Origin of the sequence: Alkalibacterium putridalgicola, from assembly GCF_900109825.1 — a bacterium.
In the GTDB taxonomy this organism is placed as follows: Bacteria; Bacillota; Bacilli; order Lactobacillales; family Carnobacteriaceae_A; genus Alkalibacterium; species Alkalibacterium putridalgicola.
The window spans coordinates 173,015-218,821 of sequence record NZ_FOBL01000001.1 but is presented as its reverse complement, the minus strand read 5'-3'; the positions used below and the strand labels follow the sequence as shown (position 1 = coordinate 218,821).

Sequence of the window (45,807 nt, the reverse complement as noted above, 5' to 3'; positions counted from 1 at the left end):
ATCTTAATAAACAATAAGATTGCTCCGCAATCTAAACCAGGACAGAAAAATCTTTTTATTTTATAATGGTCTCAGGAAACACCAATCCGACTTCTTAATGGGTTTTGCCGAACCTGTTTAATAAACTGGATGACCGTCTTATCTTTTGCAATAAGCCGAATACATCATTGAATGTGGAAATAAAATTACAACATTTTATAAGACGGTTTGTTTCCTAATTTATAGATGGAGGTTATGGTCATGGAAGTGATGATTGAAACATGTTGTGGTATCGATGTGCATCAGAAATCCATCGTTTGCTGTATTCTTGACGGACCTTTAGATACAAACCGACCTAAAAAAATCCAGAAAACTTTTGGCACTAGAACGGATGAACTTCGAGAGGCCCTTCAGTGGCTGGAAGACCATCACGTCACAGATATATTCATGGAAAGTACGGGACAGTACTGGGTGCCCGTGTTTAATATTTTTTCCGAAGGAACAGGGCAGTTGATTTTGGCTAATCCTCAACACATTAAAAATGTGCCCGGGCGTAAGACAGATATGAAAGATGCCGAATGGATTGCGCAACTCGGCCGTTGCGGCTTGATTCAATCGTCTTACATTCCTGCACCTGTAGTTATGGAACTACGTCTGATGACACGCCGTCGGCTGTCTTATACTCAAAAACGAACACAAGCCAAGAATGAATTGCATAATATCCTTCAACGTTCCAATATCAAACTGACGGGTTACTTGTCTGACATTTTTTCCAAAACAGGACAAGCCTTGCTTCAACTATTTATCAACGGTGAAGTGTTAAGTTTGGCGTCTGTCAGTGCCTGTATGCACGGGAAAGTCAAAGCCTCTCCCGAAGATATCCTCCGCGCGATGGACGGAAAACTATCAGTCACTGATCGACAATTACTCGAGGATTCGCTAGATGAATACCGATTTTACAGTGAAAAGATCCAACAGATCGAAGGCCACATCCGTAAGTATATTCTGCTTCATTTTCCGGAGGAATACGACTTGCTGCTAACGATCCCTGGGATAAAAGAACAGGGTGCCGCTGTTATCTTAGCTGAAATTGGTCCAAATACAGAGGGCTTTAAAACAGTGGGTCACCTCGCTTCATGGGCAGGACTATCCCCTGGATCAAATGAAAGCGCGGGAAAAAAGAAATCGTCGCGAATAACCCCAGGAAATAAGTATTTAAAGACCACACTCATTTCCAGCGGGGGCATCGCCGGTCGATCGAAAGATTTTGCTTTTCGATCAGTGTATTACCGCATTTCCAGTAGAGGATCTAAAATGAAGGCTGTGGTAGCCTGTGGTCATAAGTTACTTCGAATCATTTATAAAATTTTAACGGATAAAGTTCCATATAACGAAAAAAGAGCACTAGGTCTGCGGCAACAGCACCTAGCACTCAACTAAAAAAATAAAAATTTACTTGTATTTATTATAGCATGGGGTGTGTTTTTTGCGCTTTTTTGCATTATTATTTTTCAAATAAAAGAAGAAGTCTTGTTTAGCAGGTTGGATTAGTGACTTGAATTTTTTTATGGAAGAATCAAGTTCAGCACATGATAAACGTCCTGAACTTAACTATTTTCTGAAAAAGTGGAGTACAGCACTTTTTGAACGGTCTGAACTCAACGATTCAGTGAAAAAGTGAAGTACAGCAATTTACGGACGTCCTGAACTCGACTATTCACTGAAAAAATGGAGGCAGAACCGATAATGGATATAAAAAGACCAAAAGAAATCTCTCTTTTACAGAAGATTCTTTCGGTCTTTTTATATTTTCATTTTTTCTATTCAGATTACACGTAATAGTAAGAAACGACAGGTCATTTAGATATGCAGGTGCTGCAATAATACACTGACAAATTCTTCCAACATTAAACGGTCCTCTTCTGTGAAGCGGTTTTTAACCGGTGCATCCATATCCAAGACACCAATTTTCTTTCCGTCTTTTATCATAGGCACAACGATTTCAGACTGACTTGCGGCGTCACAGGCGATATGACCAGGGAAAAGGTGAACATCGTCGACGATAAGTGAACGCTGTTCTTTCAAAGCTGTTCCACAGACGCCGTCGCCTTCTTTGATCCTGATACAGGCTACTTTTCCCTGGAAGGGGCCAAGAATCAGTTCATTATCATTTTCATCCCACAGGTAAAAACCTGCCCAGTTGATATTTGAAAACTGTTCTGAGAGGAGTGCAGAGGCGTTACTCAGATTTGCGATCATATTTGTTTCGTCTGCTATAATGGCCGCCAGTTGTTTATTCAGCATGTATTTGATTTCGTTCGACATAAGTTAATCCTTTCTCTATTAAATTTATTTAATTTGCTTGCTAGTATAACATAATTCACTTAAGTTTGATATACTAGACAAAAGAGTGAGAATGCCATAAAAGGCAAAGATGTGTTGGAGGCGAAAGAATGACAGTTGAATTAATCATTACATTAAGTATTGTTATACTTGCTATATTGATCTATACCGTTACATATTTTATCAGAAAGAAACATTACGAGAGAATCGATGAGCTGGATCGCATAAAAAAAGAGTTGTATTCTAAAATGCCTTCGGACAAGATCCGGACTTTAGACAAAATGATGATTACAGGCCAGTCAAAAGAAGTCGCTGACAGTGTCATAGCTGACGTCAATATTATTGAGGGCAAGAATCTCCCGGCTGTCGAATCGCACTTGTTTGATGCTGAACAGGCAACGGACCGGTACCGTTTCAACCAGTCCACCAAAAGCGAACAGAAGGCTGAGGAATTACTGAAAGAGACTGAGGAAAATATCCTGCTCACCTCTGAAAAAATGGATGAACTTTTACAGAGAGAACAGGCAAATCTGCGAAAAATTGATTCGATCAAAAAACGTTATCATAAAGTAAGGAAAGAATTATTGGCGAAGAGCTTTACATTTGGTGAATCGATCAACAGCCTGGAAGATAGGTTGGGTGTAATGGAAAATCTCTTCACTTCGTTTTCTGATTTAACTGCTTCCGGTGACCATGAAGAAGCTAAAAAAGTGGTCAATCAGCTGGAATCCCGGTTGACAGAAATGGAAGCTATGATAGTTTCCATCCCAGAACTCAACAGTAAGATCGAGAATGATTATGAGAAACAGCTTGAGGAAATTAAAGAAGGATACGAAAAGCTGATCGAACAGGATTATATTTTCCCAGAATCTTTTGATATTGAAGAACATATCAGTCAACTGTCAACTAAAATCGTCCAGTTGAAAGGTCTGCTTGCTCAACTTGAATTAGAAGAAATAGAATCTGAACAAGCCAATGTAGAACAGATTATTGATGAGCTGTATGATGCTATGGAAAAAGAAATCAATGCCAAGTACTCACTTGAAAAACTTTTGAGAAAATTACCAAAGATCATTTATTACGTTACAAATCAAAGCAAGGAATTAAGTCTTGAGATCGATCGTATCGGACAGAGCTACCAGCTTTATCAGGGAGAACAGGAAACTTATGGTGAAATGAACAATGCGATGCAGGAACAGAAAAACGTAGTAGCAAGCCTGACCGAACAAATCGAAAAAAATAGTATCGCTTATTCAGATGCTGAAGAACTGCTGCTCCAAGCCTTTAGTCAACTGGAAAACCTCTCACATTCTTACGATACATTGTCAGAGAGTTTGTATGCTTACCGTGATAAAGAAAAAGAAATCAAAAAAGATTTGGAAGAGATGGAGCATGCGCTGAGAGAGATGAAGAGATATATTCAGGGAAAACACCTTCCTGGGCTGCCGGATGATTATCTTGACCTATTCTTTTACACAACGGATCATCTTGAACAGTTGTCAGTGGAATTAGCCAGACCAAGATTGGATCTAGAAGAAGTGACTCGTCTTCATGCCCTTAGTGATGAAGATATCGAGCATCTGGCAGATAAAACAGAAGAGACAGTAGACAATGCGTTACTTACTGAATTGACAAGCCAGCGTCTCTATCGATACAAAGAAGACTATCCTGGAGTCATGGAAACGATCAAGTACAGTGAAGCCTTGTTCCTGGATGAATATAACTATGAAACCTCACTTAAAATGGTGAGAGAGAAACTTGAATCGATAGAACCGGGGGCTTTTGAAGAAGTGAAGTCTCTTTATAAGAAAGAAATGTCAAACGCTCAATAATGACATACACAGACTCTTGGACCGTAGGATGTTTTACGGCTGAGAGTTTTTTTTTAGGTGTGTTTCGATAAGTGACGAATATAGCTTGAAGCTTGTAAGGATTTTGTTATAATATATAGAGTTTGATGATAACGAGAATCAAGAAGAGGTGCAAGATGATTTATTTTGATAATTCTGCAACGACAAAAATCGATCCATCCGTGTTAGCGACGTATCGATCTGTCAGTGAGCAGTACTACGGCAATCCGTCAAGCCTGCATCAGTTGGGAGAGCAGTCGAGGCAGTTATTAACTCAGTCGAGAAAACAGATAGCGGAGTTATTAGATGTCAGCAAAGAAGAGATTTATTTCACCAGCGGCGGAACCGAAGGGGATAATCTGGCTATAAAAGGCACTGCTATAGAAAAGATGGACTACGGACGCCATATCATCACTTCGTCCACTGAACATCCGGCCGTTATCCAAAGCATGGAGCAGCTGGAAGCACTGGGGTGGGATGTTACTTATCTATCAGTTGATGAAAAAGGGCAAATAAGCCTTGAGGAACTCGAGCAGTCACTGAGAAAAGATACGGTTTTAGTATCGTTGATGGCAGTCAACAACGAAACAGGTAGTCTTCAGCCACTTAAAGAAGTAGGAGAACTGCTGGAACTTTATCCGTCTGTGCACTTTCATGTGGATGCTGTTCAGGCTATCGGAAAAATAGATCTGGATTTAAATGAATCAAGAATCGATATAGCTGTCTTTTCCGGTCATAAATTTCATGCACCCAAAGGAACTGGATTTATATATGTGAAGAGTGGAAGAAAACTAGCGCCCCTGTTAAGTGGCGGCGGACAGGAAACAGGTCTTCGAAATGGAACCGAGAATGTTCCTGGCAATGTAGCGCTGGCAAAATCACTGAGATTGCTGATGGAGAATAAAGAGGAGACCGCACAAAAATTATTAGATATGAGGAAATCGCTGTTGGCGTATTTTGCCGACCTTGACAGAGTGACTGTTTTTTCACCAGAAGAAAGTGCTCCCCATATTGTCTGTTTTGGAATAAAAAATATCAAGGGAGAAGTCGTGGTTCATGCCCTTGAAAAACACGGCATTTATATTTCAACAACAAGTGCCTGCTCGAGCAGAAAAAAAGATAATATCCATTCGATCAGAGAAATGGGTTATTCATTAAAAGAAGCGGAGTCTGCCGTACGAATAAGCTGGAGTCAAATAAACACGCTGCAGGAAGTCGATGCATTCAAGAGCGCAGTCGATACCGTTTATTCACAGTTGAAATCAATTGAGTAGAGGAGAACAAATTTGGAAATCACAGAATTAATGATAAGATACGGTGAATTATCCACCAAAGGAAAAAACAAAAAGATATTTATTAAGAAATTAAATAAAAACGTTACAAAAAAACTGAAAAAATATGACCAGGTAAAGGTGAGTTACAATCGCGACCGCATGCATGTCAAACTTCATGGTGAAAATGCTGAACCGATTATTTCAGAATTGAATGACATATTTGGTATACAATCATTTTCGCCTATAGTCAGGGTCGAAAAGTCAGTCGAAGAAGCTGAAAAAGCCGTCATCGAACTGATCAGGAAAAACTATACTCCGGGCATGTCATTCAAGATCAACACCCGACGCTCAGACCATTCATTTGAATACGATACTAACGACATCAATCGCATGCTGGGCACAGCAGTGGAAGATGCTATGGCAGATATCCATGTACAAATGAAAAACCCGACAGTGACCGTTAGGGTCGAAGTTAGAAATAGGGGGATCTTTATATCGGTAGATACCATTCAGGGACAGGGGGGGCTGCCAGTCGGTTCTTCCGGCAAAGGGATGCTTATGCTTTCTGGAGGTATTGATTCACCTGTAGCCGGTTATCTTTCAATGAAAAGGGGCATGGAAATAGAAGCAGTCCATTTTCATAGCCCTCCATACACGAGCCCGCAGGCTTTAAAGAAAGCCAAAGATCTGACGGCCAAGCTGTCTCGTTTTGCTGGAGAAATTATATTTATAGAAGTTCCTTTCACTGAGATCCAGGAACAGATCAAGAAAGAAGTTCCAGATGAGTATTCCATGACGATCACAAGAAGAATGATGATGCGACTGACGGATGAGATCCGTAGAAAACGTAATGGCTTAGCTATCGTTAATGGAGAGTCTCTGGGACAGGTCGCATCCCAGACACTTGAAAGTATGCTGGCGATAAATGCTGTGACCAGCACGCCTGTCCTGCGTCCGCTTATTTCCACAGACAAGAATGATATCATAGATATCGCGAAACAAATCGATACGTATGAACTGGCCGTACAGCCTTTCGAAGACTGCTGTACGATTTTTGCACCAACCAGACCGAAAACGAAACCGAAATTACAGAAAGTGGAAGACTTTGAGAAAGCGATCGACGTTAATGGGTTGATGGACCGCGCATTAGAAGGTATGAAAATCGAAAAGATCGGCATAGAAACGGACGAGAACAAAGAACGCGAAAAAAACTTTGCTGACTTGTTATGATGTTTTAGTTGCAAAACCTCTTCCGAAACAGTTAAACTAAGGGTATACTATAGGAAAGAAGGGGAAACAATGGACGTAATGATGAAAGGTGAAAAATTTCAGACAAACGGACCCGTTCCAGAAGTAGGAGATAACGCTCCTTCCTTTAATCTTAAAAACCTGAACAATGAAGACGTTAAACTTTCCGATTATGAAGGAGAAGTCGTTATTTTAAGTACTTTCCCGGATATAACGACGAGTACGTGTTCAAGACAGACGGATACCTTTAATACAGAAGGTAAAGAGCTGAAAAATACTACAGTCCTCTCGATCTCTGCCAATACTGTTGAAGAGCAGGAAAAGTGGGGGCAGGCAAAAGATGTGGACACTGTTTTACTGCATGACAGCGAACGTACCTTTGCCAAGGAATATGGTCTATATATTGAAGATATGGACAAAATCGCACGTGCCGTATTTGTATTAAATAGACACGGCCAGATCGTTTATAGAGAAATCGTGAAAGAAATGTCCGGTGACCCAAATTACGAAGATGCTTTATCAGCTGCGCGTCACGAAGAAGCTGAACTGAGTTAATATAAATGAATAAATCAAGGCAATGATCATGAGTAGTATCAATAAAGAGGATCTTAGAGAATGGGTGTCTGGTGGAAATCCCTGATCGATCATATTGAGAAGTAGCATGTGAGCTATACAGTGAACAAAGAAGTAGCTGTAACTGGACTGACAGACCATTAAAACTGTTGTTAAGAGATCACTGTTTTTTAAATACAGTGATAATTTAGGTGGTACCGCGAAGCATTCGTCCTATATCCATAGGATGAATGCTTTTTTTATGAGAAAAAAGGAGTGATCATTTTGGAAAAATCGTTAGACATGTCAAAGAAGTATGAGCCGTCAAAAGTAGAAGAAGGGCGTTATGAAAAATGGCTGAAGGAAGATTTGTTCAGACCGGATGGTAAAGGGACAGAACCTTATTCCGTCGTTATTCCTCCACCCAACGTGACCGGAAAGCTGCACTTAGGTCACGCATGGGATACAACACTTCAGGACATCATTATCCGTCAGAAGAGAATGCAGGGATATGATGCATTGTGGCTGCCGGGGATGGATCACGCTGGAATCGCGACGCAGGCAAAAGTAGAAGAAAAACTAGCTCAGGATTCCATTTCAAGATATGACCTGGGTAGAGAGAAATTTCTCGAAAAAGTTTGGGAATGGAAAGAAGAATATGCTGGAAATATCCGCAGACAGTGGTCGAAAGTAGGTATTTCCGTCGATTATTCAAGAGAACGTTTCACTTTAGACGAAGGTCTGAATGATGCTGTAAACAGAGTATTTGTCGACTTATATAATAAAGGACTTATTTATCGCGGCGAATACATTATCAACTGGGATCCCAAGGCACAGACTGCCTTGTCAGACATCGAAGTGGACCATAAAGATGTCAATGGTGCATTCTACCACATCACGTATCCTATCGTGGATGGTGAAGGCGAAGTGGAGATCGCAACGACACGGCCGGAAACCATGCTTGGTGATACAGCCGTAGCTGTTCATCCTGAAGATGAAAGATATCAGCACCTCATAGGTAAAAAAGTGCTGCTCCCAGTGGTCGAAAGAGAACTGACTGTCGTAGCAGACGATTATGTGGACCGGGAGTTCGGGACAGGTGTGGTCAAAATCACTCCAGCACACGACCCGAATGACTTTGAAATAGGTAAACGACATAACCTGGAACAAGTGAATGTCATGAATGATGACGGCTCAATGAATGAACTAGCTGGAAAGTATGAAGGCATGGACCGCTTCGAAGCACGAAAAGCTCTTGTCAAAGATTTGAAGGAAGCCGGCAACCTCATCAAGGTTGAAGAAATGACACATAGCGTCGGTCATTCCGAACGTACAGGTGTGATCGTTGAACCTAGACTATCCACACAATGGTTTGTTAAAATGCAGCCGCTGGCAGAACAGGCGCTGAGAAATCAGCAGACTGAAGACAAGGTCAACTTTGTCCCTGAACGGTTCGAAAAAACATTCAACAACTGGATGGAAAGCGTTCATGACTGGGTCATTTCAAGACAGTTATGGTGGGGGCACCGCATCCCAGCCTGGTATCATAAAGAAACCGGTGAACTGTATGTGGGAGAAACAGCTCCAGAAGACAGCGAAAACTGGGAGCAGGACAATGATGTTCTGGATACATGGTTCAGTTCAGCTTTGTGGCCGTTTTCTACCATGGGATGGCCGGATACAGATTCAGAAGACTTCAAAAAATATTTTCCGACTAGTACGCTGGTTACGGGCTATGATATCATCTTTTTCTGGGTCAGCCGCATGATTTTCCAGAGTCTGGAATTTACCGGCAAGGCGCCGTTCAAGAATGTACTGATCCATGGATTGATTCGAGATGAACAGGGCAGAAAAATGAGCAAGTCGTTAGGCAACGGTATCGATCCGATGGAAGTCATCGATCAGTACGGCGCTGATGCCTTGAGATGGTTCTTATCCAATGGTTCAGCACCTGGGCAAGATGTGCGCTTCAGTTATGAAAAAATGGATGCTTCTTGGAACTTCATCAACAAGATCTGGAATGCCAGCCGCTATGTTATCATGAATCTCGAAGATTTCTCATTTGAGGATATCGATCTTTCGGGAGAAAAATCTATAGCAGACAAATGGATACTCGCTCGCTTGAATCAGACGATCAGACAGGTGACTGAGCTGTTTGAAAAATTTGAATTTGGTGAAGCCGGCAGAAGACTGTATACCTTTATCTGGGATGATTATTGTGACTGGTATATTGAAATGAGTAAAGAACTGCTTATTCAGGGTACAGATGAACAGAAAGTGACGACCCAATCTGTCCTGGTCCATGTACTGGATCAGACACTGCGTCTCCTGCATCCTATCATGCCGTTTGTGACAGAAGAGATATGGGAACATATCCCGCATGAAGGTCAGTCTCTTGTCGTTGCAGAATATCCTGAAACGGTAAGTGAGTTTGACGATCAGGAAGCGATAACCAACATGGAGATGCTTATTGAACTGATCCGTTCTGTTCGTTCCATTCGTCTGGATGCCAATCGTCCGCTATCTAAAAAGATCGATATCCTGATAAAAACTAAAGGTGAAAAAGAGAAAGCCTTCTTAGTCGAGAACCGTTCCTTTATCGAACGTTTCTGTAATCCCAATGAACTGGTGATCGATACGGAAGTGGAAATACCTGGAGAAGTGAAGTCCGCAGTCATTTCTGGAGCGGAAGTATATCTTCCACTAGCGGGTCTAGTCGATATTCAGGAAGAAATCCAGCGTCTGGAACAGGAAAAAGCCAAATGGCAGCAGGAAATGGATAGAGTAGAGAAGAAACTGGCGAATGAAAAATTCGTGCAGAATGCACCCGAAAAAATCGTGAATGCTGAAAAAGAAAAAGGACAAGATTACAAAGAGAAGTACGAGGCGGTAACGAACCAGATCAAAAAATTAAAGCAAGTCAAAGAAGGGTAAACATGAATAAAGTAGTCGTATTTGACATGGATGGTTTGATGTTTGATACAGAACCACTATACTATAAAGCGAATCAGAAAACGGCTGATGCCTTAAGCATTCCGTTTGACTATTCCTTTTATGAGAAGTATATCGGAGCAAGTGAAACTGATTTTTTCCAGGCCATGTTTGATCAGTTTCCTAAAAATAATGTCCAGCAGTTCATTATTGACAGCAAAAAAGATGTTGAGGACCTTCTGTCATCTGAACCGCCTGCGATAAAAAAAGGCCTAGTCGAACTGCTCGCTCATTTAAAAGAGCAGGGGTATAAGACGGTCGTGGCTTCCAGTTCAGAACGGAAGTTAGTGGAAAAACTTTTAGAGCTGACCGATCTCAAAGGCTACTTCGATGCGTATATTGGAGGAGACGAAGTCCCGAAATCCAAGCCTCATCCTGAAATATTCCAGAAAGCAGTCCAGCTTGTCGGGGATGTACAGTCTGATGTGCTGGTTCTTGAAGATTCGCTCAATGGTGTTCGGGCAGCATATGAAGCCGGTCATAAAGTAGTCATGGTCCCCGATCTTTTAAAACCGTCGGAAGAAGCTAAAGCTAAAGCATTAGAAATCTGTGAGGATTTGGAGAAAATTCTTATCAAAATAAAAAGTGAGAATTTTTTTTAAATGACAGTATATATTGAAGAGAAGATAAAATCTTCTCTTCTTTTTTATTGGAGGGAATTCTATGCTTAATCAGAAATTTGTTGATGTTCCACAAGAGTCAAGACCTAGAGAAAGGATGGCCGAATATGGTCCTGAAGCACTCGCTAACCATGAACTGCTGGCAATACTGCTTCGAACGGGAACAAGAGATCAGAATGTCCTGCAGCTTAGCATGCAGGTTTTTTCAAACTTTGATGATTTGTACATGTTCAAAAATGCTACTCTGGAAGAACTTTTAGCCATACCGGGAATAGGGAAAGCAAAAGCCTTCGAACTGTTGGCAACGATCGAATTGGGTAAGCGTCTGGCTAAAACAACAGTTCTAAAAGAAGGAGCAGTCACGTCTAGCCAGTATGTAGGAAAGCTGTTACTGGAAGAACTGAAAGGCTTGCAGCAGGAACTGGTGGTGGGGTTATTTTTAAATACAAAGAACGAAATAATAAAAAAAGAAACGATTTTTAAAGGTGGGTTGAATTCTAGTGTTGCTCATCCAAGAGAGATATTCAAAGCGGCTATAAAATATTCCTCCGCACGTATAATCATAGCCCATAATCATCCTTCCGGGAATCCTGAACCTTCAGACGCTGACCTGCGATTTACAGAGAGGATGTGTGAAGTGGGAAAAATCGTCGGTATAGAACTTCTTGATCATTTCATTATTGGGGAGGACCAGTACATCAGTCTGAAAGAATATGGAGCTTTGTGAATTCCGATGCTTTTGACAGAGTGGTCATAAGATATTTCCCATAAAAAAGTGCTAAATACTTGCACAAAATAATATGGCGTGGTACTATGAATTTAGCATTTTGTTAGGGAAAGAAAAAAGTAATGTGTAATAACATTCCGATTCGTACCTATAGCAATAATGTGAAATAAATTGTGCTTTAAGGCACGAGGAGGAACAGTAAACATGGAAAACGGTACAGTAAAATGGTTTAACGCAGAAAAAGGATTTGGATTTATCGAGCGCGAAGGTGCAGACGATGTATTCGTACACTTCTCAGCTATCAACGAAGAAGGATTCAAATCATTAGAAGAAGGTCAAGCAGTTACTTTCGATATCGAAGAAGGCGCACGCGGACCTCAAGCAGCTAACGTAGAAAAAGCTTAATACTAAACTATTATAATTTTTTTAACCGAGTAGGGTATCTATCCTGCTCGGTTTTTTAGTGCACAGAAATAATTAATGTGACGTTTCAAATATTAAATTTAAAATAAAGTGTAAGTTAGCTAGTGCATATTGATTAATAAAAAGGTACAATTGTATAATGTAAGTTTAGGATTTATTATGCTAGTATGTGAAAGTGTTGAAAGGAGATTTTTTAGTGTTCTGGTTCAGAAAAAAAGGGGTCGGTATTGATTTAGGTACCGCTAATACAAATGTTTATATAGAAGGAAAAGGTATCGTCCTTGGCGAACCTTCAGTTGTAGCTAAAGATAAAACAAATGATGAAGTCGTATCTGTTGGTATAGATGCTCAAAAAATGATAGGTCGTACACCTGGTAGTATCGTTGCCTTGCGTCCGATGAAAGATGGCGTAATCGCAGATTTCGATACAACAGCAGCCATGCTTGAATACTTCATAACGAAAGCCGTAGGAAAACGTGGTTCTAAACCTGAAGTCGTTGTCTGTGTTCCCGGTGGTGGAACAGAAGTTGAAAAGAGAGCCATCATCGATGCGGCAAAAATGGCTGGAGCGAGAGATGCCTACTTGATAGAAGAACCGTTTGCTGCTGCAATAGGAGCAGGGTTACCTGTCAATGAACCTACAGGCAGCATGGTCGTGGATATCGGAGGCGGGACCACTGACGTTGCTACGATATCATTAGGCGGGATCGTCAGTAGCCGTACGATCAAAATGGCGGGTGATCAAATGGATCAGTCCATCATTCAATACATCAGAAACAAATATAATCTGCTCATAGGAGAACGAACGGCTGAAGCTGTGAAAATGGAATTGGGCAGTGCCTCTATTGAAGCTGCTAAAGACATGGGCTCTATGGATATTCGCGGGAGGGACTTATTGACCGGTTTACCTAAGACGATATCGATTCCGGCTATCGATGTGGCAGAAGCCATCAAAGAAGTGATCGAAAGTATTCTTGTCGCTGTGAAGGGGACCCTTGAAGATACATCGCCTGAAATCTCAGCGGATGTTATCGACCGTGGTATCGTCTTGACAGGGGGCGGCGCTTTGTTGAAGCATCTAAGCGATGTTATTGCAGAAGAAACAGATGTTCCTGTATTTGTTGCAAGCAATCCTTTAGATTGTGTAGCGATAGGGACCGGTGAAGCATTGAACCACATGAATATATATAGAAAGCAATCGAGATAAATATGTAAACTAGCGGGAAGATATTCTTCCCGCTAGTTTAATGATGCCGTGTATGCGTGTTCTAAAATTAGACACATATACCAGCTCTTCATTTCAAACTGCCTCTACGAACTGACTATAATCTATGGTAAAATAAGCGAAGTTAAATTATAAGAGGTGTCACAATTGAACCAGTTTTTTACAAATAAAAAATTAATCGTCTTGCTTATCAGTGTGATCATGTTTGTTTCGCTGATTTCGTTATCCATGCGAAACACAGGGAACATCCCTTTTTTTCAACAGGCGACCAACGACATTACTGCGGTTCTGGGAAGGATCTATTCCAAACCTGCCAATGCTATAATCGGCGTGTTTGATTCGATAGATGATCTACAGGATACGTACACTGAAAATCAGAGATTAAAAATAGAAATCGATCAGATATATGAACGTCAAGCAGAATTGAATACACTAAAAGATGAGAACGCTCGCTTGGAAGAAGAACTGGATCTGAAACAGTCTTTAACCGATTACCGGACCATCTCAGGGACCGTAATCTCTCGAAATCCGGATAACTGGGTCGACCAGTTAGTTGTTGATCGCGGAAGTCAGGATGGAGTGGAAGTTGGGATGCCTGTCATGTCCGGAAATGGTCTGATCGGTCGTATCGCTGAAACAAGTCCGACCAGTTCAAAAGTCGTTCTACTGACAAACATCGAGCAGACAGCTAATCAGGTTTCTTCAGAAATCGTCATGGAAGATGAGACAGTATACGGAATAATCAGCGACTATGATGCGGATGCGAATCAGCTTCTGATGTCTCAGATTACATCAACGGTAGAAATCAGCGAAGGGGAACTTGTGACCACTTCCGGTTTGGGTGGAACTATCCCACGAGGTCTGGTTATCGGTGAAGTGGAAGAGGTCTCAATGGATTCACATGGCCTTGCTCAACAGGTATATGTAAAACCTTCAGCTGATTTTAACGCTATCCGTTTTGTAACCATTATCCATCGTATGGCCGAGAGCGGTGAAGAGTGATGACTAACTGGAAAAAAATAACGATTCCCGTTTTTCTACTGTTTTTCACTTTGCTCATAGACGGAGGGTTGTCGTATTTATTTCGTGAACAGTTAAGTACGTCTTTCGGTGTAATGATCCCCAGACTGGTCATTATTACACTTATCATGCTTTCTTTCTATCTGGAACCAAAGCAGTTGTTCATCCTTGCTTTTGTTTTCGGTTTTATTTATGACAGTTACTACAGTGGGATTTTAGGCATATATATTGCAGCATTTGTGTTGATTCCATATCTGGTCATTCAAATCCGCCAGATAATCAATCCTTACTTCTCTGCTATATTGCTGATTAATATTGTTGTACTGACTTTAATGGAATTATTTGTTTTTAGTGTGTACAGAGTCATCGGACTGTCCGATATGACGCTGCAACTCTTCCTGGTCAGTCGCTTGAATGGCACATTGATATTCAATACACTTGCTTTTATAGTCATTGGGTATCCGCTCAAGGAATGGATCAAAGTGTTAGTCAGCTTAGAAGAAAACAAGGCTGGATCGAGTAGAAAAAACAATGTATCAATAAGATAAAACTAGAGGTGGAACAGAATGAAGAGTGCGGTATCACTAAAAGGGACCCAAGAAGGTTATCAGCTTATTATTCAGTCTTCAGCTTCCCTGCAGGATGTGTATGAAGAACTGGAAACATTAACATTACAGATGAAAAAAGATTCTCATACTGGGAGAAAAATCAATTTTCATGTCAAAACGGGTCAGAGAGAATTAACAGATGCAGAAAAAGAAAAGGTATCAGCAATCGTTGAAGATGAGTATTTTAAAGTCTCATCATTTGAATCAGAAGTTTTGTCGCTGGAAAAGTGTCTGCAGTGGCATAAAGAAGCGAGTCCCACGCTGGAAGTTAGGACAGTTCGAAGTGGACAGATCGTCGAGGCTGAAGGAGACATGCTGCTCATTGGTGTTGTTCACCCTGGAGGCATGGTTCGTGCCACGGGAAGTATTTATATTATAGGAGAACTGAAAGGCATTGCACATGCAGGGGTCTATGGGAAAGAAAGTGCTGTTGTCGTTGCTAATTTCCGGTATAATGCACAAGTACGGATAGGAGACAATGTTCATGTCATAGAAAAAAAAGATCAGCTAACGGATGAAGATTCTGACACAACAGAATTTGTATATGTTAATGACTTACATATCATTGAAGTTTCCAGCTTGGAAAACTTAAAAACTATTCGACCAGAAATAGGTAAACATGCAGGAGGTATTTATAATGGGTAAAGCCATAGTTATAACATCAGGTAAAGGTGGAGTAGGCAAGACGACTTCAACCGCAAATATTGGAACAGCACTGGCGCTTCAAGGGAAAAAAGTATGTCTCGTTGATATGGATATAGGGTTGAGAAACCTTGATGTTATTTTGGGTTTGGAAAACAGAATAATATATGACATCATCGATGTGGTAGAAGGAAGAGCAAAGCTTCATCAGGCACTTATAAAAGATAAACGTTTCAACGATCAGCTTTTCCTTCTTCCGGCAGCTCAACATGCAGATAAAAATGCAATAAATGAGATCCAGATGGTGGATATGGTCGAAGAACTGAAAAAAGACTTTGAGTATATTTTAATCGATTGTCCGGCAGGCATTGAACAAGGGTTTAAAAATTCCATTGCTGCTGCTGATGATGCTATTTTAGTCACGACGCCAGAAATTTCTGCTATCAGAGATGCGGACAGGATCATCGGACTGATAGAACAAACGGCTATAGAAGCACCTCAGCTTGTAATCAATCGTATCCGTAAAGGAATGATGGAAGCAGGAGATGTTATGGACGTAGAAGAAATCACCCGTCATCTGTCTATTAAACTGTTGGGGATCATCTTTGAAGATGATGAAGTTGTTCGGGCATCCAATAAAGGGAACCCTGTTGTGTTAGACCCCAACCACCCGTCATCGCAAGGCTATCGTAATATTGCAAGAAGAATACTTGGCGATACGGTACCTCTCATGACGATGAAAGAAGAAAAAGTAAGTATTTGGAAAAAAATATTTGGCTTTGGAAAATAAATATGCTATGATATAAAAAATAATAAATAGCTATGATGAGAAAAAGTAAAAGTCACTCCTTTTCAGAGAGGTTACGGTCGGTGAGAGTAACTATAGGCGTACTTTGAAAACACATCTCTAAGCTAAAAGCTGAACTCGAGTAGGCTTATCGGATGCACCCGTTATCGTGCCAGCGTTTAGTCGTTTTGAACGTGTTGAGGTGACGATTTTTTATATTGTCACGAATAAAGGTGGGACCACGATATGTAATCGTCCTTTAATTCTCTTATATAAGAGGATTAAAGGGCGTTTTTTTTGTTTGTACAGGAACTGCAGTCTTGTATGAACACTTGCTGTAGAACTAAAAAAGTATAAATAACTCTAGGAGGAACACGAATGAAAAATTCAAAAATGCTATTAATGGGATTGATTGTTTCTGGAATCGTCTTAACAGGATGTCAGACTAATGAGACAGAAAGCAGTACAGATGAAAAGGCTTATGTGGTTGGTTTGGATGATACCTTTGCTCCAATGGGATTCAGAGATGATGAGGGCGATCTGGTTGGCTTCGATATCGACCTGGCAGAGGCCGTAGCTGATGACTTGGGGTATTCCATCAGCTTTCAGCCTATCGATTGGGCTATGAAAGAGACCGAACTAAACACGGGTAATATCGATATGATATGGAATGGTTATACGATTACTGATGAACGTGCTGAAAAAGTAGACTTTGGCACACCATATCTGGAGAATAGTCAACTGATCGTTACCTTAGAGGAAAACGGGATCGATTCTAAATCTGATTTGGCTGGCAAAAAAGTTGCTGCCCAGCAGTCATCGAGTGCCATAAGTGCAATTGAGAGCGATCCATCTGATATCATGAGTGAATTTGATAATAGCGAAGTCATACAGTTCCCATCAAATAATGATGTGTTCAATGACCTGATATCCGGTCGAAGTGAAGCCATTGTGGTGGATGAAACGCTGGGAAGATTCTATATGTCACAGAATCCGTCACCGGATTACAAAGTGCTGGAAGAGGATTTTGGCAAAGAAGAATATGCAGTAGGCTTCAGGCAGGATGATGATGCATTGAGAGAAGAATTTAATGCATCTTTAGAAAGACTCATGGAAGATGGAACGTACGATGATATTTATCAGGAATGGTTCAGTGAACAGGAATAATTTATAGGAGTGAAAGTTATGTTATGGTCAGCCTTGCCTTCGATCATTGGAGGCTTAGAGTTAACGTTGAAGTTGTTCGGGTTAGTACTGGTGCTTTCACTGCCGATTGGGTTGGCAGTGGCAGTTATAAAAGTGTATGGACCTAAATTTTTACAGGGTATCATTACGCTCTATATATATGTAATGCGGGGAACACCGTTGCTGCTTCAGTTAATGTTTGTATTCTTCGGCTTACCTTACATCGGCTTGACACTTGACCGGTTCCCAGCCGCTGTTTTTGCTTTCGTCCTGAATTATGCTGCTTATTTCGCAGAGATATTCAGAGGTGGCATGGTAGGTGTACCGACTGGTCAGTTTGAAGCACTGAAAGTGCTTGGTATCAGCCACTTTAAAGGGTACCGGAAAGTCATCTTTCCACAGGTTTTGAAAACCACATTGCCCAGCATAGGAAATGAGGTACTGGCATTGGTGAAAGATACCTCTCTTGTTTATATTTTAGGATTAGGAGAAGTATTGAGAGCTGGCCAGATAGCAGCTAATCGCTATGCATCGCTGATTCCGTTTATATTCGTAGGTATTCTTTACCTTATTGTCACCGGCATTATTTCATATCTGTTGAATAAAATCGAGAAACAGTACCAAATATAAAAAGGGGGGAACGAGATGCTTGTCATAGAAAACCTGGGTAAAAAAATGAATGGTATCGATTTGATCAAAGATTTCTCATTAACAGTCAGGAAGAGAGAGATCGTATCCATAGTAGGGGAATCGGGATCAGGCAAGACGACTTTTATCCGATTGCTGAACCAGCTGGATATGCCAGATGAAGGACAAATCAAACTTGACGATGATGTTTTATTTACTAGCCAGGAAAGCGATAAAAAAGTAAACAAAAAAATTGGACTGGTTTTTCAGGATTTTCAGCTATTTCCTAATCTGACAGTTAAAGAAAACTGCACACTCAGTCCGGTCCTCAATAAGGATCTCAGTAAAAAAGAAGCGGAAATAAAAGCTGAAGAATTACTGAAAAAATTAGCTATCTTTGACAAACAGGAAGCATACCCTAAAGAGTTGTCAGGGGGACAGAAGCAGCGTGTAGCTATAGCACGGGCGCTTATGCTGGAACCGCAGATTTTATGTCTGGATGAACCTACTTCTGCACTGGATCAGGAGACTGCCAACCGGTTCGGTGAGCTGCTCATGTCCATCATCAAGAATGATGTCGGAGTCATTATGATCACCCATGATATAAATTTTGCTGAAAAGTTCAGTGATCGAATCGTTTCTTCCCGAAATTTTTTAAAATGAACGTGTACTCAATTGAAACTGGGTATCAGCTGTCATGGATATTAATTTAATGATTGACTATGGCAGTGTGATTTGGTATGCTAGTAATGTTGTAAATGTGTAGCACCACAACTACAACCGCTCGTATATAAGTCTGAAAAGTAGGAGACTGCTACTTATAACGGCGAGTCTAAGTGCTTAAGAATAAAACTGAACGTTTTATTCATTAATTAAAGGAGGTGCAGCAAACATGTACGCAATTATCAAAACAGGTGGAAAACAGTTTAAAGTTGAAGAAGGCCAAGATATCTTCGTAGAAAAATTAGACGGAGAAGCTGGTGATTCAGTTACTTTTGACGAAGTTTTGTTTGTTGGAGGAGATAATACTGTAGTAGGTAATCCCTTCATCGAAGGCGCGTCTGTAGAAGGTAAGATCGAGAAACAAGGTCGTGCTAAAAAAGTAACGACTTACAAATACCGTCGCAGAAAAGATTCCCATAATAAAAAGGGACATCGTCAGCCTTATACAAAAGTTTCTATCACATCAATCAAATCAAACTAATCATTGAGAAAGTGAGACTGAAATGATAGATATTCAATTTCGCCGTAAAGGTTCAAATTTTATGTCAGTCGAAATGTCTGGACATGCTGAAGCTGGCCCGTACGGTTATGATGTTGTCTGTGCTGCCGTTTCAGCCTTAAGTATCGGAACAGTCAATAGTCTGTCAGAGATAGCTGAAATACCCGTAGAGGTCGTTTCTGCTGAAGATTCTGGCGGCTATCTGGAATTTACTATTCCTGCTGGTATTTCTCAAAAACAAATGGAAACAGGCCAGATACTCATGAAAAGCCTTCATCTGTCTTTAAAAAGTATAGAAGAAGAATACAGTGAGTATGTGAAAATTAATTCCCTAAAAGGGAAATAATGGAGGTGCATTGAATATGTTGAAAATGAATCTACAATTTTTCGCTCATAAAAAAGGTGGCGGTTCAACAACCAACGGCCGTGATTCACAATCAAAACGTTTAGGAGCTAAACGTGGAGATGGACAAGTTGTCTCTGGAGGATCTATTTTATTCCGCCAACGTGGAACTAAGATCTACCCAGGTGAAAACGTGGGTCGAGGTGGAGACGACACTTTATTCGCTAAAATTGATGGTGTTGTTCGCTTTGAACGTAAAGGAAAAAACAAAAAGCAAGTTTCTGTTTATCCTGTAGCAAACTAATTATCATATAAATTGGAATCATAAATCTAATCGATTTTGGTTCCTTTTTTTCTATCATAAAAACTGACACCCTGTCATAATGTGATTCAGAGCTTACATATGTTTAGCTTAAATCTTGTACATGACAAACGAATAAGTTAAAATAAAAGTAGAGTACTATGGGATTTTTATTCACTATCTTAATTTAAGGGTAAGGAATGAACATGAAAGGATCGTTGCAGTGGATACATCCAAAGTAGAGAAGTTTTATACTGTATTACTAGAATCGACACGTCTTCTCAAAGAAGATCTGGATTCGACGTTTATGGAAGCCTTTATTGAATCCGGTGAAAATATCCTGGATAAAGGAAAGGTGCATGTTGAAGATGGTCTTCCACACGCAGAAACAAGAGATAAGTTAAGAGAGTTGTATGATTCTATATCGATCGAAGGGTTATCACTGGAGGAAAAGAAAAAAGCTATCCAGATGATGCTGATCAGTATAGTGAAAGAGGATCAGCTGCAAGTGAATCATCAGCCGACCCCGGATGGCATCGGAGTCATCATATCCTATTTCATAGATCTTTTCTTTGAAACAGATGAACCCCTCCATCTTGCAGATTTGTCTGTTGGAAGTGGCAACTTGATCTATACACTGTTTACAACACTCTTTTCACAAAATGAACAGATGAAATTAACAGGTGTAGACAATGATGAACTCCTTATATCGCTGGCGTCAACGATTTCAGCATTACTTGCTATACCTGTTCAATTAATGCATCAGGATGCACTGCAGCCGTTGTTACTGGATCCTGTAGACATCATGGTCTCTGACCTGCCTGTGGGATATTATCCGAAAGATATTAAAAATGGGGAATTCCAGACACGTTTTGAAGAGGGTTATTCCTACAGTCACTACTTACTCATAGAACAGGGATTTAAGTATTTAAAAGAGAGTGGGTATGCATTTTATCTATTGCCGACGAATGTATTTGAATCAGAAGAAGTGAAAAGCCTGCTGAAATTTGTTCATTCTGTCGGTCATGTTCAGGCTATCATCCATATGCCGCTGGAATGGTTCAGTTCGGTCAAGTCCAGAAAGTCACTGTTCATTGTTCAGAAAAAAGGTGAAGACAGTAAACAGGTAGATGAAGTCCTTGTATCTGACGTACCTAACATTAAAAATCAGCATGTATTCAATGAGTTCATTTTAAGTATAAAAAAATGGAAAAAAGAGCAGCAAATATAAAAAAGGGAGCGAACATTATGTCAAAAACTATTGCAATCAATGCAGGAAGTTCGAGTTTGAAATGGAAATTATTTACAATGCCTCAGGAAGAAGAACTGGCATCTGGTGTCGTTGAACGTATCGGCTTGAATGATTCTATTTTCACCATCAAATATAACGATGGAGAAAAGTACAAGCAGGTCGTCGATATTGCCGATCATGAAGTAGCCGTTGAAATGCTATTGGAACAGTTGATCGAACTAGGCATTATTAAAGACTTTAATGAAATCACGGGTGTTGGTCACCGTGTCGTTGCGGGTGGTGAAATATTCAAGGACTCTGCTTTAGTTACAGATGAAGTGGTTGAACAAATCGAAAGTTTATCTGAATTTGCACCATTGCACAATCCTGCCAACGCGACAGGAATCAAAGCTTTCCGAAAAATTTTACCTGATATCACTAGTGTCGCAGTATTCGATACGTCATTCCATCAGACCATGCCTAAAGTAAACTATCTGTACAGTATTCCTTTAGAGTACTATGAGAAACATAATGCTCGTAAATACGGTGCTCATGGTACAAGTCATAAATATGTTGCCCAGCAGGCAGCCGACATGCTGGAAAAACCGATCGAGGACCTTAAAATCATTACGTGTCATTTAGGTAACGGTGCTTCCATTACTGCTGTCGATGGTGGTAAATCAGTAGATACATCTATGGGATTCACACCATTAGCAGGTGTCACGATGGGTACACGTTCAGGAGATATCGATGCATCATTACTGCCATTCTTAATGGAAAAAGAAGGTATTGAATCAATCGAGGACATGATTTATATTCTAAATAACGAATCTGGATTAAAAGGCCTTTCCGGTATTTCAAGTGATATGAGAGATCTGGAAGATGCTGAAGAAACTAATGAACGTGCAGCGTTGGCTCTGCGTATATTTGAAGATAGAGTCAAAAAATATATTGGTTCATATGTGGCAACCATGAATGGCGTCGATGCTATCGTCTTTACTGCAGGCATCGGTGAAAACGGACCGGAAACACGTGAGAATATCATCAATGGGATCTCATATTTCGGTGCTGAAATCGATAAAGAAAAAAATAACGTACGTGGTAAACAACGCATTATTTCCACAGATGATTCTAAAGTGAAAGTACTTCTCATCCCAACTGATGAAGAAGTCATGATTGCCCGCGATGTAGAAAAATTAAGCAAGTAAACAAATCTAAAATACAAAAACGTCTCTTTTCCAAAACGGAAAAGAGACGTTTTTTTAGTCTTTATTTATTCTTCAGTAAATTCATTGTTTAAGTCTGTACGGACGATCAGGACATCACATTGAGCCTGACGGATAACGTATTCAGAAACAGAACCGACAAATATACGTTCAACAGCATTCAAACCGGTAGCACCTAGCATGATGAGATCGATATTTTCGGCTTCCGGGATCTGTTTAGCGATCATTATTTTCGGAGAACCATACTCTAACACTGTTTTGACCTTAGAGAGCCCCTCTTTTTCAGCATATGCCTTATAGTCATTCAGGGTGTTTTTAGCTTCTTCACGTGCGTTATCAGCGATCGAACCGTCAAATGTACTGAATGACTGATAAGCCCGTGTGTCGATGACGTGAGCAAGAACCAGAACTGCATCGTTTCTCTTGGCAACTTCAACAGCTTTCTTGAAAGCTTTCTCTGCCTGTGAAGAACCATCTATCGCAACTAAAATTTTCTTATACTCTTGTAACATGTGTCAACACAACCCTTCCTTTATTCTTACCTTCATTATACTAAAAAAGAATTTATTTACCTAATAAAAGGAAAAAAAGAGCCAGGACATTAAGTCCTGGCTCTGAATATGACTAAGTATAAGAAATCCGATGGTGCCGGTTGAATGCCATGTTAGGTTGAACCCGCTATTGGCAGGTGGGCTTCACCAGAAAAATATTTGACTTCCAAGTGATAAGGCGTGTCAGCAATCCTTCCTTTAGAATCCCAATGTTTGAATAAAATGTTCGGTCAACACAGTTTGTAGGCATCGCGTACACCTCAGAATTCTTATCTTTATATTAGCACAGAGGGTATATTTAGTCAATCCTGAGTACCTGGTTATAAAAATTATTTATTATTGAATTTAGATAATTGACTATTCAGGGCATTTTCAAATTTAGACGTTGCTGCAGGAGAATAGTACGTTTTGTTTTTGATGCTGTCAGGGAGATACTGCTGTTTTATCCAATGATCGTCGTGGCTGTGGGGATACTTGTAGCCGACCCCGCTTCCCAACTTTTCAGCGCCTGAGTAATGGGTGTCTTTCAGATGGTCGGGGACATCTCCAGATAAACCATTTCTGACATCGTTCAAAGCAGCATCTATTGCAGAAATGGCACTGTTTGATTTAGGGGATAGACACATTTCGATAACGGCATTGGCTAAAGGAATACGTGCTTCGGGAAATCCGATTTTTTCAGCAGCTTCTGCCGCTGTGACCACGCGGGCAACGCCGGCCGGATTGGCTAATCCGATATCTTCATAAGCGGTAACGATCAAACGTCTTATAATGACTTTCAACTCCCCGGCCTCGATCAAACGGGCAAGGTAGTGAAGCGCAGCGTGAACATCACTGCCGCGAATCGATTTCTGGAAGGCTGAGATGGCATTATAGTGGGCGTCGCCATCTTTATCGTGACTCAATGCCTTTCTTTGAAGACACTCTTCTGCGGTTTCTTTAGTGATGGTGATGGATCCGTCGCCGTCTGGTTCAGTTGATTTTACAGCCAGTTCCAGTGCATTCAACGCACTACGCAAATCGCCTTGGGTCGCCCGGGCAAAGTAGTCTAATACATTTCCTTCGATAGTGATAGGATAAGTACCGAGACCGTTCTCTTTGTCAGCCAAGGCTCTATCTAAAGCGGATATGATATGGTCCTCAGTAAGAGGTTTCAGTTCAAAGATCTGTGCCCGACTTCTGATCGCAGGATGGATGGATATATATGGGTTTTCTGTTGTGGCTCCGATCAGGACGATCCGTCCGTTTTCAAGGTGCGGGAGCAGAAAATCCTGTTTCGGTTTATCCAGACGATGTACCTCGTCGAGGAGGAGGACGACCGTCCCGCTCATTTTTGCTTCTTCCACAACGATCTCCAGATCTTTTTTCTTGTCAGTCGCTGCGTTCAGCATGCGAAAGGCATATTGAGTGGATCCCGCTATGGCGCTTGCTATGCTCGTTTTTCCGATACCGGGAGGACCATATAAAATCATGGAGGAAAGCTGTTTGGCTTTTACCATCCGCCATATGATCTTTCCTTCTCCCACGAGGTGCGTCTGTCCTACGATGTTGTCAATGGTTTTTGGCCGCATGCGGTAGGCTAATGGTTTGTTCAATGTGATTCTCCTTAATGAAACGCGTAATTTCAGGTGATACAAGTATAGCATTCTTTCTTGAACAATGGAATGAAAGTGAACGAATGTTTGCTATGGAAAAGACTAATTTTTTATGTTGGATGAGACCTTTTGTGATATGATATAAATTGATATCAACAGCATATTATATTAAGAGGAAGTATAAAATGAATCTAAAGAAAATAATACAGAACAATCAGCTTGAACCTTATTTTGTAAAAGGATCCTTCGGTATAGAGAAGGAAGGGCTAAGAACCGATGAATCAGGACATCTCGCTCAAACAGATCATCCGGCCGGATTCGGTAGCCGTAATCATCATCCTTATGTCCAGACAGACTTCAGTGAGGCGCAGCTTGAATTAGTTACGCCGGCTCTGGACACTTTAAAGCAGCAGTATCAATGGCTGAAGGCTTTGCATGATGTCGTCAACCGCACGATCGATGAAGATGAATTTGTCTGGCCATTCAGCATGGCTAATATCCTGCCGGAAGAAGAGGATATTCCTCTGATCAAAGTGGATGATTACAGAGAAATCCGGTATCGTGAAAAACTGGCTGAAAAATATGGCAGAAAAAAACAGATGATCAGCGGTGTCCATTATAATTTCTCTTTTACCCCTGAGTTTCTGGAGAAAATCAACAGTCATGTTCAGTCAGAAGAAAATGTCGATGAGTGGTGCAATGACTTGTACCTGAAGATGTCGCGAAATTATTTAAGGTATCAGTGGGTCCTGACTTACCTGTTCGGAGCATCTCCCACAAGTCATCCTTCGCTTTTGGACAGTGAGACTATCGGTCCTGTAAGAAGTCTTAGAAACAGCCAGTACGGCTATCACAACACGTTCAGCGATAATGTTTCTTATGAATCCATAGAGAATTATATTCGTGATATCGAAGAGTTAGTACAAAACAATACTTTATATGAAGAAAGAGAATATTACGGTTCATCGCGTTTACGGGGCGCCGGAAAAAACGTCTGCCAGTTAGTCAATAACGGCACACGCTACGTTGAATTCCGGTCATTCGACCTGAACCCGCTCGATCCGCTTGGATTTTCTTATGAGCAGTCTCTATTTGTTCATGTCTATCTGCTGACGATGGTATGGATGGATGAAGACAACACAGATGAGGATATCAAGGTAGGTATAGCTAAGAACGCAGCCACTGCGCTTGAACATCCCTTTGAACCTTCGCAGTATAAAGAAGAAGGTCTTGCATTATTGAAACGTATGAAGGAGACCAGTATGGAACTGGATCTGAGTGATGACTATACAGCTGTGATAGACAAAGCGATCCATCTGTTTCATCATCCAAAAGAGACGCTGTCCGCTCGGATCGTCGAGGAACAGAAAAGCAGAGACTCGTTTATTGAATATGGTATCGAGCTGGGAAAAAGATACAAACAGCTGTCTCTGGAGAAGCCTTTCCTTTTGAATGGATTTGAAACACTGGAAATGAGCACACAGCTGCTTTTGTTCGATGCTCTGCAGCTCGGTGTGAAAACCACGGTACTGGATGAACAGGACCAGTTCCTGGACTTTAATTATAAAGGCGATAAAGAATACGTCAGAAACGGCAACATGACTTCAAGAGATACGTATATTTCTCACTGGATCATGGCAAATAAAACCGTGACAAAGAAGTTACTCAAAGACAATGATTTTGCTGTTCCTGAAGGAGAAGAGTTTTCTTCACTGGAGGAAGCTAAAGACTATTATGTCATTGCTAAAGACAGAGCCATCGTCATCAAACCTAAATCGACCAACTACGGTGTAGGCATCACGATTTTTAAACAGACACCTGAAAGAGCCGATTATGAAGAAGCACTGAACTTTGCCTTTACAAAAGATGATAGCATCCTCATAGAAGAATATATCGAGGGGACAGAATACCGTTTCTTTGTTCTGGATGGAAAGGTAGAAGCCGTTTTGCTCCGAGAACCGGCTAATGTCACGGGTGACGGTGAACATACAGTCAGAGAGCTGATCGGAATGAAAAATACGCATCCTTACAGAGGAGAGAATCACCGTGCTCCGCTGGCAAAGATCAAAATGGGCGAGATAGAGGCACTGATGCTGAAAGAACAAGGGTATGCTTTCAACAGTGTGATAGCCAAAAATGAAAAAGTGTATCTCCGTGAAAACTCAAATATTTCTACGGGCGGCGATTCGATCGACGTGACCGACGATATGCATGAAAGCTACAAAACGATTGCAGAAGAGATTGCTCGTGCATTAGACGTTAAAGTGACTGGTCTGGATCTGATCGTGCCGGATATCCATGTATCAAGTACAGAAGAAAATAAAGGCTATACGGTCATCGAAGCCAACTTCAATCCGGCAATGAATATGCATGCTTATGTACAAAAAGGAAAAGGCAGACGATTATCAAGAAAAGTACTGGATATGTTATATCCCAACATCGAACTCTCTTAATTTAGAAAGGACAGATCATGAACGAAACAGTCTATTTAGATCACGCAGCGACAACACCGATGCATCCTGAAGTGATAGATGTCATGACAGAGGCGATGAAAAGAAACTTTGGCAATGCCTCAAGTATCCATCAGATCGGACGCGAAAGCAGGGGACTGGTAGAAGAAGCCCGTCGAACGTTTGCAGAAAGCATAGGAGCCAAGGCGCAGGAAATCGTCATTACCAGCGGCGGGACTGAAAGTGATAACATGGCTGTATTGAAGACTGCGGAAAAGCTTAAGTACAAAGGGAAGCACATCATAACGACGGCGGTCGAACATCCGGCTGTCCTAAAGCCCATGCAGTATCTAGAGGAAACAGGATTTGCTGTCACTTATCTTCCTGTTAATGAAGATGGGGAGGTGACCGCCCTGCAGGTCGAAGAAGCTTTGCGGGACGACACTATCCTCGTTTCGATCATGTACGGCAATAATGAGATCGGCAGTTTGATGCCCATACGAGGAATAGGGCAGTATCTGAAAGAAACAGCTCCTGACATCGTCTTTCATACAGATGCTGTCCAGGCGTATGGAACAGAAGACATCGACGTCAGAGATGCGAAAATCGATCTGCTTTCAGTTTCGGCACATAAGATCAATGGGCCAAAAGGCATAGGTTTTCTGTATATAAAGGAAGATCTGTCGATTCCCCGTCTCATCATGGGCGGCGAACAGGAAAACAATAAAAGAGCAGGAACTGAAAATATTCCTGCCATAGCGGGATTTAAACAAGCAGTGGAATTAAGGATGGCAAATAAAAAAGATCTGAGAGAGTCTTACAGTTATTTTAAAAAGCTGTTTGTAAATAAACTGGAAGAAACCGGCGTCGACTTTGCGGTGAACGGAACAATGGCTCAAAGCCTGCCGCATATTCTCAGTGTCCATTTAAAAGGTGTACCGGCAGATAAGCTGCTTATTCATCTTGATTTAGCGCGCATCGCTGTATCGACAGGTTCCGCCTGTTCAGCAGGGAATGTTGATCCCAGTCATGTTCTGATCGCCCTGTACAATAAAAACCACCCAGCAGTGGAAGAAACGGTTAGAGTGAGTTTTGGTCAGGGCGTTACAGAAGAAGCTATTATAAAAACAGTTGAAAAAATTCAGGACGCCTGTACTTTTTTAAAGGGAAGTTGATGTATAATAAAGACAGTAGAACTTTAAAGGAGGAATAAATGAATGGCAACATACAAGACAGATCATTTATTAGGCAGTGAGGATCATTATGCTGTACATGAGGATGCAAAACGGTACACGCTTAGAGACAACGGGTTCCTGGAAAGTAAAAACGGTTCGTTTCAATATGAGCGTGTCCTTTCTCTGCATAGTCAGGACAAGAAAGTCCCTAAACTGAAACTGGTTATTTCCAAGGAGATCAATGAGCTGAAACTGTCTGCTGTGACCTCGAACGGGTTGAAGAAAGTCGACCTATACAAATCCAATCAGCTGGAAGAGGAAAGGAAATTTGCCGAAGGGATCATTGAATCGCTTGTCAACGCCAATGTTCTTAAAAAGGTTTAAAACCCTCTTTCAACCTAAAAACCTGCTCCAGAGAAAAGACACACAATCCAATTGTGTGTCTTTTCTTTTAATAATCCCCGCTATCCCTTGATTTATTCATGATAGACAGTATAATAGTACAGACTGGAAACATACGAACCTTCAATTCGTGCAAGTACAGAATCTTTACAGAAATGATGGTGAAAAAATGTCAAATGCAGGTACAAGAGTGGTCGTAGGCATGAGCGGTGGAGTCGATTCATCCGTTACAGCTTTACTGCTTAAAGAGCAAGGGTATGACGTTATTGGCGTTTTTATGAAAAACTGGGACGATACAGACGAAAATGGTTTCTGTACCGCTACAGAAGATTATAAGGACGTCGCTCTCGTAGCCAATAAAATAGGCATCCCTTATTATTCGATCAATTTCGAGAAGGAGTATTGGGACAAAGTCTTCCAGTATTTTCTGGATGAATATAAAAAAGGACGTACCCCAAATCCGGATGTCATGTGCAACAAGGAAATAAAATTCAAGGCTTTTCTCGACTATGCGATGAGCTTAGGGGCAGAGTATGTCGCTACAGGCCATTATGCCAGAGTCAGCAGAGATGAAGACGGAACGACGCACATGCTGCGCGGTGTAGATAACAATAAAGACCAGACTTATTTCCTCAATCAGCTGTCGCAGGACCAGCTGTCTAAAGTCATGTTCCCGCTGGGGGATATGGATAAAAGTGAAGTCAGAAAGATAGCTGAAGAAGCTGGACTGGCCACAGCCAAGAAGAAAGATTCAACAGGCATCTGTTTTATCGGAGAAAAAGACTTTAAAGAATTTTTGATGAATTATCTTCCTGCTCAGCCAGGTAACATGGTGACCGAAGCAGGCGAAGTCATGGGACGTCATGACGGGCTGATGTACTATACTATTGGACAAAGAAAAGGTCTGGGTATAGGTGGAACAGGTCAGTCCAATGAACCGTGGTTTGTTATTGGGAAAAATCTGGAAAAGAATGAACTGATCGTCGGCCAGGGATTCACTCATCCCCACCTTTATGCGACGCATCTGGAAGCTAGTGACTTCTCCTTTACAATTGGTAAAGAGTATCCTGAAACGTTCAGATGCTCTGCTAAATTCAGATACAGACAAAAAGACGTCGATGTAACTGTTCACTATAATAAAGAAGAAGATGCAGCAGTAGTAGAATTCGATGAACCGGCTCGTGCAATCACTCCCGGTCAGGCTATCGTCTTTTATGATGGAGACGAATGTCTGGGCGGCGGAACGATAGACCGTGCCTACAAGGAAACTGAATTACTGCAATACATTTAAGTGAGATGATGATAAAAGAGCTGCTCTGTTGATCAGACAGCTCTTTTTTTACTTTCTGGATGAACCCTTCAAAATGAATGTCCTTTCTGTTTCAGATGTAGTATACTGATAGACAATATTAGTGATAAAAGGAGCGGTACGCATGTACTTATTCGAGCAGTATGGTATGGAAGGAGAAGAACAGTTCACCTATTCTTCATTGAAAGATTTGAATTTTCCACTTCATTTTCATCGGGCATATGAAATCATTATTGTAGAGAAAGGTGAAATGGTCATTGCTGTTGAAGAAAGAGACTATCACCTTAAAGAGGGGGAGGCTGTATTCATTTTTCCTAATCAGCTGCATAAACTGTCTACACCAGAATATTCTGTCTGTAGAGTACTTATTTTTTCACCAGAACTGATTGGACATTTTTTTTCATCTTACAAAAGTTCTGTACCAGAAGATAACCGCTTTGCAGTGACAGAGATACCGGAAAAACAGGCACTGTCCTCTATTTATGCACAGAAAGCAGTCTTATATGGGTATTGTGATACACTGATCCGTTCGACATCTTTTGAAGAAATAAAAGTATCCTCAAAACGGAAGATCATCCAGAACGTCCTTATTTATATCGACAATCACTATCAGGATGACTGTACATTAAAAGATGTCACAAAAGCCATCCAATATGATTATGCCTATGTCTCAAAACTGTTTTACACTTACACGAACCTGACATTCACGACCTATATAAACAGATACCGTTTAACTCAGGCAACTTATCTCCTGCTCAATACGGAAGAGACGATAAGTGATATTTCTCAAAAATGCGGGTATAAGACACTGCGCACGTTCAACCGTAATTTCAAGGAATTAAAGTCTGTTTCACCCTCTAAATTCAGAGAAGAAAATAAAGTTTCTGGTAAAAACCTCTAGATTAATGAACGAGTATTAGATAAACTATTCAAGGAAGGAGGACGTCTCATGCAGCAGCTTGATTTTTCAAACGAAATGGGTTCAGAAGAGTATATCAGTGGTGAAATAGCCGCGGTATATTTCTCCAGTCCTTCTAATTATTATAAAGTGATGCTTGTCAAGATCGATTCAACGAACACAAAAGTAGATGAGACACAGACTGTGGTCACAGGTAACTTTGGTCAGATCCAAGAAGGGGACAGTTACAAGTTCTTTGGAAAGTGGACGGATCATCCGAAATACGGACTACAGTTTCAGTCTTCAAAATATATCAAAGAAAAACCCTCTACTGAAGAAGCAATCGTAACCTATCTTTCCAGTCCACGCTTTAGAGGAATCGGAAAGAAGTCTGCTGAAAAAATAGTGGATACTTTAGGTCTGAACTGTATTGATATGATCCTTGATGATGAAAAGGTGCTGGACAGCATCCCTGGATTGAATGAATCAAAAAAAGAAATGATCCTTTCTGTTCTGGACAAAGAACAGGGGATGCAGAAAGTCATCATAGCCTTAAATAATTACGGGATATCCAATAAACTGGCTTACAAGATATATCAGCGCTTCGAAGGGGACACACTCTCTGTCATTCAGTCAAATCCATACCGGCTGATCGAAGAAATCGAGGGTATCGGTTTCAGCCGGGCGGATGCAGTAGCTGAGGAGATCGGGATCGTTGGTGATGCACCTGAACGAGTGAAAGCAGGCATCGTTTATACGCTTGAAGAACAGACCATGAAATCCGGCGATACTTATGTAGAAGCAGAATTTTTATTGAATAACAGCATCGCTGTACTGGAAAAAAGCCGGCCATTTATCATAGATCCGGATCTGATTGCTGAGAATATTATTGAACTAGTCGATTCTCAAAGCATCATCCAGGAGGAAGATGCCTTTTACCTGCCTTCACTGTATGCTTCAGAGTGGGGGATAGCCAATGCGCTAGAGCGGTTGAAGATAAATGCTGAAAAAGAAACTGTAAAAGAAGCTGCCATAAACAAAAAAATAAAGCAGTTTGAAAAGCGTCGGGGTATTTCTTTCGGATCGTCTCAGAAAGAAGCGATAAAAAAAGCTTTAACGTCACCGGTATTCCTGCTGACCGGAGGGCCTGGAACAGGGAAGACGACGGTCCTTGAAGTCATCGTATCCATTTATGCTGAACTGGAAGATATCAGCCTGGATCCGGCAGACTATCCCAATGACTCTTTCCCTGTCCTGCTGGCTGCACCGACTGGACGTGCAGCTAAACGAATGAAAGAAACGACCGGACTGCCATCAAGCACCATTCATCGACTTCTTGGCTTGACGGGTTCCGATGATGATCCGCTTCAGGAATCTGATCGGATGCTGAAAGGTTCCCTCCTGATCATTGATGAGATGTCGATGGTCGACACCTGGTTAGCTTATCAGCTCTTGAAAGCTGTCCCAGATAATATGAAAGTCATCATGGTCGGAGATAAAGACCAGCTGCCTTCAGTGGGGCCAGGTCAGGTCCTCAGAGATTTGATTGCGAGTGAAGAAATCGAGAAAAAAGAACTCACTGAGATCTATCGCCAGAATGACGGCTCATCGATCGTCTCGCTGGCCCATGAAATTAAAAGAGGCGATATACCCGATGATTTCACTTCAAAGAAAAATGACCGGAATTTCTTTCCGTGCGGGACGAATCAGGTCGTCGATATCGTGTCATTATTAGTTTCAAAAGCGATCGAAAAAGGGTACACAGCTCAGGATATCCAGGTGCTGGCCCCGATATACAAAGGCAGTGCCGGGATCGATCGGCTGAATAAAAATCTTCAGGATCTTTTCAATCCTAAAAAAGAAAAAACCAAAGAAGTCGAATTCATGGATAAAAACTACCGTATAGGAGATAAAGTTCTGCAGCTCATCAATGAGCCCGAGCGCAATGTTTTCAACGGAGATATGGGAATCATTACCGGGATCGTCTCAAAGAAAGAATCAGAAAACAATGTGGAAGAACTGGTCATAGATTTTGACGGTAATGAAGTCAACTATCTGAGAAATGAGTGGAATAAAATCACACTCTCATACTGCTGCTCTATCCATAAGTCTCAAGGCAGTGAATATCCGATGGTCATTCTGCCTATCGTATACGGGTATGGCCGTATGCTCAAAAAGGATATCATTTATACTGCCATCACACGTGCCAGTCAGACATTGCTTTTATGCGGAGAACAGAATGCATTTCTGAAGAGCGTTTCTGAAAATACAACGGAACGGCTGACCTCATTAGCCAGTCGGATCAGTACCAGTTCAAAAGAAGAGAACCCGGTTCTGGAAATCAAGAGAAAGAAAATAGAAACACCTCAGTCAAGAGCCGACTATGTCCTGACGCCTTCAGATGTTGAAACTGATGCAGTGGATCCGATGATCGGCATGGAAGGTATCAAACCTTAAAGAAGCGACCTCATAAACTGAGATCGCTTCTTGCGTTTTATATCCAGAATGGCCGTTTGACTGTTCGGACCGACATGTTTTGTATGTTTTTCTCTATAAGCTCGCCGTCACGCTGACCATACTGGGGAGTGTACAGCGTGAAGCTGCAGGAAGCAACTCGATGACTATGCAGCTTGGGATGCTTCAGATGACTCTGAGTTGTCAGGATCGAAAAAAGAATACTGAGAAGCTCTTTAAAGCTCACTTTTTCAGCAATAACCAAATCGATCATGCCGTCAGTTGCAACAGCCTCCGGATGAATAGGAATGCCTCCTCCAAAAAATTTGTTATTTGTACATACGATAAGTAGGGATTCACCATAAATATAATTCTGTTTATCAGTCACCAGCTTCAGCGGGAAGGCTTTCTGGGAAAAATAGGCAGAGAGAACGGAAGCGAGATAAGAGAACTTTCCGATGGTCTGCTTGTTTTTCGTCTTGTCTATTTTATTGATAACCATGCCATCCAGTCCAAAGCCTATGCTGTTTACAGCAACAATATTTGAATAGTCCGATGTACCGATCAGTACATCCAGATAGGTAGGGGAATCGGTATCGAGTATATTTTTAACTGAGGCTTCGATCGTTAATGGCAGTCCAAGCGACCGGGCAAAATCGTTGCCGGATCCCGTAGCTATATAGGCCAAAGGAATAGGAGCGTCAACATTCAGCAATCCCTGCACAGCTTCATTTAACGTGCCATCGCCTCCCACAGCAACGATCAACGTGTCATTTTCTACCTTGTCTGCTAAATGTTCAGCGAGTACAGTGGCATGCTTGGGGTATTGGGTGATATGTATTTCGTAGGTACTATTAGAACGCTGCATGACCTGTCGGATCTGGTGCGTTGTTTTTTTCCCGTTTCTGGAAAATTCGTTCACGATAAAAATCAAATGTTTATTCTTCACGTAATCACCAATTCTTGTTTTATAACCATAGTATACGTGAAATATATAGAAAAGAAAGATAATCTTAGTAAATACACAGAAACAGAACTTGTCCTTGTCATTGTGACACTTAAAGTGTTAGAATGTTTCGAGTTGACTAATAGCGATTTAAAAGGAGGATATTAAATGTTACGAGTAGCAAAAAAATATACATTAAGCGCGGTGGACTATGTCTATATCATTTTCGGATCATTTTTAGCGGCTGTGTCTTTTCAGGTGTTTTTATTACCTAATAATATAGTCTCAGGTGGTGTTTCCGGCTTATCCATTGCAGCGAATGCCACGTTCGGCTGGGATCCGGCGATGTTCCAGTATGCACTTAATATTCCTCTACTGATCCTGTGCTTTTTACTGCTGGGGAAAGAAGCGGGATATAAAACGATCCTGGGCAGCCTGCTGATTCCCTTTTTCCTGATGTTCATTGGAGATTGGGATCCTATCACTAGAGAGCCGCTTCTGGCAGCTTTGTTTGGCGGCGGTATTACCGGTTTAGGTCTCGGTATCGTTTTTCGGGCAAAATCGTCGACTGGCGGAACGAGTATCATAGTACAAATTTTATATCAGTACCTCCACCTCCAGCTGGGACTTAGCACTATAATGGTGGACGGTGTTGTCATCCTTATAGCCTTGCTGGTCTTTGATGTCGAAACAGTGATGTTTTCACTGATAGCCTTGTACATCGTTTCCAGAACGATCGACATGGTCCAGCTTGGCTTCAATAGAAATAAAAATGTCTTCATCATCTCAGACAATCCAGAAGACATCAGACAGGAAATCCTGCATACCATGGAACGTGGAGTCACGAATCTTGGGATACGCGGAGGATATGGCAATACAGACAAAGATATGCTGATGGCTGTTATACAGGAAAGAGAATTCACGCTCCTGAAAGAGGCAGTCATAAAAGCCGATCCTGATGCCTTTGTCGTTGCCATGCCGGCCAGTGAAGTGCTGGGACGCGGATTTTCGATGCATAAATATTTTCCTGCGCATGAAACAGATTGGACAGATGAAGTGTAAAGACTTGTATGCTTTAATCATTGGCTTTTTAGTAGTAAACTGTCCGGAGAATATTGACTAATGGACCGATCTGCGCTATACTTTTAACATTCACAGAAGGACATGCTGAAGCTTTACTAAAGAGAGATATTCCGCTGGTGAAAGAATATCACAGACTTCAGTGCTACCTTTGGATCATTTATACGAAAGTATAACGTTACTTGGCGTTAACAAGTCTCAAGAGGTAATGGCTGACTGAATAAGTTATTACAAACAAGGTGGTACCGCGAGCACTCGTCCTTGTCTGTAGTAATTTATTCAGTTTTTTTGTTTATATAAATTGTTTATAAAAGGAGAAATGAAAAATGAAAGAACTATCAAGTGCTGAGTTGAGACAACTTTTTTTAGACTTTTTCAAAGAAAAAGGACATAAAGTAGAGAAAAGTGCCTCACTGGTTCCCGTAGAAGATCCGACGCTGCTCTGGATCAATTCAGGAGTCGCTACGATGAAGAAATATTTTGACGGCACCGTCCGACCGGATAACCCTAGAATAGCCAGTTCACAAAAGAGTATTCGGACAAATGACATCGAGAATGTCGGTGTGACGGCCAGACATCACACACTGTTCGAAATGCTGGGAAACTTCTCTATAGGAGATTACTTTAAAGAAGAAGCAATCGAATGGGCATGGGAATTCCTGACTGGGGACAAGTGGCTGGCGCTGGACCCGGATAAACTATATATTACGGTCTACCCTCAGGATGTAGAGACGTATAACATCTGGAAAGACAAGATCGGTGTTGACGAGTCTCATCTTATAGAGGAAGAGGGTAATTTCTGGGATATCGGAGAAGGACCGTGCGGCCCTGATTCTGAGATTTTTTATGACAGGGGAGAAGCCTTTAATGATCTGCCTGAAGGACACGAAGAGAATTATCCAGGCGGAGAAAATGAACGCTGGCTGGAAATATGGAACTTGGTTTTCTCGGAGTTCAACCATAAATCCGATGATACGTATGTGCCATTACCTAATAAAAATATTGATACGGGTATGGGACTTGAACGAATCGTATCTGTCGTCCAGAATGCACCGACAAACTTTGAAACAGATTTGTTCATGCCTATCATAAACAAAGTCGAAGATATTTCCGGTCACGAATATAACAAGAACAAAAAGGATAGAGTCAGTTTTAAAGTAATCGCGGATCATATCCGTACACTGGTTTTTGCCATCAGCGATGGGGCCCTGCCTTCCAACGAAGGACGGGGTTACGTGTTAAGACGCCTGCTGAGAAGAAGTGTCATGCATGGCAGAAGGCTGTCCATCGAAAAACCATTCCTGACCCAGCTGATTCCAGTAGTCGGGGAAATCATGCAGGCACATTATCCTGAAGTCAGTGAGAACACTGAATTTATTGAGAAAGTTATTTTAAACGAAGAAGAACGATTCCTTGAAACGCTCTCTGCCGGTTTAGACAAGGTAAAAGAAATCGTCGAAGAATTAAAGGCTGAGGGGCAGACCATTATTTCAGGAAAAGATGTTTTCCAGTTGTATGACACATATGGTTTCCCTCTGGAATTAACAGAGGAAGTTGTTGATGAGGAAGACATCACAATCAACTATGAAGAATTCGAAGTGGAAATGGAAAAACAGCGTGAACGAGCACGATCTGCCCGCCAGGCAGAAGGGTCCATGGCCGTTCAGTCTTCTCTCTTAAGTGATGTGTCAGTTGAAAGTGATTTTATAGGTTATAATCACGACGAAACGTCGAGTGAACTCGTTAGGATCATTAAAGAGGATAGCTTTGTCCAGACAGCTGAGCCGGGAGAATCAGTCAGACTTATATTCAGCGAAAGTCCTTTTTATGCTGAAAAAGGTGGACAGGTGGGCGACAGCGGCCTGATCCTGAATGATGAACAAACCGTGATGGCAGAGGTGACGAATGTCAAATCTGGCCCTGATGGACAGCCTATTCACGAAGCAGAGATAAGACACAAGCTGAATGTCAATGAGACCTATTATCTAGTCATAGACAGAAAACGTAGAAGACTGATCGAACGGAACCACACGGCTACGCATCTATTGCATCAGGCATTAAAAGATGTTCTGGGGGATCATGCGAATCAGGCTGGCTCTCTAGTGGAAGACAGTCAGTTAAGATTTGACTTTACTCATTTTGGGCAAGTGACTGAAGAAGAGCTCAAGAAAATGGAAGAGCAGGTCAATCAGAAGATCCAGGAAAATATTATGGTCGAAACAGTTGAAACAGACATCGATACGGCAAAAGAAATGGGCGCAATGGCCTTATTTGGTGAAAAATACGGGAAGCATGTCCGAGTCGTATTGATAGATGACTATTCAAAAGAGTTATGCGGTGGAACACATGTCAAAACCACTTCAGAAATCGGCTTATTCAAGATCTTATCCGAAACAGGTATCGGTGCCGGAACACGACGTATTATCGCGAGAACAAGCGAAGGGGCCTATCGCTGGATGGAAGAACAGCTGACTATCTTAAAGCAGGTCTCAAAATTAATGAAACTGCAATCGCACAGTGATCTGCCTATTAGAGTAGAAGGTCTTCAGAAAGAAATAAAAGAGATCAGTCAGGCAAATGAATCGCTGCATGCCAAACTGGCGAATGCTCAGGCGGAAGATATCTTTACAAAAACGGAAACAGTTGGAGACTTAACTGTTATCGCTGAAGAAATCAAAGCTAAAGACATGAACCAGCTGAGACAGCTGGCAGATAAATGGAAGCAGAATAACTATTCGGATATCCTGGTCCTTGGACTGAGAAATGAGGATAAGGTCAATCTCATAGCTTCTCTTAATGAGAAAGCAAGAGAGAAAAATCTGAAAGCTGGCCATCTTATCAAAACGATTTCTCCTTATGTCAAAGGCGGCGGTGGCGGCCGGGACGACTTTGCACAGGCAGGCGGAAAAAATCCGGACGGACTTCCGGAGGCATTGCAGGCCGTTTCTGAATGGGTAAGAGAAAACAGCTGATCTGTGTAGTAAATGAATAAGTATATTCATATTTCGATTTCACATCATAGAATGCATTGTACTTTGGGTTGATTTCTAGTAAAATGGACATACTAGAAACTTTCAGAAAGAATATGATCAACTAGCCACTTATATTCTGTAATGAAAAGACGGAGGGAACATTAGATGACTTCAAATGACCATACTGTTCGATTTAATGTAGATAATATCGATGAACACAGTGTTGAAGAAACATTGAAACTCGTATATACTGCATTAGAAGAAAAAGGGTATAATCCTATCAATCAGATCGTCGGCTATCTATTATCCGGAGATCCGGCATATATACCTCGTCATAACGATGCCAGAAACCTGATCAAGCGACACGAGAGAGACGAAGTCCTGGAAGAACTCGTTACGCGATATATTGAGACAAAAAAATAATATGCGGATAATGGGTTTGGACGTCGGATCAAAAACGGTAGGTGTGGCTGTCAGTGATTATTTTGGATGGACGGCACAGGGAATAGAAACAATAAAAATAAATGAATCCAGAGAAGAATTCGGACTGGACCGTTTAAAAGAACTCATCGAAGAGTATGAAGTAGAGTCGTTCGTTGTCGGGCTCCCGAAAAATATGGATGGCACGATCGGCGAACGGGCAGAAATCTCTATGGAATACGGTGACAGGATAAAAGAATGTTTCGGTTTGCCGGTCACATATGTCGATGAACGGCTGACAACCATGCAGGCAACAAGAATGCTGATAGAAGAAGGGAATACTTCCCGTAAAAAACGAAAAAAAGTAATCGATAAACTTGCGGCTGTGATGATATTACAAAATTATTTAGATCAGCAGTCAAAAAGCTAAAGGAGGAAATAACTATGTCAACTGACCACAACCATGATCACAACCACGACCATGAGCACATAACGATCATAGATGAAGAGGGTAATGAAGAATTATATGAGATCCTTTTCACTTTTGAATCAGAAGACTTCGATAAATCCTATGTCCTTGTCTATCCAGCTGGAACAAGTGAAGGTGATGAAGTCGAATTGTCTGCATTTTCTTATAAAGAATCAGAAGGCGGGCTTGAAGGAACATTAAGTTCCATCGATTCTGATGAAGAATGGGAAATGATCGAAGAAGTATTAAATACATTTATAAGTGATGAAGAAGAAGATTAAGTAAAAAAGCAAACAGAAAGACGGATATCAGTAGTGAGTCGCTTTCATCTGGAAGCAGTTATGAAAGTCTCACGGCTATCCGTCTTTTTTTTTGAGTCAGATATAAAGTAATCTTGAAAGTACAACATTAACGTGCGGAAAATTCGATTGTAGCATAGAATTATCTTTTCTATACACTGGATATTGTGTATAATGATTAAGATAACTATCTTAACAAAAAAGGATGGACAGTTCATGCCTGATAGAAAGTCAACCAAGACGGTAAGAAAAATTGTATTGAGTATCGTTTCAATTCTGATCATATTAATTATTGTGCTCGTTGTATCGGGGTATCAGTACTATACCTCCTCACTGGAACCGCTGGAGCCGGAAAGAAACACAGATGTCCCGGTAGAAATCCCTATTGGTTCATCACGGACAGATATTGCTCGTATACTTGAGGAAAATAATATCATACGGAGTGCATTCGTCTTTAATTATCATTTAAGATTTACTGGAGAAGAGGGCTTCCAAGCAGGCTACTATCTATTTTCACCTTCGATGTCTACAGAAGAAATCGTGTCCCAGCTTCAAGAGGGTGGCACACCGATCATGGAAGAATCGGCAGGGAGCATCACGATTCCCGAAGGATTTACTGTAGAACAGGTGGCTATCGTTATTGAACAACAGACAGATTATTCAGTCGATGAATTCTTTGAACTGATCGAAAGCGATGCTTTTCTGGAAGAAAAATTGGAAGAATATCCGGATCTTTTGACTGGAGCAATGGAAGTCAAGGAAGAAACACTGTATACATTGGAAGGGTATCTTTTTCCTGCTACATACGAGTTTCTTGATGATACAACAATGGAACAGTTAGTTACACAAATGATCAGTCGAATGGATCAAGTGTTCCAGGAACATTATACTGAAATCGAAGAACAGGAAACGACTGTTCACGACATATTGACACTGGCTTCTTTTGTTGAACGAGAAGGTATTACTTATGAAGACCGTGAACTGATCGCTGGTGTCTTTTACAATCGTCTTGATGTCGGCATGGCCCTTCAGACAGATGTGAGTGTAACCTATGCTCTTGGAGAGCATCAGGAAAGAATAACCTATGATGATCTGGAAGTTGATTCCCCCTATAATTTGTATCAAAACACAGGGCTTGGACCTGGACCGGTAAATAATCCGTCTGAAGAAGCCATTCAAGCCACTCTTTATCCTGCTGAAACAGATTATATGTATTTTCTCGCTGATTTAGCGACACGAGAAGTATATTTTTCAGAGACATATGAGCAGCATTTGGACTATAGAGATGAATATTTACGATAATAATTAAAAGCATTGAGTCTTTATTGACTCAGTGCTTTTGTTAAGACCACTATACCGTCAATTTAAGAAAGGAATTGTGTAATGAATAAGAATCAAAAAGACAAACCTATTGTCATAGGAGTAACTGGAGGATCGGGCAGCGGGAAGACGAGTGTCAGTCAGGCTATTTACAACTATTTTCCCGGTAAATCGATCATGATGCTTGAACAGGACTCTTATTATAAAAATCAGGATCATCTAAGTTTCGAAGAGCGTTTAAAAACAAATTATGATCATCCTTTTGCTTTTGATACAGACTTACTTATTTCTCATCTACACGATTTATTAAACTACAAAAGTATCAATAAACCGGTTTATGATTACACTCGACATACAAGAAGCGACAAAACGATCCTGCAGGAACCGAAAGAAGTCATCATTCTCGAGGGAATCCTGATACTTGAAGATGCCCGCTTGAGAGACTTAATGGATATCAAAGTCTATGTCGATACGGATGATGATATAAGGATCATTCGTCGCATTAAAAGAGACATCGAGGAGCGGGGGAGGACACTGGACAATGTCATTGAACAGTATCTAACTGTTGTAAAGCCGATGCACTCCCAATTCATAGAACCAACAAAAAAATACGCAGATATTATTATCCCCGAAGGTGGAAGAAATCAAGTGGCCATTGATTTGATGACGACGAAGATACATACCATCTTTCAAGAGCGCTCCTTGTAAAAGAGGGGCTCTAATTTTATAAAAACGCTTTACATCGACAAACGTTCATGGTATCTTAATTCCATTGAGAATTTAGTTGACATTAAATTTTTTGATATATAGCTATTATTAGACTAAAGTATTTTATGAGGTGAATGATAATGATGACAGAAAAAGTATATCCAATGACAGCTCAGGGAAAAGAAAAGCTGGAAAACGAATTAAACGAACTAAAGTCAGTAAAGAGAAAAGAAGTTGTTGAACGGATCAAGATAGCTAGAGGATTCGGAGATTTATCCGAGAACTCAGAGTATGAATCTGCTAAAGATGAGCAGGCGTTTATCGAAGGCCGAATAAGCACTCTTGAAAACATGCTGCAAAATGCTGAAATTATTGACAGTTCCAATTCTAAAGAAGGAGAAGTGACTTTAGGGCGATCAGTTATGTTCAAAGAACTCCCGGATGGAATTGAAGAAGAATATACCATTGTCGGTAAAGCTGAAGCGGATCCTTTCTCAGGTAAAATTTCAAATGAATCTCCTATAGCACAAGCCTTGCTTGGAAAAAAAGTTGGAGATAAAGTTGATATCCAAACACCTGGCGGGACGATGTCAGTAGAAATCACAAAAGTTGTCTAAATAAAAAAATAAGCTAAAGACTTGTCTGAGAAGGATGAGCCTTTAGCTTTTTTATCAGTCTTAGGACCTATCTTTATGATAAAGTGATGCTATTTTGAAAAAAATTCGCTATACTTGCTGTAGACTAAATAAAGGAGAGTGAAGGCTATGAGTACCTATGCTTATAAAGCAACGCTGGTAGTGTTATTCGTCTGGATGTTATATCAAATCGTTCATAATTTTGTTTTTCTCTTATTTTTGATATTAGCTTTAGGTTTTCTTATTCTATATAAATCCTCTCCTAAAGAAACGCAGCGTCACACCAACTATCTTTGGACAAGCATTGCTTTCTTTCTAGCCTCGTTTGTTTTTACAAGTGCCTTTTGGGTATTGCTTGTCCTGTTTCTTCTTTTTCAATTAAGCTCTGATGAGAAGCTTCTCAATACGATGCGTGATCCTTTTTTTAGAAAAAAACAGTACTGGCGCGATAAAGAATTCATCTCGATTCAGTGGAATGAACTGGAAGCCAATGAACTGAAGCTGTATCGAAACAAATGGATCGGTGATGATTTTGTAGGTAAAGATATCTTTGAATGGGAAGATCATAATCATCAGAAAATCATGGGTGATACATTTTTTGATTTGGGGAACACTGTTTTGCCGATGAAAGAAAATGTTTTGATGCTGAGAAAAGGTTTCGGTGATACGAAATTATTCATACCGAAAGATGTAGCTATATCTCTAGATGTCAGTATCATTCTAGGGAAGCTTATTATTGAGGATGAAGTTTTTGACTTGAAAAACGAAACAGTCAAATGGCAGTCTCAGAATTATGGGAAAGCTTTGCGAAAAATCAAAGTCGTTTCCAGTACGATCATAGGGGAAGTAGAGGTCGTCTATTTATGAAAAAGACCTTGTCCCACTTATTTAAGTATTTTTTGCTGTTCTTTTTTATTCTTCTCTTTATTACAGTGTTTATTTTCTTGTCCCTTTCTGAATATCAGTGGGTCACGGCGCTTTACAGGGCAAACATTGTCGGTGTTTCTCTAATTTTTTATCTCATTTTCTTTTCGTTTATCCTGGCAGTCGTGACGCTTTCTTATTTAAGATCATTTGAGAAAAAGAAGCTGAGAAAAGTGGAAGAAGGTTTGAGGATGATGAGTCAAGGGCATTACTCTGCCTCGATTTTTCTAAATATGTATTCACTGGATACGCCGTTGCAGATAAATGAGGATATTGACAGACAGTTCCTGAAACTGCATGAAAAATTGATGTTCATGGCTGATGAAGCGTTGAAAAATGCAGAAGAATCCAAGACACTGGATAATGAAACAAAAAACGATATCCTGGAAGGCGAAAGAAAACGCATTGCTAGAGAACTGCATGACTCTGTATCTCAGCAGTTATTTGCTGCGTCCATGATGCTTTCTGCAGCTAATCAGCAGGCAGGCGACTGTCCTGAATCTTTAATAAAACAGTTGAAGATGGTCGAGCAGACGATCAATGCTTCTCAGACAGAAATGCGTGCGCTGCTTCTTCATCTTAGACCGGTACAGCTAGACGGGAAGTCTTTGAAAGAGGGCGTAGAACAGCTGCTGAAAGAACTCTCGTCCAAAATCGAAGTGGATATTCATTATCAGATAGAAAGAATCGTCATGCCCACTATTATGGAGGATCATTTTTTCAGAATTCTGCAGGAACTGTTGTCGAATGTTCTGAGACATGCAAAAGCGGAAGTACTGGAAGTTTATTTAACACAAAACAGCAGTGGGATCCAGCTTAGAGTGAATGATGACGGTGTCGGATTTGATGTCAACAATAAAAAAGCGGGCAGTTACGGGCTACATAATATAAAAGAACGGATAGAAGGTATGGGAGGGAGCGTTAAAATTGTGTCTCTTCCAAACTTTGGGACACGTATTGAAATAAATGTACCTTTAGTATGAGGAGAGTGATCATGTGATACGATTGATGCTGGTAGACGACCATGAAATGGTGAGATTAGGCTTGTCATCCTTTTTCTCTATTCAGGAAGATTTTGAAGTGGTGGCAGAAGCTGCAGATGGAGAGGCAAGTGTTGAACTGGCTGTAGAAGAAAAGCCGGATATCATTTTAATGGATCTTGTTATGGAAGTGATGGATGGAACCGAAGCCACTATTGAAATAATGAAGAGGTGGCCTGAAGCAAAAATCATTATTTTAACTAGTTTTATTGATGATGAGAAAGTCTATCCGGCGATGGAAGCCGGTGCATGCGGTTATATCCTAAAGACTTCTTCTGCAACAGAGATAGCTCAGGCGATCAGAGAAACCTATAATGGACAATACTATATTGAAGATGAAGTGACGAGCATTCTTGAAGAAAAAAGACATGAAGAGAATGAAGGACACTTGCATGACAGACTAACAAGTCGTGAAAACGAAGTCGTCCAACTGATATCCAAGGGCTACACTAATCAGGATATCGCGGATGAATTGTTTATTACATTGAAAACTGTGAAAACACATGTCTCTAATATCTTGTCAAAATTGGAAGTGGAAGACCGTACGCAGGTAGCGATTTATGCGTTCAGACACGATATCGTTGAAAATGAATAGTAAAAAGGCTTCAGCCAAGTGTAATCACTTGGCTGAAGCCTTTTTTAATTCAATTAGTTCGTTAAAATGACGGGTAAAATTATGGGACGACGTTCTGTCTCTGCAAAGAGAAAGGCTTTAATGTCATCGATCAATTCATTTCTCATTTTATATTCATTCAGTTGTTTATGTTTGAATGAGCGCTGAATACTGTCATAAGCAACTTTTTGTGCTTTCTGGATCAGTTCTTCAGATTCTCTCATATAAATGAATCCTCTGGAAATGATATCGGGACCGGCGAGAACCTGTTTCTTCTTAGCGTCGATCGTAGCAACAACGACAACAAGTCCGTTATCAGAAAGGATCTTACGGTCTCTCAGGACAACGTTGCCGATATCCCCAACGCCACTGCCGTCTACATAAACATCTCTTGCTTCAATTTCACCTGCGCGTCTGGCGGTGTCTTCGGTGAAAGCAAGGATATCTCCATTATCCAGTATGAAACAGTTGTCTTTTGGTACACCAGTTTGCTGAGCAAGCTGGGCGTGGATACGCTGCATACGATGTTCTCCATGAATAGGGACAAAGTATTTTGGCTTCATAAGCTGCAGCATTAATTTCTGTTCCTGCTGGCCACCATGACCGGATGTGTGGATGTTATTTATTTTACCATGAATAACGTTTGCTCCAGCTTCAAGCAATTGATTAATGACACGGTTGACGCTCATTGTATTGCCTGGAATAGGAGAGCTTGAAAAGATAACGTTATCTCCAGGCTGAATAGAAATTTGTCTGTGTGTACCGTTTGCAATTCTGCTCAAGGCTGCCATCGGTTCTCCCTGAGACCCAGTACATAAAATCAGAACTTCATTTGCTTTATAATTCTTTATTTCATTCGGATGGATAAATGTTCCTTCATCTGCCTGAATATATCCTAACTCTTTACCTGTTTCCAAATTGTTGACCATGCTGCGCCCAAACACGGCAATTTTGCGCCCTGTTTTGTTTGCCGCCTCAATGGCTTGCTGGACTCTTGAAATATTTGAGGCAAAAGTAGCAAAGATGATACGCCCGTCGATTTTTTTGAATAAGCTCCTGATCGAGTCACCGACTACTTTCTCGGATTTTGTGAAGTTGGGGATCTCAGCATTTGTACTGTCTG

44 protein-coding genes, 1 other RNA gene and 3 other annotated features (1 of these 48 running past the window's edge) are annotated in these 45,807 nt (G+C 41.0%); of the genes, 39 read left to right on the top strand and 6 right to left on the bottom strand.

The window, feature by feature from the left end:
- The first annotated feature begins 240 nt into the window (after positions 1–240).
- Positions 241–1,419, top strand: coding sequence for an IS110 family RNA-guided transposase (locus BMX84_RS01020; RefSeq protein WP_177165413.1), 1,179 nt, complete (start codon positions 241–243; stop codon positions 1,417–1,419).
- Positions 1,420–1,839: 420 nt separating this feature from the next.
- On the opposite strand, the gene BMX84_RS01015 is transcribed toward BMX84_RS01020, so the two are convergent.
- Positions 1,840–2,304, bottom strand: a complete 465-nt coding sequence (locus BMX84_RS01015; protein ID WP_091486143.1) for a GAF domain-containing protein — start codon at positions 2,302–2,304, stop codon at positions 1,840–1,842.
- A 128-nt stretch (positions 2,305–2,432) separates the two neighbouring features.
- On the opposite strand from BMX84_RS01015, the gene BMX84_RS01010 reads away from it, so the two are divergent.
- The 21 genes from BMX84_RS01010 to BMX84_RS00915 all read left to right on the top strand — a co-directional run bounded on the left by BMX84_RS01010 (position 2,433) and on the right by BMX84_RS00915 (position 22,406).
- The gene (locus BMX84_RS01010) at positions 2,433–4,154 is read left to right on the top strand and encodes a septation ring formation regulator EzrA (protein WP_091486141.1); all 1,722 of its coding nucleotides are present in this window, start codon (positions 2,433–2,435) and stop codon (positions 4,152–4,154) included.
- A gap of 155 nt (positions 4,155–4,309) precedes the next feature.
- Positions 4,310–5,446 carry a cysteine desulfurase family protein gene (locus BMX84_RS01005; RefSeq protein WP_091486138.1) on the top strand — a complete coding sequence of 379 codons (1,137 nt, stop codon included), beginning with the start codon at positions 4,310–4,312 and terminating at the stop codon, positions 5,444–5,446.
- A 12-nt stretch (positions 5,447–5,458) separates the two neighbouring features.
- Positions 5,459–6,676 carry a tRNA uracil 4-sulfurtransferase ThiI gene (gene thiI / locus BMX84_RS01000; RefSeq protein WP_091486136.1) on the top strand — a complete coding sequence of 406 codons (1,218 nt, stop codon included), beginning with the start codon at positions 5,459–5,461 and terminating at the stop codon, positions 6,674–6,676.
- A gap of 69 nt (positions 6,677–6,745) precedes the next feature.
- Positions 6,746–7,249 (top strand): thiol peroxidase, encoded by a 504-nt coding sequence (locus tag BMX84_RS00995; RefSeq protein ID WP_091486133.1) that lies wholly within the window; start codon positions 6,746–6,748, stop codon positions 7,247–7,249.
- Positions 7,250–7,262: 13 nt separating this feature from the next.
- Positions 7,263–7,486, top strand: a binding site (T-box leader).
- A gap of 63 nt (positions 7,487–7,549) precedes the next feature.
- The gene (locus tag BMX84_RS00990; protein ID WP_143058649.1) at positions 7,550–10,180 is read left to right on the top strand and encodes a valine--tRNA ligase; all 2,631 of its coding nucleotides are present in this window, start codon (positions 7,550–7,552) and stop codon (positions 10,178–10,180) included.
- Positions 10,181–10,182: 2 nt separating this feature from the next.
- Positions 10,183–10,839, top strand: coding sequence for an HAD family hydrolase (locus tag BMX84_RS00985; protein WP_091486127.1), 657 nt, complete (start codon positions 10,183–10,185; stop codon positions 10,837–10,839).
- Between the two features lie 61 nt (positions 10,840–10,900).
- The gene (gene radC / locus BMX84_RS00980) at positions 10,901–11,584 is read left to right on the top strand and encodes a RadC family protein (RefSeq protein ID WP_091486125.1); all 684 of its coding nucleotides are present in this window, start codon (positions 10,901–10,903) and stop codon (positions 11,582–11,584) included.
- 204 nt (positions 11,585–11,788) lie between these two features.
- A complete protein-coding gene (locus BMX84_RS00975; protein ID WP_034302391.1) occupies positions 11,789–11,989 on the top strand; it encodes a cold-shock protein in 201 nt (66 codons plus the stop codon).
- A gap of 214 nt (positions 11,990–12,203) precedes the next feature.
- Positions 12,204–13,214, top strand: a complete 1,011-nt coding sequence (locus BMX84_RS00970) for a rod shape-determining protein (RefSeq protein WP_091486122.1) — start codon at positions 12,204–12,206, stop codon at positions 13,212–13,214.
- Positions 13,215–13,379: 165 nt separating this feature from the next.
- On the top strand, positions 13,380–14,234 hold the full coding sequence (gene mreC / locus BMX84_RS00965; RefSeq protein WP_091486120.1) for a rod shape-determining protein MreC: 855 nt from the start codon (positions 13,380–13,382) through the stop codon (positions 14,232–14,234).
- Positions 14,234–14,800 (top strand): rod shape-determining protein MreD, encoded by a 567-nt coding sequence (gene mreD, locus BMX84_RS00960; RefSeq protein ID WP_091486117.1) that lies wholly within the window; start codon positions 14,234–14,236, stop codon positions 14,798–14,800. The genes mreC and mreD overlap by 1 nt, the downstream gene beginning before the upstream one ends.
- An 18-nt stretch (positions 14,801–14,818) precedes the next feature.
- A complete protein-coding gene (locus BMX84_RS00955; RefSeq protein ID WP_091486114.1) occupies positions 14,819–15,505 on the top strand; it encodes a septum site-determining protein MinC in 687 nt (228 codons plus the stop codon).
- A complete protein-coding gene (gene minD / locus BMX84_RS00950; protein ID WP_091486112.1) occupies positions 15,498–16,292 on the top strand; it encodes a septum site-determining protein MinD in 795 nt (264 codons plus the stop codon). The genes BMX84_RS00955 and minD overlap by 8 nt, the downstream gene beginning before the upstream one ends.
- A 23-nt stretch (positions 16,293–16,315) precedes the next feature.
- Positions 16,316–16,552: a binding site (T-box leader), on the top strand.
- 115 nt (positions 16,553–16,667) lie between these two features.
- Positions 16,668–17,456: an amino acid ABC transporter substrate-binding protein gene (locus BMX84_RS12670; RefSeq protein WP_146880586.1), complete on the top strand. Its 789-nt coding sequence runs from the start codon at positions 16,668–16,670 to the stop codon at positions 17,454–17,456.
- Between the two features lie 18 nt (positions 17,457–17,474).
- Entirely contained in the window at positions 17,475–18,104 is a 630-nt protein-coding gene (locus tag BMX84_RS12665; protein WP_146880588.1) for an amino acid ABC transporter permease, read from the top strand.
- A gap of 15 nt (positions 18,105–18,119) precedes the next feature.
- On the top strand, positions 18,120–18,764 hold the full coding sequence (locus tag BMX84_RS00940; RefSeq protein ID WP_091486109.1) for an amino acid ABC transporter ATP-binding protein: 645 nt from the start codon (positions 18,120–18,122) through the stop codon (positions 18,762–18,764).
- Between the two features lie 105 nt (positions 18,765–18,869).
- Positions 18,870–18,945, top strand: a sequence feature (ribosomal protein L21 leader region).
- 48 nt (positions 18,946–18,993) lie between these two features.
- Entirely contained in the window at positions 18,994–19,305 is a 312-nt protein-coding gene (gene rplU / locus BMX84_RS00935; protein WP_091486106.1) for a 50S ribosomal protein L21, read from the top strand.
- A gap of 22 nt (positions 19,306–19,327) precedes the next feature.
- Positions 19,328–19,669: a ribosomal-processing cysteine protease Prp gene (locus tag BMX84_RS00930; protein ID WP_091486103.1), complete on the top strand. Its 342-nt coding sequence runs from the start codon at positions 19,328–19,330 to the stop codon at positions 19,667–19,669.
- A gap of 16 nt (positions 19,670–19,685) precedes the next feature.
- Positions 19,686–19,970: a 50S ribosomal protein L27 gene (gene rpmA, locus BMX84_RS00925; protein ID WP_091486102.1), complete on the top strand. Its 285-nt coding sequence runs from the start codon at positions 19,686–19,688 to the stop codon at positions 19,968–19,970.
- A gap of 220 nt (positions 19,971–20,190) precedes the next feature.
- Complete coding sequence (locus BMX84_RS00920) at positions 20,191–21,198, top strand: class I SAM-dependent methyltransferase (protein ID WP_091486099.1); 1,008 nt, start codon at positions 20,191–20,193, stop codon at positions 21,196–21,198.
- A 17-nt stretch (positions 21,199–21,215) separates the two neighbouring features.
- Positions 21,216–22,406, top strand: coding sequence for an acetate/propionate family kinase (locus BMX84_RS00915; protein ID WP_091486096.1), 1,191 nt, complete (start codon positions 21,216–21,218; stop codon positions 22,404–22,406).
- Between the two features lie 65 nt (positions 22,407–22,471).
- Here BMX84_RS00915 and BMX84_RS00910 read toward each other — a convergent pair whose 3' ends face one another.
- The 3 genes from BMX84_RS00910 to BMX84_RS00900 form a co-directional block, all read right to left on the bottom strand.
- On the bottom strand, positions 22,472–22,936 hold the full coding sequence (locus tag BMX84_RS00910) for a universal stress protein (RefSeq protein ID WP_091486094.1): 465 nt from the start codon (positions 22,934–22,936) through the stop codon (positions 22,472–22,474).
- Positions 22,937–23,056: 120 nt separating this feature from the next.
- Positions 23,057–23,245: non-coding RNA, 6S RNA (ssrS, locus tag BMX84_RS00905), on the bottom strand.
- Between the two features lie 59 nt (positions 23,246–23,304).
- Positions 23,305–24,570 (bottom strand): replication-associated recombination protein A, encoded by a 1,266-nt coding sequence (locus BMX84_RS00900; protein ID WP_091486091.1) that lies wholly within the window; start codon positions 24,568–24,570, stop codon positions 23,305–23,307.
- A 185-nt stretch (positions 24,571–24,755) separates the two neighbouring features.
- Here BMX84_RS00900 and gshAB point away from each other — a divergent pair, with 185 nt between their 5' ends.
- The 6 genes from gshAB to recD2 all read left to right on the top strand — a co-directional run bounded on the left by gshAB (position 24,756) and on the right by recD2 (position 33,261).
- On the top strand, positions 24,756–27,023 hold the full coding sequence (gshAB, locus tag BMX84_RS00895; RefSeq protein WP_091486088.1) for a bifunctional glutamate--cysteine ligase GshA/glutathione synthetase GshB: 2,268 nt from the start codon (positions 24,756–24,758) through the stop codon (positions 27,021–27,023).
- 17 nt (positions 27,024–27,040) lie between these two features.
- A complete protein-coding gene (locus BMX84_RS00890; RefSeq protein ID WP_091486085.1) occupies positions 27,041–28,195 on the top strand; it encodes a cysteine desulfurase family protein in 1,155 nt (384 codons plus the stop codon).
- A 42-nt stretch (positions 28,196–28,237) separates the two neighbouring features.
- Entirely contained in the window at positions 28,238–28,579 is a 342-nt protein-coding gene (locus BMX84_RS00885; RefSeq protein WP_091486084.1) for a hypothetical protein, read from the top strand.
- 187 nt (positions 28,580–28,766) lie between these two features.
- On the top strand, positions 28,767–29,888 hold the full coding sequence (gene mnmA / locus BMX84_RS00880; RefSeq protein WP_091486081.1) for a tRNA 2-thiouridine(34) synthase MnmA: 1,122 nt from the start codon (positions 28,767–28,769) through the stop codon (positions 29,886–29,888).
- Between the two features lie 142 nt (positions 29,889–30,030).
- Positions 30,031–30,807, top strand: a complete 777-nt coding sequence (locus tag BMX84_RS00875; RefSeq protein ID WP_091486079.1) for an AraC family transcriptional regulator — start codon at positions 30,031–30,033, stop codon at positions 30,805–30,807.
- Positions 30,808–30,855: 48 nt separating this feature from the next.
- Positions 30,856–33,261: an SF1B family DNA helicase RecD2 gene (gene recD2, locus BMX84_RS00870; protein WP_307723338.1), complete on the top strand. Its 2,406-nt coding sequence runs from the start codon at positions 30,856–30,858 to the stop codon at positions 33,259–33,261.
- Positions 33,262–33,298: 37 nt separating this feature from the next.
- On the opposite strand, the gene BMX84_RS00865 is transcribed toward recD2, so the two are convergent.
- Positions 33,299–34,207, bottom strand: a complete 909-nt coding sequence (locus BMX84_RS00865; protein ID WP_177165411.1) for a diacylglycerol/lipid kinase family protein — start codon at positions 34,205–34,207, stop codon at positions 33,299–33,301.
- A gap of 165 nt (positions 34,208–34,372) precedes the next feature.
- Here BMX84_RS00865 and BMX84_RS00860 point away from each other — a divergent pair, with 165 nt between their 5' ends.
- The 11 genes from BMX84_RS00860 (at position 34,373) to BMX84_RS00810 (ending at position 44,666) form a co-directional block, all read left to right on the top strand.
- Positions 34,373–35,266: a YitT family protein gene (locus BMX84_RS00860; protein ID WP_091486073.1), complete on the top strand. Its 894-nt coding sequence runs from the start codon at positions 34,373–34,375 to the stop codon at positions 35,264–35,266.
- A 344-nt stretch (positions 35,267–35,610) separates the two neighbouring features.
- A complete protein-coding gene (gene alaS, locus BMX84_RS00855) occupies positions 35,611–38,256 on the top strand; it encodes an alanine--tRNA ligase (RefSeq protein WP_091486070.1) in 2,646 nt (881 codons plus the stop codon).
- A 165-nt stretch (positions 38,257–38,421) separates the two neighbouring features.
- The gene (locus BMX84_RS00850; protein WP_091486067.1) at positions 38,422–38,679 is read left to right on the top strand and encodes an IreB family regulatory phosphoprotein; all 258 of its coding nucleotides are present in this window, start codon (positions 38,422–38,424) and stop codon (positions 38,677–38,679) included.
- Between the two features lies 1 nt (position 38,680).
- Positions 38,681–39,106, top strand: coding sequence for a Holliday junction resolvase RuvX (ruvX, locus tag BMX84_RS00845; RefSeq protein WP_091486064.1), 426 nt, complete (start codon positions 38,681–38,683; stop codon positions 39,104–39,106).
- A gap of 14 nt (positions 39,107–39,120) precedes the next feature.
- A complete protein-coding gene (locus BMX84_RS00840) occupies positions 39,121–39,426 on the top strand; it encodes a DUF1292 domain-containing protein (protein WP_091486061.1) in 306 nt (101 codons plus the stop codon).
- Between the two features lie 234 nt (positions 39,427–39,660).
- On the top strand, positions 39,661–40,746 hold the full coding sequence (gene mltG, locus BMX84_RS00835) for an endolytic transglycosylase MltG (protein WP_091486059.1): 1,086 nt from the start codon (positions 39,661–39,663) through the stop codon (positions 40,744–40,746).
- An 81-nt stretch (positions 40,747–40,827) separates the two neighbouring features.
- Positions 40,828–41,472, top strand: coding sequence for a uridine kinase (udk, locus tag BMX84_RS00830; RefSeq protein ID WP_091486056.1), 645 nt, complete (start codon positions 40,828–40,830; stop codon positions 41,470–41,472).
- Between the two features lie 143 nt (positions 41,473–41,615).
- Positions 41,616–42,089, top strand: coding sequence for a transcription elongation factor GreA (gene greA / locus BMX84_RS00825; RefSeq protein WP_091486166.1), 474 nt, complete (start codon positions 41,616–41,618; stop codon positions 42,087–42,089).
- Positions 42,090–42,236: 147 nt separating this feature from the next.
- Positions 42,237–42,974: a cell wall-active antibiotics response protein LiaF gene (liaF, locus tag BMX84_RS00820; RefSeq protein ID WP_091486054.1), complete on the top strand. Its 738-nt coding sequence runs from the start codon at positions 42,237–42,239 to the stop codon at positions 42,972–42,974.
- Positions 42,971–44,014 (top strand): sensor histidine kinase, encoded by a 1,044-nt coding sequence (locus BMX84_RS00815; protein WP_177165410.1) that lies wholly within the window; start codon positions 42,971–42,973, stop codon positions 44,012–44,014. Before liaF ends, BMX84_RS00815 begins: the two co-directional genes overlap by 4 nt.
- A 13-nt stretch (positions 44,015–44,027) precedes the next feature.
- Positions 44,028–44,666, top strand: a complete 639-nt coding sequence (locus tag BMX84_RS00810) for a response regulator transcription factor (RefSeq protein WP_091486047.1) — start codon at positions 44,028–44,030, stop codon at positions 44,664–44,666.
- Between the two features lie 53 nt (positions 44,667–44,719).
- Here the strand turns inward: BMX84_RS00810 and rnjA are convergent, their stop codons facing one another.
- On the bottom strand, positions 44,720–45,807 hold the 3' portion of the coding sequence (gene rnjA / locus BMX84_RS00805) for a ribonuclease J1 (RefSeq protein WP_091486044.1). The gene runs 583 nt beyond the window's last position; 1,088 of the gene's 1,671 nt are visible here — the last part of the coding sequence; the start codon falls outside the window, past its right edge; it ends in the stop codon at positions 44,720–44,722.

Excerpts from the sequence above, each read along its gene's own strand:
- BMX84_RS01020 (WP_177165413.1), top strand. The coding sequence starts at position 241 with ATGGAAGTGATGATTGAAACATGTTGTGGTATCGATGTGCATCAGAAA.
- BMX84_RS01015 (WP_091486143.1), bottom strand. The coding sequence starts at position 2,304 with ATGTCGAACGAAATCAAATACATGCTGAATAAACAACTGGCGGCCATT.
- BMX84_RS01010 (WP_091486141.1), top strand. The coding sequence starts at position 2,433 with ATGACAGTTGAATTAATCATTACATTAAGTATTGTTATACTTGCTATA.
- BMX84_RS01005 (WP_091486138.1), top strand. The coding sequence starts at position 4,310 with ATGATTTATTTTGATAATTCTGCAACGACAAAAATCGATCCATCCGTG.
- BMX84_RS00995 (WP_091486133.1), top strand. The coding sequence starts at position 6,746 with ATGGACGTAATGATGAAAGGTGAAAAATTTCAGACAAACGGACCCGTT.
- BMX84_RS00990 (WP_143058649.1), top strand. The coding sequence starts at position 7,550 with ATGTCAAAGAAGTATGAGCCGTCAAAAGTAGAAGAAGGGCGTTATGAA.
- BMX84_RS00985 (WP_091486127.1), top strand. The coding sequence starts at position 10,183 with ATGAATAAAGTAGTCGTATTTGACATGGATGGTTTGATGTTTGATACA.
- radC (WP_091486125.1), top strand. The coding sequence starts at position 10,901 with ATGCTTAATCAGAAATTTGTTGATGTTCCACAAGAGTCAAGACCTAGA.
- BMX84_RS00975 (WP_034302391.1), top strand. The coding sequence starts at position 11,789 with ATGGAAAACGGTACAGTAAAATGGTTTAACGCAGAAAAAGGATTTGGA.
- mreD (WP_091486117.1), top strand. The coding sequence starts at position 14,234 with ATGACTAACTGGAAAAAAATAACGATTCCCGTTTTTCTACTGTTTTTC.
- BMX84_RS00955 (WP_091486114.1), top strand. The coding sequence starts at position 14,819 with ATGAAGAGTGCGGTATCACTAAAAGGGACCCAAGAAGGTTATCAGCTT.
- minD (WP_091486112.1), top strand. The coding sequence starts at position 15,498 with ATGGGTAAAGCCATAGTTATAACATCAGGTAAAGGTGGAGTAGGCAAG.
- BMX84_RS12670 (WP_146880586.1), top strand. The coding sequence starts at position 16,668 with ATGAAAAATTCAAAAATGCTATTAATGGGATTGATTGTTTCTGGAATC.
- BMX84_RS12665 (WP_146880588.1), top strand. The coding sequence starts at position 17,475 with ATGTTATGGTCAGCCTTGCCTTCGATCATTGGAGGCTTAGAGTTAACG.
- BMX84_RS00940 (WP_091486109.1), top strand. The coding sequence starts at position 18,120 with ATGCTTGTCATAGAAAACCTGGGTAAAAAAATGAATGGTATCGATTTG.
- rplU (WP_091486106.1), top strand. The coding sequence starts at position 18,994 with ATGTACGCAATTATCAAAACAGGTGGAAAACAGTTTAAAGTTGAAGAA.
- BMX84_RS00930 (WP_091486103.1), top strand. The coding sequence starts at position 19,328 with ATGATAGATATTCAATTTCGCCGTAAAGGTTCAAATTTTATGTCAGTC.
- rpmA (WP_091486102.1), top strand. The coding sequence starts at position 19,686 with ATGTTGAAAATGAATCTACAATTTTTCGCTCATAAAAAAGGTGGCGGT.
- BMX84_RS00915 (WP_091486096.1), top strand. The coding sequence starts at position 21,216 with ATGTCAAAAACTATTGCAATCAATGCAGGAAGTTCGAGTTTGAAATGG.
- BMX84_RS00910 (WP_091486094.1), bottom strand. The coding sequence starts at position 22,936 with ATGTTACAAGAGTATAAGAAAATTTTAGTTGCGATAGATGGTTCTTCA.
- gshAB (WP_091486088.1), top strand. The coding sequence starts at position 24,756 with ATGAATCTAAAGAAAATAATACAGAACAATCAGCTTGAACCTTATTTT.
- BMX84_RS00890 (WP_091486085.1), top strand. The coding sequence starts at position 27,041 with ATGAACGAAACAGTCTATTTAGATCACGCAGCGACAACACCGATGCAT.
- BMX84_RS00885 (WP_091486084.1), top strand. The coding sequence starts at position 28,238 with ATGGCAACATACAAGACAGATCATTTATTAGGCAGTGAGGATCATTAT.
- mnmA (WP_091486081.1), top strand. The coding sequence starts at position 28,767 with ATGTCAAATGCAGGTACAAGAGTGGTCGTAGGCATGAGCGGTGGAGTC.
- BMX84_RS00875 (WP_091486079.1), top strand. The coding sequence starts at position 30,031 with ATGTACTTATTCGAGCAGTATGGTATGGAAGGAGAAGAACAGTTCACC.
- recD2 (WP_307723338.1), top strand. The coding sequence starts at position 30,856 with ATGCAGCAGCTTGATTTTTCAAACGAAATGGGTTCAGAAGAGTATATC.
- BMX84_RS00860 (WP_091486073.1), top strand. The coding sequence starts at position 34,373 with ATGTTACGAGTAGCAAAAAAATATACATTAAGCGCGGTGGACTATGTC.
- alaS (WP_091486070.1), top strand. The coding sequence starts at position 35,611 with ATGAAAGAACTATCAAGTGCTGAGTTGAGACAACTTTTTTTAGACTTT.
- BMX84_RS00850 (WP_091486067.1), top strand. The coding sequence starts at position 38,422 with ATGACTTCAAATGACCATACTGTTCGATTTAATGTAGATAATATCGAT.
- ruvX (WP_091486064.1), top strand. The coding sequence starts at position 38,681 with ATGCGGATAATGGGTTTGGACGTCGGATCAAAAACGGTAGGTGTGGCT.
- BMX84_RS00840 (WP_091486061.1), top strand. The coding sequence starts at position 39,121 with ATGTCAACTGACCACAACCATGATCACAACCACGACCATGAGCACATA.
- mltG (WP_091486059.1), top strand. The coding sequence starts at position 39,661 with ATGCCTGATAGAAAGTCAACCAAGACGGTAAGAAAAATTGTATTGAGT.
- udk (WP_091486056.1), top strand. The coding sequence starts at position 40,828 with ATGAATAAGAATCAAAAAGACAAACCTATTGTCATAGGAGTAACTGGA.
- greA (WP_091486166.1), top strand. The coding sequence starts at position 41,616 with ATGACAGAAAAAGTATATCCAATGACAGCTCAGGGAAAAGAAAAGCTG.
- liaF (WP_091486054.1), top strand. The coding sequence starts at position 42,237 with ATGAGTACCTATGCTTATAAAGCAACGCTGGTAGTGTTATTCGTCTGG.
- BMX84_RS00815 (WP_177165410.1), top strand. The coding sequence starts at position 42,971 with ATGAAAAAGACCTTGTCCCACTTATTTAAGTATTTTTTGCTGTTCTTT.